Annotated in this window: 46 protein-coding genes, 3 tRNA genes and 1 riboswitch (1 of these 50 only partly in view); of the genes, 31 read left to right on the top strand and 18 right to left on the bottom strand. The window is 73.2% G+C overall.

Translation table 11 applies throughout. The annotated features are described in order from the left end of the window. Window positions 1–91 precede the first annotated feature (91 nt). The 13 genes from M6G08_RS06900 (at window position 92) to M6G08_RS06840 (ending at window position 12,660) form a co-directional block, all read left to right on the top strand. Complete coding sequence (locus M6G08_RS06900) at window positions 92–658, top strand: hypothetical protein (protein WP_272586302.1); 567 nt, start codon at window positions 92–94, stop codon at window positions 656–658. A 338-nt stretch (window positions 659–996) separates the two neighbouring features. Next, entirely contained in the window at window positions 997–3,216 is a 2,220-nt protein-coding gene (locus M6G08_RS06895) for a DEAD/DEAH box helicase (protein ID WP_272586301.1), read from the top strand. Between the two features lie 161 nt (window positions 3,217–3,377). Beyond that, on the top strand, window positions 3,378–4,913 hold the full coding sequence (locus M6G08_RS06890) for an amino acid permease (RefSeq protein ID WP_272586300.1): 1,536 nt from the start codon (window positions 3,378–3,380) through the stop codon (window positions 4,911–4,913). A gap of 148 nt (window positions 4,914–5,061) precedes the next feature. Beyond that, window positions 5,062–5,134: transfer RNA gene (locus M6G08_RS06885), tRNA-Lys, on the top strand. 81 nt (window positions 5,135–5,215) lie between these two features. Then, window positions 5,216–5,602, top strand: a complete 387-nt coding sequence (locus tag M6G08_RS06880) for a hypothetical protein (RefSeq protein ID WP_272586299.1) — start codon at window positions 5,216–5,218, stop codon at window positions 5,600–5,602. A gap of 85 nt (window positions 5,603–5,687) precedes the next feature. Further along, on the top strand, window positions 5,688–5,915 hold the full coding sequence (locus M6G08_RS06875) for a hypothetical protein (protein WP_272586298.1): 228 nt from the start codon (window positions 5,688–5,690) through the stop codon (window positions 5,913–5,915). Continuing rightward, window positions 5,912–6,496: a hypothetical protein gene (locus M6G08_RS06870; protein ID WP_272586297.1), complete on the top strand. Its 585-nt coding sequence runs from the start codon at window positions 5,912–5,914 to the stop codon at window positions 6,494–6,496. The genes M6G08_RS06875 and M6G08_RS06870 overlap by 4 nt, the downstream gene beginning before the upstream one ends. Before the next feature lie 228 nt (window positions 6,497–6,724). Next, a complete protein-coding gene (locus tag M6G08_RS06865) occupies window positions 6,725–7,456 on the top strand; it encodes a hypothetical protein (protein WP_336298984.1) in 732 nt (243 codons plus the stop codon). A gap of 57 nt (window positions 7,457–7,513) precedes the next feature. Further along, window positions 7,514–8,644: a dihydrofolate reductase family protein gene (locus M6G08_RS06860; RefSeq protein ID WP_272586296.1), complete on the top strand. Its 1,131-nt coding sequence runs from the start codon at window positions 7,514–7,516 to the stop codon at window positions 8,642–8,644. 56 nt (window positions 8,645–8,700) lie between these two features. Next, window positions 8,701–8,774 (top strand) — tRNA-Met (locus M6G08_RS06855). A 166-nt stretch (window positions 8,775–8,940) separates the two neighbouring features. Then, window positions 8,941–10,125 carry a PP2C family protein-serine/threonine phosphatase gene (locus M6G08_RS06850; protein WP_272586295.1) on the top strand — a complete coding sequence of 395 codons (1,185 nt, stop codon included), beginning with the start codon at window positions 8,941–8,943 and terminating at the stop codon, window positions 10,123–10,125. A gap of 248 nt (window positions 10,126–10,373) precedes the next feature. Beyond that, a riboswitch (cyclic di-AMP (ydaO/yuaA leader) is annotated at window positions 10,374–10,531 on the top strand. A gap of 10 nt (window positions 10,532–10,541) precedes the next feature. Beyond that, window positions 10,542–11,576 (top strand): M23 family metallopeptidase, encoded by a 1,035-nt coding sequence (locus M6G08_RS06845; protein ID WP_272586294.1) that lies wholly within the window; start codon window positions 10,542–10,544, stop codon window positions 11,574–11,576. A 139-nt stretch (window positions 11,577–11,715) separates the two neighbouring features. Continuing rightward, window positions 11,716–12,660: an aldo/keto reductase gene (locus M6G08_RS06840; protein ID WP_272586293.1), complete on the top strand. Its 945-nt coding sequence runs from the start codon at window positions 11,716–11,718 to the stop codon at window positions 12,658–12,660. Window positions 12,661–12,666: 6 nt separating this feature from the next. Here M6G08_RS06840 and M6G08_RS06835 read toward each other — a convergent pair whose 3' ends face one another. The 4 genes from M6G08_RS06835 to M6G08_RS06820 all read right to left on the bottom strand — a co-directional run bounded on the left by M6G08_RS06835 (window position 12,667) and on the right by M6G08_RS06820 (window position 18,133). After that, entirely contained in the window at window positions 12,667–14,064 is a 1,398-nt protein-coding gene (locus M6G08_RS06835; protein ID WP_272586292.1) for a PrsW family intramembrane metalloprotease, read from the bottom strand. Between the two features lie 59 nt (window positions 14,065–14,123). Then, window positions 14,124–14,945 (bottom strand): tRNA (guanosine(46)-N7)-methyltransferase TrmB, encoded by an 822-nt coding sequence (trmB, locus tag M6G08_RS06830; RefSeq protein WP_272586291.1) that lies wholly within the window; start codon window positions 14,943–14,945, stop codon window positions 14,124–14,126. A gap of 435 nt (window positions 14,946–15,380) precedes the next feature. Further along, window positions 15,381–16,601 (bottom strand): L-2-hydroxyglutarate dehydrogenase, encoded by a 1,221-nt coding sequence (gene lhgD, locus M6G08_RS06825; protein ID WP_272586290.1) that lies wholly within the window; start codon window positions 16,599–16,601, stop codon window positions 15,381–15,383. A 107-nt stretch (window positions 16,602–16,708) separates the two neighbouring features. Then, window positions 16,709–18,133 (bottom strand): NsdA family TPR-like regulatory protein, encoded by a 1,425-nt coding sequence (locus M6G08_RS06820; RefSeq protein WP_272586289.1) that lies wholly within the window; start codon window positions 18,131–18,133, stop codon window positions 16,709–16,711. 679 nt (window positions 18,134–18,812) lie between these two features. Between M6G08_RS06820 and M6G08_RS06815 the strand changes: the two genes are divergently transcribed. Then, complete coding sequence (locus tag M6G08_RS06815) at window positions 18,813–20,930, top strand: asparagine synthase-related protein (protein ID WP_272586288.1); 2,118 nt, start codon at window positions 18,813–18,815, stop codon at window positions 20,928–20,930. Window positions 20,931–21,076: 146 nt separating this feature from the next. Here the strand turns inward: M6G08_RS06815 and M6G08_RS06810 are convergent, their stop codons facing one another. Together M6G08_RS06810 and M6G08_RS06805 are read right to left on the bottom strand one after the other, a co-directional pair. Continuing rightward, window positions 21,077–23,161 carry a sigma-70 family RNA polymerase sigma factor gene (locus tag M6G08_RS06810; protein ID WP_272586287.1) on the bottom strand — a complete coding sequence of 695 codons (2,085 nt, stop codon included), beginning with the start codon at window positions 23,159–23,161 and terminating at the stop codon, window positions 21,077–21,079. Window positions 23,162–23,401: 240 nt separating this feature from the next. After that, the gene (locus M6G08_RS06805; RefSeq protein ID WP_272586286.1) at window positions 23,402–24,241 is read right to left on the bottom strand and encodes a TetR/AcrR family transcriptional regulator; all 840 of its coding nucleotides are present in this window, start codon (window positions 24,239–24,241) and stop codon (window positions 23,402–23,404) included. A gap of 374 nt (window positions 24,242–24,615) precedes the next feature. On the opposite strand from M6G08_RS06805, the gene M6G08_RS06800 reads away from it, so the two are divergent. Both M6G08_RS06800 and M6G08_RS06795 read left to right on the top strand, forming a co-directional pair. Then, window positions 24,616–26,001: an NAD(P)/FAD-dependent oxidoreductase gene (locus M6G08_RS06800; RefSeq protein WP_272586285.1), complete on the top strand. Its 1,386-nt coding sequence runs from the start codon at window positions 24,616–24,618 to the stop codon at window positions 25,999–26,001. A gap of 105 nt (window positions 26,002–26,106) precedes the next feature. Beyond that, complete coding sequence (locus tag M6G08_RS06795; protein WP_272586284.1) at window positions 26,107–27,786, top strand: ATP-binding SpoIIE family protein phosphatase; 1,680 nt, start codon at window positions 26,107–26,109, stop codon at window positions 27,784–27,786. Window positions 27,787–27,834: 48 nt separating this feature from the next. On the opposite strand, the gene M6G08_RS06790 is transcribed toward M6G08_RS06795, so the two are convergent. After that, entirely contained in the window at window positions 27,835–29,112 is a 1,278-nt protein-coding gene (locus M6G08_RS06790; protein ID WP_272591273.1) for an MDR family MFS transporter, read from the bottom strand. A 136-nt stretch (window positions 29,113–29,248) separates the two neighbouring features. Here M6G08_RS06790 and M6G08_RS06785 point away from each other — a divergent pair, with 136 nt between their 5' ends. Beyond that, on the top strand, window positions 29,249–29,797 hold the full coding sequence (locus tag M6G08_RS06785) for a MarR family winged helix-turn-helix transcriptional regulator (RefSeq protein ID WP_272586283.1): 549 nt from the start codon (window positions 29,249–29,251) through the stop codon (window positions 29,795–29,797). A gap of 980 nt (window positions 29,798–30,777) precedes the next feature. Here the strand turns inward: M6G08_RS06785 and M6G08_RS06780 are convergent. After that, window positions 30,778–31,293, bottom strand: a complete 516-nt coding sequence (locus tag M6G08_RS06780) for a hypothetical protein (protein WP_272586282.1) — start codon at window positions 31,291–31,293, stop codon at window positions 30,778–30,780. Between the two features lie 598 nt (window positions 31,294–31,891). On the opposite strand from M6G08_RS06780, the gene M6G08_RS06775 reads away from it, so the two are divergent. From M6G08_RS06775 to M6G08_RS06735, 9 genes are all read left to right on the top strand, one after another. Then, complete coding sequence (locus tag M6G08_RS06775; RefSeq protein ID WP_272586281.1) at window positions 31,892–33,157, top strand: hypothetical protein; 1,266 nt, start codon at window positions 31,892–31,894, stop codon at window positions 33,155–33,157. Between the two features lie 51 nt (window positions 33,158–33,208). Continuing rightward, window positions 33,209–33,631, top strand: a complete 423-nt coding sequence (locus M6G08_RS06770; protein WP_073729682.1) for a phage tail protein — start codon at window positions 33,209–33,211, stop codon at window positions 33,629–33,631. A 46-nt stretch (window positions 33,632–33,677) separates the two neighbouring features. Continuing rightward, window positions 33,678–34,400 carry a CIS tube protein gene (locus M6G08_RS06765; RefSeq protein ID WP_272586280.1) on the top strand — a complete coding sequence of 241 codons (723 nt, stop codon included), beginning with the start codon at window positions 33,678–33,680 and terminating at the stop codon, window positions 34,398–34,400. Then, the gene (locus M6G08_RS06760; RefSeq protein ID WP_272586279.1) at window positions 34,400–36,325 is read left to right on the top strand and encodes a VgrG-related protein; all 1,926 of its coding nucleotides are present in this window, start codon (window positions 34,400–34,402) and stop codon (window positions 36,323–36,325) included. Before M6G08_RS06765 ends, M6G08_RS06760 begins: the two co-directional genes overlap by 1 nt. Window positions 36,326–36,395: 70 nt before the next feature. After that, entirely contained in the window at window positions 36,396–36,884 is a 489-nt protein-coding gene (locus M6G08_RS06755; protein ID WP_272586278.1) for a gp25 family contractile injection system sheath assembly initiator, read from the top strand. Further along, window positions 36,884–38,842, top strand: coding sequence for a putative baseplate assembly protein (locus tag M6G08_RS06750; RefSeq protein ID WP_272586277.1), 1,959 nt, complete (start codon window positions 36,884–36,886; stop codon window positions 38,840–38,842). The genes M6G08_RS06755 and M6G08_RS06750 overlap by 1 nt, the downstream gene beginning before the upstream one ends. Before the next feature lie 59 nt (window positions 38,843–38,901). Beyond that, complete coding sequence (locus M6G08_RS06745) at window positions 38,902–39,411, top strand: phage tail protein (protein ID WP_272591272.1); 510 nt, start codon at window positions 38,902–38,904, stop codon at window positions 39,409–39,411. 530 nt (window positions 39,412–39,941) lie between these two features. Then, window positions 39,942–41,414, top strand: a complete 1,473-nt coding sequence (locus M6G08_RS06740; RefSeq protein ID WP_336298983.1) for an NADase-type glycan-binding domain-containing protein — start codon at window positions 39,942–39,944, stop codon at window positions 41,412–41,414. 108 nt (window positions 41,415–41,522) lie between these two features. After that, window positions 41,523–43,187, top strand: coding sequence for an alpha/beta hydrolase (locus tag M6G08_RS06735; RefSeq protein WP_272586276.1), 1,665 nt, complete (start codon window positions 41,523–41,525; stop codon window positions 43,185–43,187). A 76-nt stretch (window positions 43,188–43,263) separates the two neighbouring features. On the opposite strand, the gene M6G08_RS06730 is transcribed toward M6G08_RS06735, so the two are convergent. Together M6G08_RS06730 and M6G08_RS06725 are read right to left on the bottom strand one after the other, a co-directional pair. Beyond that, a complete protein-coding gene (locus M6G08_RS06730; protein WP_272586275.1) occupies window positions 43,264–43,548 on the bottom strand; it encodes an alpha-amylase inhibitor in 285 nt (94 codons plus the stop codon). 218 nt (window positions 43,549–43,766) lie between these two features. Beyond that, window positions 43,767–43,840: transfer RNA gene (locus M6G08_RS06725), tRNA-Thr, on the bottom strand. Between the two features lie 217 nt (window positions 43,841–44,057). On the opposite strand from M6G08_RS06725, the gene msiK reads away from it, so the two are divergent. The 3 genes from msiK to M6G08_RS06710 all read left to right on the top strand — a co-directional run bounded on the left by msiK (window position 44,058) and on the right by M6G08_RS06710 (window position 46,719). Further along, window positions 44,058–45,194 carry a diacetylchitobiose ABC transporter ATP-binding protein MsiK gene (gene msiK, locus M6G08_RS06720; RefSeq protein WP_272586274.1) on the top strand — a complete coding sequence of 379 codons (1,137 nt, stop codon included), beginning with the start codon at window positions 44,058–44,060 and terminating at the stop codon, window positions 45,192–45,194. Between the two features lie 242 nt (window positions 45,195–45,436). Then, a complete protein-coding gene (locus tag M6G08_RS06715; protein WP_272586273.1) occupies window positions 45,437–45,907 on the top strand; it encodes a hypothetical protein in 471 nt (156 codons plus the stop codon). A gap of 74 nt (window positions 45,908–45,981) precedes the next feature. Then, window positions 45,982–46,719, top strand: a complete 738-nt coding sequence (locus tag M6G08_RS06710) for a nucleotidyltransferase family protein (RefSeq protein WP_272586272.1) — start codon at window positions 45,982–45,984, stop codon at window positions 46,717–46,719. 108 nt (window positions 46,720–46,827) lie between these two features. Here M6G08_RS06710 and M6G08_RS06705 read toward each other — a convergent pair whose 3' ends face one another. From M6G08_RS06705 to M6G08_RS06680, 6 genes are all read right to left on the bottom strand, one after another. Then, on the bottom strand, window positions 46,828–48,582 hold the full coding sequence (locus tag M6G08_RS06705) for a DoxX family protein (protein ID WP_272586271.1): 1,755 nt from the start codon (window positions 48,580–48,582) through the stop codon (window positions 46,828–46,830). Between the two features lie 125 nt (window positions 48,583–48,707). Then, on the bottom strand, window positions 48,708–49,649 hold the full coding sequence (gene rlmB / locus M6G08_RS06700; RefSeq protein WP_272586270.1) for a 23S rRNA (guanosine(2251)-2'-O)-methyltransferase RlmB: 942 nt from the start codon (window positions 49,647–49,649) through the stop codon (window positions 48,708–48,710). A gap of 122 nt (window positions 49,650–49,771) precedes the next feature. After that, window positions 49,772–51,172 carry a cysteine--tRNA ligase gene (gene cysS, locus M6G08_RS06695; RefSeq protein ID WP_272586269.1) on the bottom strand — a complete coding sequence of 467 codons (1,401 nt, stop codon included), beginning with the start codon at window positions 51,170–51,172 and terminating at the stop codon, window positions 49,772–49,774. 297 nt (window positions 51,173–51,469) lie between these two features. Beyond that, the gene (gene ispF / locus M6G08_RS06690; RefSeq protein ID WP_272586268.1) at window positions 51,470–51,982 is read right to left on the bottom strand and encodes a 2-C-methyl-D-erythritol 2,4-cyclodiphosphate synthase; all 513 of its coding nucleotides are present in this window, start codon (window positions 51,980–51,982) and stop codon (window positions 51,470–51,472) included. Further along, window positions 51,972–52,772: a 2-C-methyl-D-erythritol 4-phosphate cytidylyltransferase gene (ispD, locus tag M6G08_RS06685; RefSeq protein WP_443048748.1), complete on the bottom strand. Its 801-nt coding sequence runs from the start codon at window positions 52,770–52,772 to the stop codon at window positions 51,972–51,974. Before ispD ends, ispF begins: the two co-directional genes overlap by 11 nt. A 282-nt stretch (window positions 52,773–53,054) precedes the next feature. Then, a complete protein-coding gene (locus M6G08_RS06680) occupies window positions 53,055–53,537 on the bottom strand; it encodes a CarD family transcriptional regulator (RefSeq protein WP_003953493.1) in 483 nt (160 codons plus the stop codon). Between the two features lie 666 nt (window positions 53,538–54,203). Between M6G08_RS06680 and M6G08_RS06675 the strand changes: the two genes are divergently transcribed. After that, window positions 54,204–54,932, top strand: coding sequence for a copper chaperone PCu(A)C domain-containing protein (locus M6G08_RS06675; protein WP_272586267.1), 729 nt, complete (start codon window positions 54,204–54,206; stop codon window positions 54,930–54,932). 124 nt (window positions 54,933–55,056) lie between these two features. Here M6G08_RS06675 and phoP read toward each other — a convergent pair whose 3' ends face one another. Next, entirely contained in the window at window positions 55,057–55,728 is a 672-nt protein-coding gene (gene phoP, locus M6G08_RS06670) for a two-component system response regulator PhoP (RefSeq protein WP_466747773.1), read from the bottom strand. 5 nt (window positions 55,729–55,733) lie between these two features. Further along, window positions 55,734–57,005: a two-component system sensor histidine kinase PhoR gene (gene phoR, locus M6G08_RS06665; protein ID WP_272586265.1), complete on the bottom strand. Its 1,272-nt coding sequence runs from the start codon at window positions 57,003–57,005 to the stop codon at window positions 55,734–55,736. A 222-nt stretch (window positions 57,006–57,227) separates the two neighbouring features. Here phoR and phoU point away from each other — a divergent pair, with 222 nt between their 5' ends. After that, window positions 57,228–57,671, top strand: the 5' portion of a protein-coding gene (phoU, locus tag M6G08_RS06660; RefSeq protein ID WP_073729698.1) for a phosphate signaling complex protein PhoU. The gene runs 246 nt beyond the window's last position; only the first 444 of its 690 coding nucleotides appear in the window; the start codon lies at window positions 57,228–57,230; its stop codon lies beyond the right edge, outside the window.

Here is a 57,671-nt window from a genome sequence, read left to right as displayed (position 1 = left end):
TCGGGTCAAGGTCCGCGGGGCGCGGCGCGTGTCCTCTTGTGGGTGACGGGAGTTGGGCACAGCGACTCCTGAGCCCCGGAGGTGGCCGCCCGTGCGCCCCTTGTACGTACCCGTCCGTCTGGCCGCCACCGCCGTGGCCGTCGCCGCTGCCGCCGGCTGTATGAGCGTCGGCGACGACGCGTCCGGCGGGGGCGCCAGGCCCTCGCACTCCGCCGGGGAGCAGGGCGGTGCGGCGCCGGACGGCGGGCCCGCCGTGTCGGGCGGCAACGTCGGCTACGGAGCGGCGGCGGCCGACGAGAAGCGCGGGCGCGGCAAGGGGAAGAAGGGCGAGGACGGGGACGAGGACGAGGGCAAAGGCAAGGGCGAGGACGGTGGTGACGGCGAGGAGCGGAAGGGCGAGTCCCCCGCGGCCGAGCCGCCCGCCGGTCTGACGCAGCCGCCGCCGGTGGAGGACGGGGACGACGAACCCGCGCCGACCCGGACGCCGCCCGTGCAGCCGACGCGGACGCCCGAGCCCGAGCCGACGCCGACCGAGGAGCCGCCCGCCTCGCCGTCGCCGGAGCCCTCGACGGCGGAGCCGTCGTCGTCGGCGCACCAGCCGCCGGGGACCCAGCTGGCGCAACGGGAGCCGGCGCCGACGGCCGGGGCACCGGCGTAGCGGACGGGGCCGTGGCGTGACGGACGGAGCAGGCGGCGTACCGGACGGGGCCGTGGCGTGACGGACGGAGCAGGCGGCGTACCGGACGGGGCCCGGCAGCCGGGCTGAGCTGGGCATGTGCTAGTCGGTCGCTGATCGGTTTGCCTTCTGGGGTGGGGGGTGCGTATGGTGGTAGATCGTTTGATCCCATTTGCCCGGCGCCACCGCAGAGCGCGCCGTGTGGCGCGTACTCTCCCCCTGCCGTGGTGGACCGCATCGAGGCGGTCGTATTGCGAATCGCGATTCACGGAGTTGACGGGCGCGTGCCGACGAGAGACTCCGGAAGGTTTCGCATTCGCATGTCCATGACCAGTACTGATCACGTCGTCGTGCCCGAGAACGCCGAGGGCGTAGAGGGCACCCCGGAGGCCGTCGAGGCCTCCACGTCCCCCGAGACCCCGCAGGCCCCCGAGGTCACCTTCGCGGACCTCGGCCTCCCCGAGGGCGTCGTGCGCAAGCTCGCGCAGAACGGCGTGACCACCCCCTTCCCGATCCAGGCCGCGACCATCCCGGACGCCCTGGCCGGCAAGGACATCCTCGGCCGGGGCCGCACCGGCTCCGGCAAGACCCTCTCCTTCGGTCTGCCGACGCTGGCGCAGCTCGCCGGCGGCCGCACCGAGAAGCACAAGCCCCGCGCCGTCATCCTCACCCCGACCCGCGAGCTGGCCATGCAGGTGGCCGACGCGCTCCAGCCGTACGGCGACGTCGTCGGCCTGCGGATGAAGGTCGTCTGCGGCGGCACCTCGATGGGCAACCAGATCTACGCCCTGGAGAAGGGCGTCGACATCCTGGTCGCCACCCCGGGCCGGCTGCGCGACATCATCAACCGCGGCGCCTGCTCCCTGGAGAACGTGCAGATCGCGGTCCTCGACGAGGCCGACCAGATGTCCGACCTGGGCTTCATGCCCGAGGTCACCGAGCTGCTCGACCAGGTCCCGGCGGGCGGTCAGCGGATGCTGTTCTCCGCCACGATGGAGAACGAGATCAAGACCCTCGTCGAGCGGTACCTGAAGGACCCGGTCAGCCACGAGGTCGACGCGGCCCAGGGCGCGGTGACGACCATGTCCCACCACATCCTGGTCGTGAAGCCCAAGGACAAGGCGCCGGTCACCGCGGCCATCGCCTCCCGCAAGGGCCGCACCATCATCTTCGTCCGCACCCAGCTGGGCGCCGACCGCGTCGCCGAGCAGCTGCGGGACGCCGGCGCCAAGGCGGACGCGCTGCACGGCGGCATGACCCAGGGCGCGCGCACCCGCACGCTGGCCGACTTCAAGGACGGCTACGTCAACGTCCTGGTCGCCACCGACGTCGCCGCGCGCGGCATCCACGTCGACGGCATCGACCTGGTCCTGAACGTGGACCCGGCCGGCGACCACAAGGACTACCTGCACCGCGCCGGCCGTACGGCGCGCGCGGGCCGCACCGGCACCGTCGTGTCCCTCTCCCTGCCGCACCAGCGCCGCCAGATCTTCCGGCTGATGGAGGACGCGGGCGTCGACGCCACGCGCCACATCATCCAGGGCGGCGCGGCCTTCGACCCGGAGGTCGCCGAGATCACCGGCGCCCGGTCGATGACCGAGGTCCAGGCCGAGTCCGCGGGCAACGCGGCGCAGCAGGCCGAGCGTGAGGTCACCCAGCTCACCAAGGAGCTGGAGCGGGCCCAGCGCCGCGCCACCGAGCTGCGCGAGGAGGCGGACCGCCTCGTCGCCCGGGTCGCGCGGGAGCGCGGCGAGGACCCGGAGACGGTCCTGGCCGAGGTGGCCGCCGCGACCGAGGCCCAGGCCGAGGCCGTGGTGCCCGAGCAGCCGGGCGCGCGGGACGTGGAGAAGACGGAGAGGCCGGAGCGGAGCGGCGGCAACGGCCGGGACCGTTCCTTCGACCGCCGTGACGAGCGCCGTGACGACCGTCGCGACGAGCGTGGTGGCCGTTCGTTCGAGCGCCGTGACGAGCGTGGTGGCCGTTCCTTCGACCGCCGTGACGACCGTGGTGACCGTGGCGGCTTCCGCCGTGACGACCGGAACGAGCGTGGTGGCCGTTCGTTCGAGCGCCGTGACGAGCGTGGTGGCCGTTCCTTCGACCGTCGCGACGACCGTGGTGACCGTGGCGGCTTCCGCCGTGACGACCGGAACGAGCGTGGTGGCCGTTCGTTCGAGCGCCGTGACGAGCGTGGTGGCCGTTCCTTCGACCGTCGCGACGACCGTGGTGGCCGTTCCTTCGACCGCCGTGACGACCGTGGTGACCGTGGCGGCTTCCGCCGTGACGACCGGAACGACCGCCGTGACGACCGTGGCGGCCGCTCCTTCGAGCGTCGCGACGAGCGTGGTGGCCGTTCCTTCGACCGCCGTGACGACCGCGGCGGCCACCGCGGCAGCGACCGTCCGTACAACCGCGACCGCCAGGGCGACCGTCCCGGCTTCCGCTCCGGCGGGCACGACCGCCCGTACGGCCGCCGCGACGACCACCGCGGTTCCTCCTTCGGCCGCCGTGACGACAAGCCGCGCTGGAAGCGCAACGGCTGACGCGACGGCTGACGCGACGGCCGACGCCGAGTAGTACCGAGCGCCGTGGCCTCCGCCCTCACCGGGCGGAGGCCACGGCGCTTTCGCTTGCCGCGCTCCGGACTGGCTTTCGGCCATGGAGTGACGCATGTCACGTCCCCCGCAGGGAAATTGCTGGGGGCATGACAGATGACGCCAAGGCGAGCGGGCTTTCGGACGAGGAACGGCTGGCCCAGCTCGGCTACACCCAGGTTCTGGCTCGCCGCATGTCGGCGTTCTCCAACTACGCGGTCTCCTTCACCATCATCTCGGTCCTCTCCGGCTGCCTGACCCTCTACCTCTTCGGCATGAACACGGGCGGCCCCGCGGTCATCACGTGGGGCTGGGTCGCCGTCGGCCTGATGACCCTCTTCGTCGGCCTGGCGATGGCCGAGATCTGCTCGGCGTACCCGACCTCGGCGGGCCTGTACTTCTGGGCGCACCGCCTCGCGCCGCCCCGTACGGCCGCCGCCTGGGCCTGGTTCACGGGCTGGTTCAACGTGCTCGGCCAGGTCGCGGTCACCGCCGGCATCGACTTCGGCGCTGCGTCCTTCCTGGGCGCCTACCTGAACCTCCAGTTCGGCTTCGAGGTCACCCCCGGCCGCACGATCCTCCTCTTCGCGGCCATCCTGATCCTCCACGGCCTGCTGAACACCTTCGGTGTCCGCATCGTCGGCCTCCTGAACAGCATCAGCGTCTGGTGGCACGTCGTCGGTGTGGCGGTGATCGTCGGGGCGCTGACCTTCGCGCCGGACCGGCACCAGTCGGCGTCCTTCGTCTTCGGCGAGTTCGTCAACAACACGGGCTGGGGCAGCGGCGTCTACGTGGTCCTCATCGGCCTCCTGATGGCCCAGTACACCTTCACGGGCTACGACGCCTCCGCCCACATGACCGAGGAGACGCACGACGCGTCGACGGCGGGCCCCAAGGGCATCGTCCGCTCCATCTGGACGTCCTGGATCGCCGGCTTCGTCCTCCTTCTCGGCTTCACGTTCGCCATCCAGTCCTACGAGGGCGCCCTGACGTCCCCCACCGGCGCGCCGCCCGCGCAGATCCTGCTCGACGCGCTCGGCGCCACCGCGGGCAAGCTGCTCCTCCTCGTCGTCATCGGGGCCCAGCTGTTCTGCGGGATGGCCTCGGTGACGGCCAACAGCCGCATGATCTACGCCTTCTCGCGCGACGGGGCGCTGCCCTTCTCGCACATCTGGCACACGGTGAGCCCGCGCACCCGCACGCCGGTCGCGGCCGTCTGGCTGGCCGCCCTGGGCGCACTCGCCCTGGGCCTGCCCTACCTGATCAACGTCACGGCGTACGCGGCGGTGACGTCGATCGCCGTCATCGGCCTCTACATCTCCTACGTCATCCCGACCCTGCTGCGGGTGCGCAAGGGAGCCGCCTTCGCCCGGGGCCCGTGGCACCTGGGCCGCTGGTCGCAGGTGGTGGGCGTGGTCGCGGTGACGTGGGTCTGCGTCATCACGGTCCTGTTCATGCTGCCGCAGGTCTCGCCGGTGACCTGGGAGACCTTCAACTACGCGCCGGTCGCCGTCCTGGCCGTCCTCGGCTTCGCCGCGACCTGGTGGCTGGCCTCGGCCCGCCACTGGTTCCTCAACCCCGACCACGAACGCACCCGGGCCCGCGCGGCGGCCCGCGCGAACGCGCCCGAGCCGGTGGACCCGTGACACCGCCGCGATACGACGAGCGCGACGCGGCCGTGACCGCGATACGACGAGCGCGACGCGGCCGTGACCGGGATACCCGATCGGAGTCCCGGCCGCGTCGGGCTATGCTCGGTATGGCAACATCACGCAACACCGCGCGGCACCCCCTGGGCCCTTAGCTCAATTGGCAGAGCAGTGGACTTTTAATCCATTGGTTGTGGGTTCGAGTCCCACAGGGCCTACCGGCCGGACCCCAGCTCACAGAGTGAACGAGCTGGGGTCTTTGTCATGCGCACCAATGCCCAGCTGTAGAGTCCCTCGTCATGCGTGCAACTCCCCCCGGTCCGGACGGGGTTGACCTCCGCCCCCGCATAGTCACCCCGCGCCGCCTCGGCGCCGCCGCCGTGGTCTACGGCGTCTTCGTCGCGGGCTGGTACCTGGGGCAGCCGGTGACCCCCGAGTGCCGCGTGGACCAGGCCGCCCTCGACCGGGCCGCCGAACGGTACCGCCCCGAACCGTCCCCCACGCCCTCCCCCACACCCTCGGCCGGCCCCGCCGGCATCCCCAGCCCGTGGGCGTACTCGGACTTCTCGGTCGAGTCCGGCCGCGCCACGATGGCCGTCACGATCACCTCCTACGCCGTCGCCTGCACCAACGACACGAGCGAACGCCCACGCCTCACGGCGTGGTTCGGGGGCGAGCGGGGGTAGACGGGGTGCCCACCTGGATGGCCCTCCGCCGCGTCGGCAAGCACCGGGCCGGGGCGGCGAGACGAGCGTCGTCGAACTCGACGGCGTGCGCGCGGTCCGTACGGAGCGGACGGTCGCCGCCGACGCCCCGGCCGGCGGCGAACTCGCCTCGCGCCGCGTCGACTACGTCGTACCCGTCCCCGAGGACCAAGGCCGCTGGCTCGGCGTCGTCTTCTCCACTCTCGGCGCGGGCGACCCCGAGGACGCGATCGCCGACCTCTTCGTGGAACTCTTCGACGCGATGATGACCACCTTCCGATGGAGCCGCGCGTGAGCTGGCCGCATGTGGACTACGACACCGACCTGTGGATGAAGCTCCCGGACACGTGGGAGACGACCCCCTGGAAGGGCCCCAAGCAGTGGGCCCGCCACATGTCCGAGGCGTGGTGGGGCGACAGCGACCTCGATCCGACCCGCAAGGACCTCAAGGGCCTGGCCGCCACCCTGCAAGCCTGCGCCGAGCAGTTCCCGGGCAGCCACCCCGGCTTCGACGTCTACCTCCACCTGCCGGACCCGCGGCTCATGCCCCTGCCCGTGTACGTCGGGGCCTTCGAGGCGGACGGCGACCGGGACGAGAACCTGCGGGCACTGGTCACCACGGAGGACCCGTACCTGGTGGAGAAGGCGGTGGTCGAGGACTTCACCACCGAGCCGCTGGGCACCGGTCTGCGCTCCCTGCGCTACACGCAGACGGAGGAGGACCGCACGATCGTCGCGGGCGTGCGGTACGCCTGGCGTGTGGAGGAGGCCGGCTGCGACGTGCTGGTCGTCGTCGCGGCCCCGGACCCGCGCCGGGTCCTCGGCGCCATGGACGACGTCGACGCCTTCGCCGGGCGGATCAGCGTGCCGGTGTAGCACGCGATTCGGGGCACCCCTCCGGCTGCCACTCGCCTCCGTCCTGCCGTTCCCCGGGTCCGAACTGGCAGGATGGGCGGGCACGCCGTGTCCACACGGCGGGTCGGGCGGGATGGAGAGTGTTCACCGGTGTCGTCTGCGGAAGTCCGGGGCGTGGAGCCGCCCGCATCGTCCGAGGAGAGCGCGTCGCCGCGCCAAGTCCGTCGCAGCGCTCTACGCGGCCGACCATTGACAGCGGTCTTCACGGCCCCACCCGAGTTCACCGTGTTCCACGGCCGCGCCGAGATCGGCCGCACCGACCCGGACCTGCTCACCGAGCACGTCGAGGGCCCACGCAAATTGCTGCTCGCGGGGCGCAACTGGCTGGTCACCTACATCGACCGGAACCGAAAGCGCTGCTCCGTGGAACCGGCCGACGAGGGCGGACGCGCACGGTGGAGCGGTTTCGCGACCGTTCGTGTCCGTTCCTTCCATCCCGCCCGCGCCGCCCGCGACGTCCTGCTCGGAGAGGACCCGCCGGTACGGCTGACGCCCCGCGCGGCCGCCGCACTCGCCGAGGCCCACGACAGGCACCTGCACACCGTCCACCCCGGCGGAACTCTCGTCACCCGGCACACCGAAGGAGACATCCGCTGGTGGACCTGGGCGGGCCACCGGGCCAACGCCACCCTCGCCGCGTCCCTGTCAGCCGTCGTCGTGCCGCATCGGCGGGCCCACGACCAGTGGGTGCCGCTCCGGGAGGACGTCACCCCCGCAAGCTGGGCCGCTGCCGTCCCCCAAGCCCCCTCGGGGCTGTGCCTGCCCGAGGTGGACGAGCGGGCCGGGCGCGGCCTGAAGTTCGCGGAGGCACTGCCGGCCCGGCTCGCGGTGGCGACGCTCGCCGCCCGTACCGCGGACGTGCCCCATGCCGAGGAGGCCCTGGCCGAGCCGGTGCGGTTCGCCCGTCTCACGGGCACGTAACGGTCCTCGGCAGCCCCTCCCAGTCCGTCCATCCGTCCGTCCGTCGGAGCGCCAGCCATGCCCCTTCCCTACGTCCTCCTCTCCGCCGCCGTCTCCCTGGACGGCTGCCTGGACGACACCGGCCCCGAACGGCTCCTGCTCTCCTCGCCCGCCGACTTCGACCGGGTCGACCAGGTGCGGGCGTCGGTCGACGCGATCCTCGTCGGCGCCGGCACGATCCGGGCCGACAATCCGCGGCTGCTGGTGAACTCCCCCGAGCGGCGGGCCGCCCGGGTCGCGGCGGGGCGGGCGGAGTACCCCCTCAAGGTCACCGTCAGCGCCACCGGCGAGCTGGACCCGGCGGCCAGGTTCTGGCACACGGGCGGGGAGAAGGTACTGCTGACCACGGACGAGGGCGCCCGGCGGGCCCACGCGCTCGGGATCGCCGCCGACGTCGTGCCGCTCGGTGCCGTGCTCGACTGGCGGACGGCGCTGGAGTACCTGCACGACCGGCGAGGGGTGGAGCGGCTGATGGTCGAGGGCGGCGGGACGGTCCACACCCAGCTGCTGCGGCAGGAGCTCGCCGACGAACTTCAGCTCGTGCTCGCGCCGCTCCTCGTGGGCGACCCGGACGCGCCCCGGCTGTTCGGGCCCGGCGGGTACCAGAGCGGGCGGCTCAGGCTGGTGGAGGCGCGGCGCATCGAGGACGTCGTACTGACGCGGTACCTGCCGACGGCGCCCGGCACCGGCCACCGGGTGACCGCCGCCGACCGGCACTGGCTGGCGCTCGCCTGCGAGCTGGCCGAGCTGTGCCCGCCGTCTCGGACGGCGTTCAGCGTGGGGGCGGTCGTGGTCGCCGCCGACGGCACGGAGCTGGCGCGGGGGCACTCGCGGGAGGGCGGGGACGCCGTGGTGCACGCGGAGGAGGCCGCGCTGGCCAAGACCGGCCCGGGCGACCCGCGGCTGGCCACGGCCACCGTGTACTCCAGCCTGGAACCGTGTGCCCGCCGCGCCTCCCGGCCGGCCCCGTGCGCCCGGCTGATCCTCGACGCGGGGGTGCGCCGCGTGGTCACGGCCTGGCGGGAGCCGGACACCTTCGTGCCGGGCGCGGACGGCAGCGGGGTGCTCGCCGCGCAGGGCGCCACCGTCGTCGTACTGCCGGATTACGAGGGGCGGGCGAAGGCGCCGAACCGCCATCTGGAGGGGTAGGGAGATACGGATGTGCATTCCGCCCCCCGGATGACGTACAGTGGTGAACACAACGACGCGGGGTGGAGCAGCTCGGTAGCTCGCTGGGCTCATAACCCAGAGGTCGCAGGTTCAAATCCTGTCCCCGCTACTGAAGGCCGAGGGCCGGAATCCATGAGGATTCCGGCCCTCGGTGCGTTCACCCGGTCGGCCCTCACGACTCGCCCCCCGCCTCCACTCCCGCAAACCTGGAGGGCCAGGCGGCAAGCGGCGCGGACGTGCGGGGTGGCGGGAGACGAGTGGTGCGGCCAGGTGACGTGGACGACGAGGGGGCGTACGCCAGGGCCGGCGGCCGGCTCCCCGGCGATCCCGTGCCCGACCCCGGACTGGGCGTCACCGCCGGCGTACTGCCGCCCGGGGAAGAGCCGCGCCGCCGGGCCCCCTACGGGCGGGTCCTGGTACGCGCGCTGCCCGTCCTGCTGATCGTCGTCGCCGTCCTGTACGACATCCTCACCCCCCGCTACTTCACCGCGGGCCCCCTCTACACGGCCGCGCCCCTGGTCGCCGCCGCGGTCTACTCGCGGCGCGGCACGGTGCTCACGAGTGCCGCCGTGGTCGCCGCCGTCGTCGGGCTCCAGCTGACCAAGGAGGTCATCCACTACGTCGACTCCCTCACGGAGCTGATCACCATCACGACGGTGGCCGTGCTCGCCGTCCTCGTCAACGCCTTCGTGCGCCGCACCGGCGAGCGGCTCGTCTCCGTCCGCGAGATCGCCGAGGCCGCCCAGCGGGCCGTGCTGCCCGAGCCCGCCGAGCGGATCGGCGGCTTCGAGATCGCCGCCTGCTACGAGGCGGCGCAGGCCGACGCCTTCATCGGCGGCGACCTGTACGCCGTGCAGGACAGCCCGCGCGGCATCCGGCTCATCGTCGGCGACGTGCGGGGCAAGGGCATGGGCGCGGTCGCCGCCGTCGCCGTCGTGATCGGCGCGTTCCGGGAGGCCGCCGAACAGGAGGCGACACTGGAGGCGGTGGCCCAGCGGCTGGAGCGGGCGCTGGCCCGCGAGGGCACCCGGCGCGACGGGCTGGACGCCTTCGAGGGGTTCACCACCGCCGTACTCGCCGAACTCCCGCACGGCGACGGCGTCGTCCGCGTCCTCAACCGGGGGCACCCGCCACCGCTGCTGCTCTACGCCGACGGCACCCTGCGCCTGCTGCCCGCCCGGGAGTCGGCGCTGCCGCTCGGGATGGGGGAACTGGGCGTGTGGCCCGACCGGGCGGAGGAGGCCCCGTTCCCCGGCGGGGCCACGCTGCTGCTCTACACCGACGGACTGTCGGAAGCCCGCGACGGCCGGGGCGAGTTCTACGACCCGCACGAGCGGCTGGCCGGCTGTGTGTTCCGGCACCCGGAAGACCTGCTCGGCACCCTCGCCGAGGACGTGCGCAGGCACTCCGGGGGCGGCATGGCCGACGACATGGCGCTGCTCGCCGTACGACGGCCCTGACCACGGCCCGTGACGGGGCGAGCGCCCTGCGCATAACAACTGACATACCGTCAGGTGTGGTGCTTGCGGAAAGGGGTGCCGAAGGGGCGCTGAGGAGGGGTCAACTCGTGCGGATTTCACCGTTCATGAGGCCTGTGTCACCCCGGGTTCTGTTAATGATCAAGCGGAACGGCTTGGAATCCGAGGCCCCCGTCTATTAACGTTCGATAACGCAGCGCGGTCGTCCCAGCCGTCACAGAAGGCGGCTCCGTGCGCACGCGCCGAATCCCGCGAGGGAACCGGGGAACCACCACTTGGGGTGAATCGGGCGTATGACGCCGTGCCAGGCACGGCGGATATACGCGCGTAGGAGACCTTCCTGCTCCGAACCCGTCAGCTAACCCGGTAGGCGAAAGGAAGGAAAGGAGTACGCCCACGTGGCGTCCAACCGGCCTGCCCCCGAGGCCCCGTTCGTGCCCAGCGGGCACGACACCGACACCTTCGGCTACGACGTCCACCGCGCCGAAGAGGGCCCCTGGGAGGAGTGGAACCCCACCGCGGAGTCCATCCGCCCCGTGCGCGGCCGGCACCGCGTCGCCAAGCAGCGCGGCGGACTCGCCCGCAGCTCCACCGTCCTCGGCGTCGGTGTCATAGCCGCCGTCGGCGCCGGCGGCATGGCCAGCGCGCAGACCGGCAAGCCGCCGGTGTCCATCTCCATGCCGGACATGCCGAACGTCGGCTCGATCCTCTCCGACGAGGAGCCCGAGCCCGAGGGTTCCGCCACCCCGCTCAGCGGCATCGCCGCCGCCTCCGCCGGCACGGGGGAGGAAAGCGGCACCTCCGACGCGGGTGAGTCGCTGCGGGCGCGGATCATGGCACAGGCCGAGCAGCAGCAGGCCCAGGTCGAGAGCAAGGCCGCCGCCGAGGCAGCGGCCGCCGCCGAGAAGAAGGCCGCGGAAGCCGCCGCCAAGGCGGAGAAGGAGGCCGAGGCCGAGGCCGCCGCCGCCAAGAAGAAGGCGGAGGAGGAAGCCGCGAAGAAGGCCGAGGCCGAGCGGCTCGCGAAGCTGGCCAAGCAGTTCACGCTGCCCACCTCCTCGTACACGATCTCCTCCACCTTCGGGCAGGCGGGCCCCTACTGGTCCTCCGGCCACCACACCGGCCTCGACTTCGCCGCCCCCACGGGCACGCTGCTCAAGGCGGTGCACAGCGGCACCATCACGTCGGCCGGGTACGAGGGGTCGTACGGCTACAAGACCGTGCTCACCCTCGACGACGGCACCGAGATCTGGTACGCCCACCAGTCCTCGATCAGCGTCAGCGTCGGCCAGAAGGTCACCACCGGCGACGTCATCGGCCGCGTCGGCGCCACCGGCAACGTCACCGGCGCCCACCTGCACATGGAGGTCCACACGGCCGGCGGCGGCAGCCTCGACCCGATGGCCTGGCTGCAGAGCAAGGGCCTCACCCCCTGAGCCACACCGCACACGCCGGTCGTCACTCCTGATCCCCGGCGGTCCTGACGGCGACCCCCCGACGTCAGGGCTGCCGGTTTGCGGGATTTTTGCCCCGCTGCCGGAATCCCGGGATCCGCCGGGCTCGTTGACGCAGTACATGACTCCTCTGCGCAAGCTCGGCTCCTCCGACCTGAAGGTCTTCCCCCTCGCCCTCGGCGGCAACGTCTTCGGCTGGACCGCCGACCAGGACACCTCCTTCGCCGTCCTCGACGCCTACACCGCGGCGGGCGGCAACTTCGTCGACACCGCCGACTCCTACTCCGCCTGGGTCGACGGCAACAGCGGCGGCGAGTCCGAGACCGTCCTCGGCAAGTGGCTCGCGGCCCGCGGCAACCGTGACGACGTCGTCCTCGCCACCAAGGTCAGCCAGCACCCCGACTACCCGGGACTGAGCGCCGCGAACATCAAGGCGGCCGCCGACGCCTCGCTGCGCCGCCTGGGCACCGACCACATCGACCTCTACTACACCCACTTCGACAAGCCCGAGGTGCCGGTCGAGGAGATCATCGGCGCGCTCGACGAACTGGTGCGGGCGGGCAAGGTCCGGCACATCGCCGCCTCCAACATCTCCGCCGAGCGGCTCGCCGCCTCCCTGGACTTCTCCGACCGGGAGGGCCTCGCCCGGTACGTGGCACTCCAGCCCCACTACAACCTGGTCTCCCGCGACACCTACGAGGGCGGACTGCGCGACCTCGCCGAGCGGTCCGGTCTGGCCGCCGTGCCCTACTACGCCCTCGCGTCCGGCTTCCTCACCGGCAAGTACCGGCCCGGCGCGACCGTCGACAGCCCGCGCGCGGGCGGCGCCGCCAAGCACCTGGAGAGCGAGCGCGGGCAGCGGGTCCTCGCGGTCCTGGACGAGATCGCCGAGACCCACTCCGCCCCCGTCGCCACGGTCGCCCTGGCCTGGCTGGCCGCACAGCCGACGGTGGCCGCGCCGATCGCGTCCGCGCGCACGGTGGAGCAGCTGTCGGCGCTGCTGGGGGTGGCGGAGCTGACCTTGACGGAGGACGAGACCGGGCGGCTGACGGAGGCGTCGGCCTGAGGCAGGCTACGGCCGGTGGAGGTGGGGCCGGGCGTACGGCGGGTACGGGTACGAGGGCCGGGCCGGCACGGCGTACGGGGCCGGTGACGGGGCCGCCGCGAAGGCCGGAGTCCAGGGGCCCGCGTAGCCGTACGTGGCGTGAGCCACGGTGGCGCCGTACACCCCGGGCGCTCCGGTCACCCCGGACCCGGGCCAGGGGGCGACGGGCGGGGGAGCGGTGGCGCGGGCCGCGTGGTCCAGTGCCGGACGTGCCACCTCGCGGCGCTGCCACAGGGCGCCCAGCAGTTCCCGTTCCCGTACGGCGAAGCCGGCGCCCGCGCGGCCCGCTCGCCCCCGCTGCCGCAGGAACGCCAGCGAGGTCGCGTACGCCTCGTACTGCGCCACCGCCCGCGCGGCCTGCTTCCCGGCGTGCCGACGGGCGTACTGCCGGGCGAGTCGGCGGGCGTGCATCGAGCCGAGGGCGTGCGGCTCCGCCGGGGCCAGCCAGCCGGCCATGACGTAGGCGGGCAGCTCGGTGCGCACGGTGCGCAGTTCGCGCTGCCGGGTCCAGATCACCAGCCAGGTCAGCAGGCCGAAGCAGGGCACCATGAACGCCCCGTACACGGCGAGGAAGCCGTACTCGCCGAACGCGGCCGAACCGTTCCACAGCGCGTGCACGCCCATCGCGAGCAGCAGGCCGGCCGACGGCAGCAGGGCGCGGCGCAGGCGGTGCCGGCCGGTGGAGAGGGCGGCGATGCCGAAGCCGATGCCGGTGAGCACGGTGAACAGCGGGTGGGCGAAGGGCGATATCACGACGCGGACGAAGAAGGTCGCGGCGGTGACGGAGGCGAGGCCGCTGTCGCCGGTGAGCTGGTCGGTGCCGAAGGCGTTGCCCAGGTAGAGGATGTTCTCGGTGAAGGCGAAGCCGGTGGCGGTGACGCCGGCGACGACCACGCCGTCGACGATGCCGGTGAAGTGGCGCCTGCGGAAGAGGAAGACCAGGAGGACGGCGGCGGCCTTGGCGGACTCCTCGACGACGGGCGCTATGACCGTGGCGCCCAGGGTGTCGGCCCCGGCCGGGTCGGCGGTGGCCGTGGCGATCCATCTCGTCGCGAAACTGTTGGCGATGATCGCTATCAGGGCGGCGGCGCAGGCGCCCCAGGCGAAGCAGAACAGCAGGTTCTGCCAGGGGCCGGGCTCGACCCGGTCCAGCCAGCGGAACGCGGCGACGAGCAGCGGCACGGGCAGCACCGCGAGGCCGAGTCCCACCAGGAAGCCCTGGGTGCCGGTCTGTTCACGCACCAGCGCCAGGATCACCAGGCCGGACGTCGCCAGCAACGCGGCCACCGCCCCGTAACGCACCCAGGCGCGCTGCCACCAGTGCGGACGCGGCGGATTCGTCGGATACGGGGGACAGGTGGCCACGGCATGGACCCTAACCGGTGGAGGCTGCTCCGGGTGCTGGTCGCGGGCGGTTCGCGGTGCTACCCGGTGTGCTGTACGCGGCGGAAGAGCAAGTCGTTCACCACATGACCCTTGTCCAGTCCCTGGCCCTCGAAACGGGTCAGCGGCCGGTGGGCGGGACGCGGCGCGAATCCGCCGCCGGGCGCGGTGTTCTCGAAGTCGGGGTGCGCGGTGAGCACCTCGAGCATCTGCTCGGCGTACGGCTCCCAGTCGGTGGCGCAGTGCAGGACGGCCCCCGGTGCGAGCCGGGTCGCGGCCAGGGTCAGGAACTCCGGCTGGATCAGGCGGCGCTTGTGGTGCCGCTTCTTGGGCCAGGGGTCGGGGAAGTAGACGCGCAGTCCGGCGAGGGAGTCGGGGGCGAGCATCTCACGCAGGAGGATGATCGCGTCGCCGTTGCCCACCCGGACGTTGGACAGGCCGTTCCGCTCCGCGAGACCCAGCAGGTTGCCCTGGCCCGGGGTGTGGACGTCCACGGCGAGGATGTCGGTGCCCGGGTCGGCGGCGGCCATCTGCGCGGTGGCCTCGCCCATGCCGAAGCCGATCTCCAGGACGACGGGGTGGTCGTTGCCGAACAGCTCACCGAGGTCGATGACCCGCTGCCCGTCGATGTCCAGCCCCCACAGCGGCCACAGCCGTTGCAGCGCGTCCGCCTGCCCGGCGGTCACCCTGCTCCGGCGGGGCTGGAAACTCCGGATCCGCCGCTCGAAGTGCGACCCGGCCGGGTCGGCCTTCGGCCCGTCGGGGAACCGGGGCTCACCCTTGGCCCGGGTGTGCCGGACGGAGTCGCCGGGATGCGGTGCGGCTGGCTGGGGGGCGTCGGAGGCGCTGCGGAAATCAGACACAGTGCCTTCGATTTTACGGCCGTACGCGTCCTGGCCGGGCGGCCCGGGGGCGGTGCCCTCCGCGCGTCTGTCCGCGGGCCTGCCACGCCTTGGCCTTAGTGGCCCCGGCTTGGGTGTGGCCTGCGGTTCTGGTGTGGTCTCTGGCTTGGGTGTGGCATGCGGTTCTGGTGTGGTCTCGGCTTGGGTGTGGTCCCCCGGCTTGGGTGTGCCCCCCGGCTCGGCTACGCCCCAGGCGCGGGCATGCCCCTCGCGTGGATGGGCCTCCGGTATGGGCCCCGGGCTCCGGCGTGCCCCCTACCGGGGCCTGTGGGGCCGGGAGGCTTCTTCGGCCTGTGAGCTGCTTCGGCTCGTGCGTCCCCGGCCGGAGGCCCCCTCAGGGGTGCCTGGTCGTGCCGGGCCCCGCGTGCCGTCCCCGGCAGGCCTGGCGCCCCGCCGTCAGGCGGCCCCCAGCATGGCCAGGGCCCGTCGGCCCACCTCGCGGCCGATCGGGAGGGAGGCCGTCGCCGCGGGGGACGGGGCGTTGAGGACGTGCACGGCGTGGGCGCCCTCTTGGATCAGGAAGTCGTCCACCAGCGTCCCGTCCGCCAGCACCGCCTGTGCCCGCACTCCCGCGGGCGCCGCCACCAGGTCGTCCTCCGTCACCGCGGGCAGCAGCCTGCGCACGGCCGTGGTGAACGCCGCCTTGGACAGCGACCGCCGCAGCTCGCCCGCCCCGTACCTCCAGTGCCGCCGGGCTATCCGCCACGAGCCCGGCCAGGCCAGCGTCCCGCCCAGCTCGCGGGGCCGCACCACGCCCCAGCCGTACCCCTCCCGGGCGAGGGCCGGCACCGCGTTGGGCCCGACGTGCACACCGCCGTCGATGCCCCGGGTCAGATGCACCCCGAGGAACGGGAACGCCGGGTCCGGCACCGGATACACCAGGCCCCGCACCAGCTCGGGTCGCGCCAGTTCGTAGTACTCGCCCCGGAACGGCACGATCCGCATACCGGGGTCGTCGCCCGTCAGGCGGGCGACCTCGTCGCAGTGCAGTCCCGCGCAGTTGACCATGATCCGGGCGCGCAGCACGTCCCCCGAGCGGGTGCGGACGGCGACCCCGCGGCCGGGGCGGCGGTCGACGCGCTGGACCTGGGCTCCGTAGCGGATCTCCGCGCCGGAGGCGTGCGCCAGCTGCCGGGCCACGGCCACGTAGTCGCAGACGCCGGTGGTGCCGACGTGTATGGCGGCCAGGCCGGTGACCTCCGGCTCGTACTCCGGGATCTGGGCGGCGCCCAGCTCGCGCACCGGTATGCCGTTCTCCCGGGCACGCTGCACCAGGGCGTGCAGGCGGGGCAGCTCGGTGCGGTCGGTGGCGACGATCAGCTTGCCGGTGACGGCGTGCGGGATGCCGTACTCCGCGCAGAACTTCACCATCTCCGCCGCGCCCCGCACCGCGAAGCGCGCCTTCAGCGAGCCCGGGCGGTAGTAGACGCCGCTGTGGATGACGCCGCTGTTGCGGCCCGTCTGGTGCCGGGCCGGTCCCGGCTCCTTCTCCAGCACCGTCACCCGCGTGCCCGGCGCCGCGCGCGTGATCGCGTACGCCGTCGACAGGCCGACGATCCCGCCGCCGATCACCAGCACGTCGCAGTCGTGTCCGGTCACGGTCCGTACTTGTGCCATCTCCCGGCCCACCTCCCGGTTCCGATAGTGCACTGCGCCACTGACAATGCCTTCAAACCCGGGCCCGGCGTGATGTCGGTCAGGCAGCGCTCGTCAGGCCGCCGCCGTCAGGCCGTGGTCATCAGCAGCGGGCGGGCGCGCTCGCGCAGCTCGACCACGCGCGGCTCGTCGCCGTACGGCTCCAGGCGGTGCAGGAGGTCCTTCACGTACTCGGTGGTGCGGGCCGAGGAGATGCGGCCGGCCACCTCGACCGCCCGCACGCCCTGCTCGCAGGCCGCGTCCAGGTTGCCGGACTCCAGCTCGGCCACCGCCGAGACGACGAGCCTGAGCCCGTGCGACCGTACGAACTCCTCCGTCGGCTTCGACAGTGCCTGCTCGGTGAAGCGGCGGACCTGGCGTGGTGCCTTCAGGTCGCGGTAGCACTCGGCCGCGTCGGCGGCGAACCGGTCGTAGGAGTAGAAACCCAGCCACGTCGGGTCGCTGTCGCCCGGCCGGGAGCGCTCCAGCCAGCTCTCCGCGGCCTTCAGGGCGGCGCCGGCCGCCGGGGCGTCGCCCGCGCGCGCGTGGGCGCGGGCCTCGACCAGCCGGAAGAAGCTCATGGTGCGCGCCGTGGCCAGGCCCCGGTTGCGTTCGAGCGCGGCCTGGGCGAGGTCCACGCCCTCGTCGCCGAAGCCGCGGTAGGTCGCCTGGAGGGACATCGAGGCGAGCACGTAGCCGCCCAGGGGGACGTCGGCCGCCGCGCGGGCCAGGCGCAGCGCCTGGATGTAGTACCGCTGGGCCGCCTCCTGCTGCCCGGTGTCGAAGGCCATCCAGCCCGCCAGGCGGGTCAGTTCGGCCGAGGCGCCGAACAGGGCGCGGCCGACCTCGTCGGAGTAGGAGCCGAGGAGCAGCGGCGCCGCCTCGACGCGTAAACACTCGGGGACCATCGACGAACGCCAGTCGCCGCCGCCGTACTTGGAGTCCCAGCGCCGCGCGTCCTCGGCGGCCTCCCGCAGCTTCTGCACATCGCTGTGGCCGACTTTGAGCGGTGCGCCGGAGCCCTCGGCCGGGCCCGCCTCGCGCGCCACCGAGCTGTCGGCCGGGGTTATCAGCCACCGTGAGGCGGGCGTCGCGTACGCGCTCACCGCGAACGACCCGGCCAGGGACTGCCAGATGCCGCCGGCGCCGGAGCGCCGGCCTGCGAGGTCGAGACGGTACAGCTCGGTGGCCGACCTGACCGCCTGGCCGACGTCCCGGGGGAAGGCGAGGCCCACTTCGGGGGCCGGGTCCGCGTCCGCCAGGCCGATCTCGTGCAGCGGCACCGGGCGGCCGAGCTTCTGGCCGATGGCGGCGGCGATGAGGTGCGGCGCCGCACCCTGCGGCACCATGCCCTTCGACACCCACCGCGCCACCGACGTCTTGTCGTAGCGCAGCGTCAACCCGCGCTGGGCGCCGAGGTCGTTGACGCGCCGGGCGAGACCTGCGTTGCTGATTCCCGCGAGGGCGAGAACGGCGCCGAGCTTTTCGTTCGGCCCGCGTTGCTCCCTGGACATGCGCCACCCCTCGACACAGACGGCTGCCGCGCTGGCATAACCACGCGGCATTCGTAAACCCAGCGTAGTTCGCCGGATCCCATGCGTTAAGAGGCATTGTTCCGGATGGCGGGATTGTGGTCCGTACTCAAGTGCGGCCCCAGCACGGTCTGTTGCCGCGTGCTCCCGCTGTGTGGCCGTGCGCCCGGCCGTGCGCTCTTCTCCGGCCACACGGGGAGCGGTTCCATGGGCGGTGCGTGGGTCGGCCCGCTGTACTGGATCCAGTGGGCTGGGGGATACCGCCGCCTACATCCCCGCGGGCGGTGGACCGGTCCGGGGGGTGTGCCTCGCCTCCCGGACTGCGCACCGTCGGACGGTGCGCAAAGCCTGTACGGAGCGTGTCCGAGCGTGCTTTCGTAACGTCGAATTGGCTGAAAATCGACCCCGGCTTTCCGGGGTGTCACCGCCCTCACCATGGAGATTGAGGGCGCGTTGGGTAGCCAAGGGGCGCGTTGCGGGGGCGCATTCGCGTCGTCTTCACGCCCTCCGGCCAGGCCGTCGGCCTTCGCGGGTGAACACCCGCGGGGGCGCATTCATGGGAGCACATGCGGCTCCGTCGCTGCTCTGCGGCGCGCCCTTCATGGCAGCATGGGACCAGTTCGTACGGTGCACTGGTTGTCCCCAGCCTGTGGAGGCGTCGATGCGGTGGTTGGTGGGGTGGAGCAGCGCCGCCGTGGGGGCCGGTGGAATCGCCGGTGCGGCCGGCTCGGCGGGTGCCACCGGGTACGACGGTGAGACCGTGCAGCCCGTCGGTTCGCAGCTGTTGTGGGGCGACCCCGATCCCCTGTGGGCGGTCGGCGACTGGCGCCCCGACGAGGTCCGCGTCGTCTCCGCCGACCCCCAGACCCGGATCGCCGTACTCGGCATCTGCGGGGCGAGCGACGAGCAGCTGCGGGTCGGCCTGTTCGCCGCGCGGGGCGGGGCCCTGCGGCACCTGACCGCGTGGCCGGGGAGCTACACGGCCGTGGTCCAGGTCGGGCGGCGGATCACCGTCTGCGGCGATCTCGCGGGCGTGCGACCGGTGTTCCACACCCCCTGGGCGGGCGGCACCGCCTACGCCACCGCCGCGCTGCCCCTGGCCGACCTCGTCGAGGCCAACCTCGACTTCGGACACCTCGCCGCGCTGCTCGCCGCCCCCGACGTGCCGGCCGCGCTGGACGACTCCACCCCGTACGACGGCGTGAAGCGCATTCCGCCGGGGCATGCGCTGATCCTGCGCGCCGGGGCGCGCGAGGTCGCCGGGTACGAACCGGTGGCCTCCCTCGCCGTCGCGGCGCCCGCCGCCGACCCCGACCGCGCGGTGGACGGCGTACGGGACGCCCTGGTGGAGGCCGTGCGCACGCGTCTCGCCGCGCCCCGGCATGTCCCCGGGGACGGCATCGACCCCGGGCCGGTCCCCGGCATGGGCCCGGCCGAACGGCGTGCCGCGCGCGGGATGCCGGTGCCGGGGATCGGCGCCGACCTGTCCGGCGGACCGGCCTCGGGGACGCTGGCGCTCCTGGCCGCCGGGCTGCCGGGCATGCCGGGGACCGTGCTCGGGCACGGCACGGGGGCGGGGGAGCGGCTGCTGGCCGTCACCTTCAACGACCTCGCCGTCGGCGGGCAGGAGGCCGAGCTGGCGCGGGCGGGAGCGCTGGCGGCCAACCCGCGGCTGCACCACGTCGTCGTCCCCGGCGGCGAGGACATGCTGCCGTACGGCGTCCTGGACGGGCCGCTGACCGACGAACCGGGCTCCTCCCTGATCGCGGCGGCACGGCACCGGGCGCGGCTCGCGGCGGGCAGCGCCGACCACTTCGCGGGGTACGGGGCGCGGCAGGTCCTGGACGCGCACCCGGCGCGCCTCGCCGACCTGCTGATGGACCGCAAACGGCGCCACCTCGTGCGTCCGGTCGCCGCGATGGCCAAGGCGGACGGCTCGGTACTGGTGCCCGCGCGGGTGTACGCCGCGGCACGGCGGCTGGCGCGGACCCCGTACCGGTCCGGCCTGGAGGTGCTCTCCGAGCGGCTGCTGCGGCGCCGCTTCGACGCGCCCGGCGACGGGGCGACGGACGCGTCGCTGGCCGTGCTGACCTGGGCGGGGCCGGGGCCGGCGGCGCGGTGGCTGACCGGGGAGGCGTTGGCTGAAGTATCGGTTCGCTTGCAGACGTCGTCGCAGCGGTCCGGCGTGGGGCCGGGGCAGCGGCCCGGTGACTTCCGGGCGCGGGCGGCGCTGGCGCGGCAGGCGGCGGACGTGCGGGTGCTGGAGCAGGCCGCCGAGATCCGCTTCCAGCGGCTGCACACGCCGTTCCTCGACAACCAGGTCGTCCGCGCGTGCCGGGCCCTGCCGGAGGCGCTGCGGGTGCAGCCGGGGGCGCGGGCGTCGATCCTGCGGACGGTGCTGGAAGGGGCGGGAGTGAGCGAGCTGCCGAGCGGATGGGGGGCGCCGACGCAGGCGGTGGCCGCCTCGGCCGCGCGGACCGGGCTGCGGCTCGCGGCGGACTCCTTGATGGGGCTGTTCGACACGCCGCTGCTCGCGGAGGCGGGGCTGGTGGAGGCGCGGGTCGTGCGCAAGGCGGTGCGGGCCGCCGCGGCGGGTGAGGCACTGCCGCTGGACGGGCTGGCCGACCTGGTCTCCCTGGAGCTGTGGCTCGGCCGCCTGCTCGCCCGGCGCGGCACGTGCTGGACGGGCACGCCCGCCCGGCAGCGAGCGGTGCCCGCGGGGATCGCGCCGCAGCGGGGGGCGCTGGGCGGGGCGGGGGCGGTTGTGCGGCGGGGGTGACCCGGGGGCCTCGCGGGAGGCTTCGCCGGGGCGTCGGGCGTCGGGCGTCGGGCGTCGGGCGTCGGGCGTTGGGCATGGGGCGCGGGGCGCCATTCGACCGGACCGCGGGTGGTCCCGGACGACCTCGTCGCCCTGTTCGTTGGTCCCTACGCACACGTGAACCGGGACTGCGCCCAGTCGGCCAGTGCCACGCGGTCGAGGTGGTTGTGGGGCTCCACGGCCAGCGTCACGCTCTCGCGTCCCGTGAGGTCCACGTGGACGGGCACGGCCGAGTCACCGCCCTTGACCATCCCCGACCTCCACAGCCGGACGCCGTCGGCGTACACCGCGAAGTAGACCTTGCCCAGCTTCAGCGTCAGGTCGTCCACGCCGACCACGGCGTCGTAGGACGAGCAGGAGCGGTTGAGATCGATGACGGTGCTGGAGCGCCCGTGCACCGTGACGCCGTGCGCGTACCGCTCGCCGCCGATCGAGAGCGCCGAGCGCTGCCACACCCAGCCGCTCTCGCCCAGCCGCATCTCCGGGCCGCTGCCGTCGCCGGTGACGTCGTACGCCAGCTCGCTCCACCGGTAGACGGCCGGTGCGGGCGGCGGGGTCGGTGCGGGCGTCGGGGTCGGTGTCGGTTCCGGAGTGGGCGTCGGCGTGGGGGAAGGGGGCGGTGACGGCTCGGGCGTCGGGCTGGGGGTGGGTGTCGGGGTCGGCTCGGGGGCGGCCACCGGTGGGCGTGGGCGCGGTGGCTGGGGCGAGGGCGTGGGCGTGGGCGTGGGCGTGTCCGGGGCGGGCTGGGCAACCGGCGAGGAGGCGGGCGGGCCCGCCTTCGGCGGCTGCTTCGCCGGCGTGTCGTCGCCGATCAGGGCGAAGACCAGCGCCGCCGCGGCGGCCACCGCCACCACTCCGGCCGCGATGCCGGCCTTCACCGGGGCGCCCAGCCCTTCGGAGGCGACCGCGCCACCCCCGGCCCCCGCCCCACCGGACGCACCTCCGCCCGCGGCGGCCGCCGCGCCCGCGGCACCCGTCGCACCGGCGCCCGCGCCGCCGACGATGAGCCCCGCCGCCTTGGCATACCCGGCGGCACCGAACCAGCCGATGACCGCGACCGGCACCACGGCGGGGATGCCGCTCGCGACCTCCGCGATCTGACCGGCCGCCAGCCGGCACCGGGCGCACTCCTCCAAATGCTTGCGCAACCCTCGTTCGGCCCGGATGCGCAGCCTGCCGCGCGCGTAGGTGCCGAGCTGGTCGGCGTAGCGGGCGCACTCCTTGTCGGCGGCGAGGGTTTCGCTGACGTGGGCCTGGAGGTAGGCCTGCTTCAGGCCCTCCCGGGCGCGGCTGGCGAGCACCCGGGTGCCGTTGGCGTCGAGCCCGAAGAGCACGGCCACCTCGCTCGGCGACTCGTCCTCGACCTCGGTGTGCCACAGCACGGCCTGCCACCGCTCGGGCAGCGACCGGAAGGCCCGCATGGCCATGGACTGCTCGGCCTCGTGCATGGCCCGGACGTCGGCGCCCAGCTCCAGGGTGTCGTCGTCCGGCACCTTGGCGGAGTGCGCGGCCTGCGCGGCGAACACCGCGAAGTCGTCCACCAGCTGTTCCCGCCCGGCCGACCGCGTCCAGCCGGCGGCGACCCGGCGGACGGCGGTGAGCAGGTAGGCGCGTACGGCGTGTTCGGGGCCCGAGCCGCCGCGCACCGCCTGGAGCATGCGGGCGAAGACCTCGGCCGTGAGGTCGTCCGCGGTGTGGGCGTCGCGGCAGCAGGTGCGCGCGTACCGGCGCACCGCGTCCGCGTGGCGCCGGTACAGCTCCTCGTAGGCGGTGTCGTCGCCCGAGCGCATCCGCCCGATCAGCTCGGCGTCGGATTCCGGCACCTCGCGCGGCGGCGGCAGGACGCCTTCGTCGTACACCTCCCGCGGTGGCGGAAGGATTCCTCCGTCACGCACCTCGCGCGACGCCGGGAGAACGGTGTCCTCGTGCAGCTCCCGTTGAGCGGGGACGGCCGCTTCAGCCGCTCCGGTCCCCTCGGCCGGTCCGGCGCCCTCAGCGGGCCCCACCACGTCGGCCGATCCGGACTCCTCGGGAGCGCCCCCCTTTGAGGACTCCGTCCCCTCAGCTGTGCCGGCACCCTCACCCGACTCGTCCGGGATCCGGGACGGCCCGCCCTGGCTCGGCACAGGCGGCGGCCCGCCGGGTCCGGTGCCGTCCTCGCCGAGTGATCCGTCCCGCCCGTCAACGCTCATCCCGGATAGCCCCCGCCACCTGCCCGCCCAGTCCCGAACACCGCGTCAGCGTGCCATATTGGCCATTGGTCAGGACACCGCAGCGCACGCCATCACTCGTCTGTGGGGACTTCCCGAAACCCGGTAATGACGATCAACTGTTCGAGCAGGGAGGGAGGTGGGACACACGGAACCGACCGCCCCGCCCCGCCCCGCCCCGCCCCGCCCGGGCCTGGCACCCGGGCCGGCCGCACTGCCGCGTCACGACGAGGGACGCGACCGCAGACCCTCCAGCAGGATGTCCAGCAGCCGGGCCGAGGCGGCCGCCTGGTGTGCGGCGTCCGGCAGCGAGGGCGCCGCCGTGGCGATCACCAGCAGTACGTCCGACACCGAAACGTCCGGCCGCAACTCGCCCGCCGCTCGCGCCCGCTCGACGAGCCGCCCCACCACCTCGAGCAGCGCCGCCGCCCCGTCGTCGTCCACCACGGAAACCGACGCACCGGCCGACGCACCGGCCGACGCGTCGACGGCCCCGCCGGCCGAGGACCCCGCGGACACCGAGCCCTCGGGCACCAGCCGCAGCTCACCGGAGCCCGGCTGTATCCGCTGCTGCGGCACCCGCGGCTCGCCGCTCACGGCATCGCCGTCACCGCCGTCACCCTCGTCGGACACCCCGACCCGCAGCACCTGCGGGGGCAGCAGCCGGCCCGCACCCGAGGCCACCGAAGTGCGCAGGAAGCGCGAGAGAGCCGACCACGGCTCGTCCTCCTGCCCGAGCGCCGCCCGGGCCTGATCGGTCAGCCGGGCCGTCTCCTCCTCGGCTATTCGCCGCACCAGGACGTCCTTGCTGGGAAAGCGCCGGTACACCGTGCCGACACCGACCCGCGCGCGCCGCGCCACGTCCTCCATCGGCGCGCCGTACCCCAGCTCGCCGAACACCTCACGCGCCGCGCGCAGCACGTGCTCCAGATTGCGCTGGGCGTCCACGCGCAACGGCGCGGTCCGCGCTCCGTCCCCACGTCCGCCGCCCGGTGCCGCGTTCATCGCGCCACCGGGCGCGACAGTGGACGTGGACGACCAATGAGAGCCCTGAACATGCATAGCCAATCCCCCGGTAATGACGTCTCCCCCCGGAGACTCTCCCCGCCATCGAAAGCCGGATTGCGGCGGAACAGGCTCGGTTCCCGGCCCGCCCGTCGCGGACCCGATGAGCACATCCCCCTACGCTCCGTGGGAAAGAACATAGTTGAGCGGGGGTCAATTCAGAAGGGGCAGGTTCCGCACGGTGCGTCCCCCGACCGGAGCACGGATCGTATACGTCCGGAACACTCGGCCCTCCCGCCCCGCTCCCGCCCCCACTGACCTGCGCTTCCTCTCCACAGCGAAGCCATTGCGCCGAACACCCGCCGCCACCGTCTCCGGTCACACAAATCGACGAGCCTGTGGACAAACGCAAGCGCCGGGTGCGTCATGGGATGGTGAAGGAACGTGCGCGCATTCTCGTTGTCGGCGGCGGCTACGTCGGGATGTACACGGCCCTGCGCCTCCAGCGGAACCTGCGAGGCGAACTGCGGCGCGGCGAAGCCGAGATCACGGTCGTCACACCCGACCCCTACATGACGTACCAGCCGTTCCTCCCCGAGGCGGCGGCCGGCTCCATCTCCCCCCGGCACGTCGTCGTGCCGCTGCGCCGCGTCCTCGACCAGTGCGGCGTCGTCATCGGCGAGGCCCGCTCCGTCGACCACACCACCCGCACCGCCACCGTCTCCACCCTCGCCACCGAGGAGGGCGCCGGCGTCCGCAGACTGACGTACGACGAACTCGTCCTCGCGCCCGGCTCGGTCTCGCGCACCCTGCCCGTCCCCGGCCTCGCCGACCACGGCGTCGGTTTCAAGACCGTCGAGGAGGCCATCGGCCTGCGCAACCACGTCCTCGAACAGATGGACATCGCCTCCTCCACCCGCGACCCCGCCCTGCGCGACGCCGCCCTCACCTTCGTCTTCGTCGGCGGCGGCTACGCGGGCGTCGAGGCGCTCGGCGAGCTGGAGGACATGGCCCGCTACGCCGCGCGGTACTACCACAACGTCACGCCCGACGACATGAAGTGGATCCTCGTCGAGGCCTCCGGCCGGGTCCTGCCCGAGGTCGGGGAGGAGCTCGGCCGCTACACGGTCACCGAACTGCGCCGCCGCAACATCGACGTACGCCTCCAGACCCGCCTGGAGTCCTGCGCCGACCGCGTCGCCGTCCTCAGCGACGGCTCCCGGTTCCCGACCCGCACGGTCGTGTGGACGGCCGGCGTCAAACCCCACCCGGTCCTCGCCGCCACCGACCTCCCCCTGAACGAACGCGGCCGGCTCAGGTGCACCCCCCACCTCTCCGTGGACGGCGCCCCGCACGCGTGGGCCGCGGGAGACGCCGCCGCCGTACCCGACGTCACCGCCGCCGCGCCCGGTGCGGAATGCGCCCCCAACGCCCAGCACGCCGTCCGTCAGGCCAAGGTCCTCGGCGACAACATCACGCACACCCTGCGCGGCGAACCCCTGGAGACGTACGAGCACACATACGCGGGCTCCGTCGCCTCCCTCGGCTTCCACAAGGGAGTCGCCCACGTCTACGGGCGCCGGCTGAAGGGCTACCCCGCGTGGTTCATGCACCGCGCCTACCACCTCAGCCGCGTCCCCACCGTCAACCGCAAGGCGCGCGTGCTGGCCGAATGGGCCCTCGCCGGGCTCTTCAAACGGGAGATCGTCTCCCTGGGGTCACTCGAACATCCGCGAGCCGAGTTCGAACTCGCGGCCGGTGGAAAGCCTTCTCAGGAGCCCCCGGACAACCCGAAGGGGTCGTCTCGACCGGACTGAGGAACTCCCCCGGCAAGTCCGGCGTCTGACGGATGTCGGCCCGGCCCGCACCCTGCCAGACTGCGGCCGACAACTACACGAGGCAAGGACACGAGGCAAGGATTCGTGAACTTCACGCGCTGGAGCGCCCGGCTCCCCGGAACGCAGCGCCGCGCCGCAGCGCGGACCGATCCGCCGCTCACCCCGGACCGCCGGCCGGACGGCTCCGTACCCGCCGCCCGCGCCGAACAGCTGACCGACGAGCCCCCGCCCGTACCCGCCGTCGACGAACTGCCCGTGCGCGACGTCCTCGACCGTGTCCCGGCCCTCGTCGCCCTCGTACACGGCCCCGACCACCGCCTCGCCTACGTCAACGACGCCTACGTCGGCGCCTTCGGCACCCGCGCCCTGGGCGAACGCGCCCGCGACGCCCTCCCCGAACTCTTTGAACTGGGCCTCTTCCCCCTCCTCGACCAGGTCCAGCGCAGCGGCAGACCCCGCACCCTCAAGTCCCGCAAGGCCCCCGACGGCCGCTCCTACACCTTCACCTGCACCCCGGTCACCGAGCCCCACGCCGACGACGGCGACCGCGGTGTCCTCGTCTTCGCCACCGACGTCACCGACCACGCCGAGGCCGCCGCCCGCCTCCGCGCGAGCGAAGGCCGCCAGCGCGAGACCGCCGTCACCCTCCAGCGCTCCCTGCTCCCGCAGGAACTGGAGGAACCCGACGACCTGCGCGTCGCCGCCACCTACCACCCCGGCGGCACCGAGGCCGCCGTCGGCGGCGACTGGTACGACGTGATCACCCTCGGCGGTGGCCGCAGCGCCCTCGTCATCGGCGACGTCATGGGACGCGGCGTCCGCGCGGCGGCCGTCATGGGCCAGCTCCGTACGGCGGTCAGGGCCTACGCCCGCCTCGACCTGCCCCCGCACGAGGTCCTCCAGCTCCTCGACGGCCTCGCCACCGAGATCGACGCCAACCAGATCGCCACCTGCGTCTACGCCATCCACGACCCGAACGAGGGCAGGCTCGTCTACGCGTCCGCCGGCCACCTGCCCATCCTGGTCCGCGACCACAACGGCACCGTCCAGCGCGCCGACGAACCCACCGGCCCCCCGCTCGGCACCGGCGGCTGGATGCACACGTCCGGCTCGATCGCCCTCACCCCCGGCTCCACCGCCGTCCTCTACACCGACGGCCTCGTGGAACGCCGCGACGAGGACCTGGACGAGGGCATCGCCGCCCTGGAACGCGCCCTGTCCGGCGCCACCGGCAGCCCCCAGGTCGTCTGCGACCGCCTGGTCCGCTCGGCCGGCGTCACCCCGGACCACGACGACGACGTCGCCGTCCTCGTCCTCCAGCACCCCGCCCGCAAGGGCGCCGAGGCAGAACGCTTCCGCAACGCCGCCCTGGAACTGCTCGGCGGCGTCGAAGCGGCCCCACGCGCGCGTGCCTTCGCCTCCGGCGTCCTCACCAGCTGGCGCTTCCCCACCGACCTGCACGACCTGGGGGTCTTGGCCACCAGCGAACTGGTCGCCAACTCCCTCCAGCACGGCACGCCCCCCATGCGGTTGCGCCTGCGCCGTACCGACCGCCGCCTGATCATCGAGGTCACCGACGGCGACGACCACCTGCCCAGACGCCGCCGCGCGGAACCCGGCGACGAGTCCGGCCGGGGCATCGCCATCGTCGCGACGATCGCCTCCAACTGGGGCTCCCGGCGCACACCCGGCGGCGGCAAGGCGGTCTGGTGCGAGTTCCTCCTGCCGAAGCCGACAGAAGAGAGAAAGGCGGTGAGGCCCTGACGGGCACCCGCCCGGCACGGCCTCACCGCCTCGACCCGACTGCTCGGGTCACGCCTCCGCGGCCGCCACCGCGTCGGCCGGCGCCCCGCCCTGCGTGACCACCCGGCTCCGCCCGAGCGACGGCTGGTTCTGTACGTCCGTGAGCTGCCGCCCCAGCCGCACCGCCAGCACCGTGATGCCCAGCGAGATCAGCGTGAAGGCCACGATGTACGGCGCGTGCAGCGAGGCCCCGAGCGGCCCGCCCACCGCCGGCCCGATCGCCAGCGCGAGCTGCTTCACCAGGGCGAAGGCGGAGTTGTACTGCCCGGCGAGACCGGTCGGCGCCAGGTCCGCCACCAGCGGCGCCAGCGTCGGCGAAAGCAGTGCCTCACCCAGCCCGAAGAGCGCGTACGTCGAGATGAAGGCGGCCGTCGCCATCGCCTGGCTGCCGTGCCCGAGCCCGGCGTACCCGGCCACGGCCCACGCCACGGCCCAGATCAGCCCCACCGAGGCGATCACTCGCGACCGTTTCCGGCGCTCCACGAACTTCAGCACCGCGAACTGCGCGACCACGATCATCAGCGTGTTGGCCGCCAGCGCGGTCCCCAGCGCGGACGTGGAGATCCCGGCCGCCTCGACGCCGTACGCGCTCAGCCCCGACTCGAACTGCCCGTAGCAGGCGAAGAACAGTACGAAGCCCAGCACGCACAGCTGCACCATGGCCCGGTTGCCGAGCAGCTCCTTCCAGCTGCCACCGGCGGACTGTCCCGGCGCCTCCTCGATACGCGGCGCCCGCGGCGCGCGCACCGTCGCCATCACCGCGACCAGCACCAGGAACATCGCCGCCTCGATGGCGAAGAGCAGCGTGAACGACGACGCTTTCGAGGTGTCGACCAGATGCCCACCGATGAGCCCCCCGACGCCGAGACCCAGGTTCTGGAGGAAGAACTGCATCGCGAACGCCCGCGACCGCGTCTCGGTCGTCGAGCAGTCCACGATCATCGTCGCGAGCGCCGGCTGCATCACGGCCTGCCCCGCCCCCAGCGCGGCGGCGGACAGCAGCACGGTGGTGGCCGAGGCCGAGAGCCCGAGGCTCAGCGCGCCGAGCGCGGCGGTGACCAGGGCGACCAGCAGTACCGGCAGCGGGCCCCGCCGGACGATGGCCCGCCCGGCGAACGGCAGCACTATCAGCGCGGCCACGGCGAAGACGGCGAGTACGAGACCCGCCGTGACAGAACCGAGTCCCCGTACCTGCGCCACATAGACGTACAGGTAGGGGACGGTGAAGCCGAGCCCGAACGCGCTGAGTGCGTTGCCCACGTGGATCCGGCGCATCGCTGCGCCCATTGCCCTGGTCACGTTCACCCTCTCTGGGTCGCTGCTCCAGCCGTTAAAGCTGAAGACTTAGAAGCTAAAGTTCGAAGGTAAAGAGTACACAGCGAAGGACTTCGAGGCAAAGGAGTCCCGTGCCATACTGCGGGCCATGGGCGACACCTCCGGCGCCGGCGAGCCGACACTCGAAGAACAGATCGCCGCCTACCAGCGCGAGTTCCAGGACCTCGACCCCCAGGTCGAGAAGATCGTCTCGGCACTCTCCCGCCTGAACCGCCGTATGAACGTGGCGTACGGCCGGCAGACCGCCGACCTGGGCATCAGCAACACCGACTGGGAGGTGCTGAAGGCGCTCGTCCTCTCCGGCGCCCCCTACCGCCTGGGCCCCGGCGACCTCGCCAAGCGCCTCGGCCTCACCCCGGCCGCCATGACCCACCGCATCGACCGCATGGTGGGGGAGGGGCTCGTCACCCGGGACCGGGACGAGTCCAACCGGGTCCGCGTCATCGTCGAGCTGACGGCGGAGGGGCGGGAGAAGTGGCTGGAGGCCATGCGCCTCGCCACGGTCTTCGAGGAGGACCTGCTCCAGGACCTCTCGGCGGACGAGCGGTCGGCCCTCGGCGAGGTGCTGACCCGCCTGCTCCGCAGGGTCGAGCATGCCCAGCCCGACGCCGGTGGCCGACTCAGCGACCTCGATTAAAAGATCTTGACAGAGACGCTTGACAGCCCCTTGGGCGATCCGTAAGGTTCTTCGGGTTGCCACCGGGCCGTAACGGTTCTGCGGCAACACCTTCCGCCGCGTCAGCGGCACCCAACCACCAGCACGACCTCCTTCCGGGAACTGTTTCGGCATGTCCGAATTCAATTCCGAAGGGACTCGGCGACCCGCTCGACACCGATTGGGAAACGCCGGGAAAGTCCGCTAAGGTTTGGGACGTCGGAACGGCCCAACAGCCGCGAAGACAACCCCCTCTGACGCGGGACGGCGAGCGGACCGGCAGGCAGCGCCCCGGTGCCGGGCGCCACGTCCCGGCCCGGTTCCGGCCCGGGACTCCACTCGGGGTCCGGCTCGGGGTCCGGCTCGGGGTCCGGCTCGGGGTCCGGCTCGGACGCCGGCTCCCGCTCCGATTCCGGCACCGGGCCGGACGGCCGTCACGGCGCCCCGGCATCCGGGACGCCGGTCCAGCGTGCTGTGCGCCGACGGGAGATGACGCCCGGCTCCAGCGGTACCGCGGCCTCGCGCACCAACGCGCCCGGCGACCGGGCGGGGAGCACGCCCGTCGCCGGTACGCCGGTACAGCGAGCGACGCCCGACTCGGGCCCGGGTGCGTCCGACGCCCGCAGCACGACATCTCCAGCCACCGGTACGCCGACAGGGCCCGCGCCCGCCGGTTCCCGCACGAACGCGGCCGGTGACCGCCACCCGACGGCGCCGAGCGCGAGTACGCCGGTCCAGCGAGCGACACCCGGCCCCAGCATCGCTGCACCCACACAACCCTCGGCCCACAACTCCCGCACCAACGCACCCGACGACCACAACCTCATCACGCCGAGCACCGGCACGCCGGTACGCCGAACTGCGCCCGGTCCCCGCACGAGCACCACGGGCGACCGCAACGCGATCGCACCAGGCGCCGGTACGCCGACACCCGGCGCCCCGGCGCGGCCGACCGCACTCGGTCACGGCACCGCACCGGTCGGCCCGGAGGGCACCACGACCGGCCTCCCCGTCCAGCGGTCCACGCCCGCCACCCCCGCGCCGACGACGGTCACCGCCCGACGCACGCCTCCAGGGACAAACCCCCCAGGCGACCGGTCCACGTCCGCCCCCGGCGGCACGTCACCCACCACGCCGGCCCAACGCCCCGAACCTCCGCAGGACCCCACACCGACGATCACCACCCGCACCGCCCGGGCCACCCCCGACGCCCCGTCACCCACCACGCCGGCCCAGCGCCCCGAACCTCCGCAGGACCCCACACCGACGATCACCACCCGCGCGGCGCAGGCCACCCCCGCCACGCCGGTCCAGCGGGCCACGCCCGCCGCCGCCCCCGGTGCGAGTACGACCACCGGCAGCCCGGCCGCACGAGAAGCACACCCGCGCACCCGCCCCTCCGGCACCACTGGCACCACCGACACCACCGACACCACCGACACCACCGACACCACCGACACCAAGGGCACCACAGGCACCCCCGGCACCCCCGGCCAGGCAGCGACCGCCCCGGCGACGAGCACCCCGGTACAGCGGTCCGCACCCCGCACCGGCCGCCCGACTCCGGCACCCGGCCCGCGCGACAGCCACCCCCCTCACGAGACCGGCAACACCACGACGACCGGCGCCGCACCCGGCACCCTCCTCCCCCCGGTCCAGCGAGCCGTGTCCCACGACATCCCGGCACCGGGCCCGACCCTGCCCACCGGCAAGGGACAGCGCCCCGCCCCCACCACGCCCACCCCACCGCGCACCGTCCCCGGCACAACCGGGCCGCAGCCGCCCTCGGCCCCTTCCCCGACGGACCGTCCCCTCGACGCGCCCGGCACCACTCCCGCCGTCCAGCGGCGCACGTCGGCACCCGGCCGCCCGGACACATCGCGCCCCTCGGCTCCCGAACAGGACCCCGGCACCGGGCACACAGCGACACCCCGCGCCACGGCACCGCGCCCGCTCACCGGCCCGTCCGCCGCACCCGCGGTGCAGCGCTCCACGGACCACGCCCCCGCCCCCGGCGCCACGCCGGCTTCCGTTCAGCCGTCGCCCCCGGGAGCCGCCGCAGGGACGTCCCGTCCGATGACCGGACCGGCCGCCACCGGACACTCCGCCGAGGCCGGCGCCGACGCGATAAACCCCGCCCGGTCCGGCGCCACGCCGCCCCGCGCGGGCCTCGGCGCCCCCCGCGCCGTCCCCCCGGTCCAGCGCAGTACCGCGGCACCACGCACGGGCCTCGGCGCCCCCACCTCCAGGCCCGTCGGCATACGCCCGGCCCCGGCCCCGAGCCCCGAGCCCGGCGCGCCCGCGCGTCCGGCCGTCGCCCCGACCCCACAGCCCGCCGAACCACTGTCCGCCGTCCCACAGCGCGCCGAACCGCTGTCCGCCGCCCCACAGTCCGCCGAACCACTGCCCGTCACCCCACCACCCGCCGAACCACTGCCCGCAGCCCGCCGCCGCTCCCCCCTCGGCGCTCCCCTCTCCACCGCACCGGCCGACAGCAGACCACTCGCCACCCCCGCCCGACCCACCGCGACGCCGGTTCAGCGAGCCACCACCACCGCCGCCGCCCCCACGCCCACACCCCCGGCACCGATCCCCCACACACCCGGCACCCCCGCACACCCCCCGGTCCAGCGGACCACCCCACCCACTCTGGCCACCCCACCCACTCCGACCATCCCACCCGCTCCACCCGCTCCCCCCACGCCATCCACCACCTCTGGCGCCCCCACTCCCCCCGTCCAGCGCCAGCGCACCCCCGCCAAGCCCGCCCCCCTGCGCCGCCCCACCCCACCCGGCGCCACCGCCGCCCGTACCGCGCTGCCCGTCGCGTCCCTCACCCCACCCCGACCGGCACCGCACCCCACACTCCAACCCACCCCAACACCCCCAGCCCCCGCGACCCCGGCCGCGGCCACCGCCCCCGCGCTCCCGGTCCAGCGCGCCCCCGGCCGCACCATCGGCGCCCTCGCCGCCGCCGCGTCGGCAACCGTCGCCGACACCCTGGGACGTTTCCGGTCGTCCTCGTCCCAGCCGGCCCCGCACTCACCGCCGAGCGCCCCGGCCTCACCCCCGCCCCCGCCCCCGCCCTACGAGCCGCCCCCCTCGTACAGCGCGGCAACGGCCCCGCCCGGTGGTCACCCGTCCCACGCGCCCGGCCCGGAGGCGGGCCCGCCGCCCGCGTACACGGCCGTACCCGCGGGCGGGTTCGACCCGCGCGAGCTGACCGACTTCCAGCTCGACGAGCTGGTGCACCGGATCATCGGCCGCGTCACCCGCCTGGTCCGCACCGAACTGCGCATGGACCGCGAACGCGTCGGCAGACTCCGCGACCCCCGCGCCTGACCGGCGGCCCCCTCGCGACCGACGTACCACCCGACAGAAAGGCCACCCCCGATGCCCCGCCAGGACCCGGGCTCCACGATCTGGTTCACCCTCACCATCGACGGCGAGAGCCTCGGTTACTTCAACGGGTGCGAAGGGCTGTCGTCCCACGTGGAGATCGAGCAGCGCCAGGAGGGCGGCAACAACGGGTTCGTGTGGCAACTGCCCACCCGCGTCTCCTACTCCAACATCCGGCTGACCCGCCCCCTCACCCCGGACACGGCCAAGGTCGCCAAGTGGATCTCCTCCGTGCAGACCGGCATCAAGCGGCCCACCGCGCAGATCTCGGCGCTGCGCGCGGACGGCTCGCTGGTCGCCCGCTGGGGGCTGATCGAGGTGCTGCCCGTCAGCTGGCAGGGCCCCAGCCTCGACCCGGCCAGCCCGGCGGTGGCCACGGAGGTCCTGGAGATCGCCCACCACGGGTTCACGGACTGACGGCGCCCCGCAGCAGAGGGACAGAAGAGGCAGAAGGAAAGAGACCATGGCAAAGAGCGGCAAGGGCGCCGGCAAGAGCCTCGTACGCGCCAACCTCGCCATCCACGAACCGCCCACCGGCACGACCACCACGCCCGGCGCGCTGATGCGGAGGTTCGCCTTCGAGTTCAACCCGGCGCAGCTGTCCCTCACCCAGCGCGCCCAGTGGAAGGCGACGCCGACGATGGCCGTGCGGGACGGTTCGAAACCGGAGTTCATGGGTGCCGACCCGCGGGAGATGACGCTGGAGATCTTCCTGGACTCCTCCATGAAGCCGGGCGGCAACACCGTGATGAAGAAGGTCGAGTCGCTGCTGCTGTGCTGCGAGGTGACCGCCAAGAGCATCGCCGCCAAGCAGCCCTCGCCGCCCTGGGTGGTCTTCGAGTGGGGCTCCTTCTCCACGGCCCGGTTCACGGCGTACGTCTCGTCGATCGAGGCGCAGTACACCCTCTTCGGCACCACCGGCGTTCCCATCCGCGCCACCTGCCAGGTGTCCCTCGTGGAGATCCCCGGCCCGACCCAGGGCCAGAACCCGACCTCCGGCGCGCTCACCGCCCAGCGCGTGCACCGCGTCGTCGCCGGGGACTCGCTTCAGTCGCTGGCGTGGAGCGAGTACGGCAGTGCGGGCGCGTGGCGGGCGATCGCCGAGGCCAACGGCATCGACGACCCGTCCCACCTGCCGGCCGGCACCGAACTGATGCTGCCCGCCACCGAGGAGGTGCCGCACTGATGGTGCGTCCCGCGTTCTCCAGCATCGTCGAGGTCAAGGTCGGCGGCGCGAAACTGCCCTCCGACATCGCGCCCCTGCTCGTGGAGGGCTGGGTCGACCAGGGCGTCGGCGTGCCCGCGGCCTTCCGCCTCACCTTCCGCGACCCCTACCGCCTGGTCCTCGGCAAGCTGAACGTGCAGTTCGGCACCAGGATCGTCATCACGCCGATCGCCGACGGACAGGGCATCGGCAACCCGCTGCTGACCGGCGAGGTGACCGGTCTGGAGGCCGACTACGACGGCACCGGCAGTTTCACCGTCATCCGCGGCTACGACTACGGGCACCGCATGATGCGCCAGCGCCGGGTGGCCGCGTACCGCAACCAGAAGGCGTCCGACATCGCCCGCAAGCTCGCCGCGATGGACGGCGTGTCCATCGGCCGCATCCAGCCGACGAAGGGCATGTACGGGTTCATCAGCCAGTCCAACGTGACCGACTGGGACTTCCTGTCCCGGCTCGCCGACGAGAACAACATGGTCATGTCCCTGGACGCCAAGGGGAAGTTCCGCTTCGTGACGCCGAAGCCGTCGGCGGGGGCGCCCTCGCCGAATACGGACGGCGACAAGAGCACCTTCGTCCTCCAGGCCGGCCACGACATCCTGCGGCTGCGGGCCGCCGTCACCGCCGCCGACCAGGTGGGGAAGGTCGAGTCGCGCGGCTGGAACGTCACGACGAAGAAAAAGATAACCGAGGTCGCGCCCGCCACCACCGACCCCGGCTTCAGCATCGGCACGACGCCCGGCCAGGCGGCGGGCAAGTTCAAGCCCGCCAAGCTCGTCGAGACCGCCAGCCCCTACGACAAGCAGGACGAGGTCCGGCACGCCGCGAAGGCCCTCGCCGCCGACGTCACCTCCTCCTTCGCCGAGCTGGAGGTCGCCGTCTACGGCAACCCCGACCTCAGGCCCGGCGTCCCCGTGGCACTCTCGGACGTCGGCAGACCCTTCGAGGGCAAGTACACGGTCACCTCCGTGCGGCACGTGTTCGGCGACGGCAAGCACTACGAGTCCTGGATCACCGTCAGCGGACGCCAGTGGCGTTCCCTGTACGGGCTGGCCTCGGGCGGCGGGGGCGGGGGCGTGGACGCCGCGAGCGCGGCGCGGCTGCCCAGCGTCGCCAACGCCATCGTCACCGACGTACAGGACCCGCTGAAGCAGGGCAGGGTCAAGCTCCAGTTCCCGTGGCTGGACGACACCTACGTCAGCGACTGGGCGCGCAGTGTGCAGCTGGGCGGCAAGGGCGGCGGCGGGGTCTTCCCGATGGACGTCGGCGACGAGGTGCTGGTGGGCTTCGACCGGGGGGCGCTGGACCACCCGTTCGTGATCGGCGGGCTCTACAACGGGCGGGACCTGCCGACCAAGGTTGCGGACGTGCCGTTGCACGACGGCCTGAAGAAGCAGGCCGCCCGGCACACCCTGTCCGACCGCCAGGGCAACCGCGTCGACCTGCTCAGCCAACGCACCGGCGGGCGCAAGCAGGGCGTGCGGATCGCCAGCGGCAACGACAAGCTGATCATCAACCTCGACCGCACCCAGACCGAGATCACCGTCGACAGCAAGGGCTCGGTCAGCATCACCGGCAGCCGCTCGGTGTCGGTGGAGGCGGGCACCAGCCTCACCCTGCGCGGGCGCCGCTCGGTGATGATCGACAGCGGCGGCCCGCTCACCCTCAAGGGCAAGGCCCTGGTCAGCCTCACCTCGCTGGGCGGCGCGGTCAACGTCAACGCGATGGGCGGCGCCATGAACCTCTCGTCGAGCGGCATGACGTCGATCAACGCCACCGGGATGGTCTCGGTCAACGCCGTGGCCAACGTCAACATCAAGGGCATCAAGGTCGACCTGTTCGGCGCCGTGTTCGTCAACACCGTGAAGTACCCGCTCCCCGCATGACAGGCACCCGAGCAGGCACAGGACCAGGCACAGGACCAGGTACCGGAAGCAGAAGGCAGGTGGCCCCCTGATGGCCGAACAATTCGTCGGCTCCGGCTGGGCGTTCCCCATGCGCATCGGACCCACCGGCGGCATCGCCCTGGTCAGCGGCGAGCGCGAGGTCGAGGAGGCCATCCGGCTGGTCCTCGCCACCGCGCCCGGCGAGCGGCCGATGCGCCCCGAGTTCGGCTGCGCCATCCACGACCTGGTCTTCGCCCCGGTCAACGAGCAGACCGCGGGCCGCATCCAGCACGAGGTGTACGTCAGCCTGGACCGCTGGGAGCCGCGCATCGAGGTCCACGAGGTCGACGTCAGCACGGGCACCGACCAGAGCGTCCTCTACATCGACGTCCGCTACTCGATCCGCGGCACCAACAACCCGCGCAGCCTCGTCTTCCCGTTCTACGTCATCCCCTCCCACGACGAGCCGGACCTCCCCGGCGGCTCCGCCGGACCGGGCGGTACCGCCGGTCCCGGTGGTCCCGCCGGCCTCCCCGGCTCTCCCGAAAGCGACCGCTGATGTCCCTGCCCTCCCCCAACCTCGACGACCGCCGCTTCCAGCAGTTCGTCGACGACGCCAAGCGCTACATCCAGCAGCGCGCCCCGGAGTGGACCGACCACAACGTCTCCGACCCCGGCGTCACCCTCGTCGAGACGGTCGCGCACATGGCCGACCAGATCGTCTACCGCCTCAACCGGGTCCCCGAGAAGAACCACCTGGCCTTCCTCGACCTGGTCGGCATCACCCTCTTCCCGCCTTCCGCGGCCCGTACGGACGTCACCTTCTGGCTGTCCGCGCCGCAGGAGGACGCGGTCCTGGTCCCGTCCGGCGCCGAGGTCGCCACCCTGCGCACCGAACGCGACGACGCCGTCGTCTTCGCCACCGAACGCGACCTGGTCGTCGTACCGTGCTCGCTCGGCCGGCTCGTGGTGCAGCACCGCGGCGAGCCCGTCACCGACCGCACCACGGACCTCGCCGAGGGCAAGGACCTCATGTGCTTCGCCGAGGCCCCGCAGCCCGGCGACTGCATGCTCATCGGCCTGACCGCCGCCACCCCCGACTGCGCCCTCGCCCTCGAACTCGACAGCCGCGTCGACGGCGTCGGCGTCGACCCCCGCCAGCCGCCGCTGGTCTGGGAGGCGTGGACGGAGGACGGCTGGCAGTCCTGCGAGGTCGACCAGGACGGCACCGGCGGCCTCAACCGCCCCGGCGACATCGTGCTCCACATACCCGGCGGGCACGTCCTGTCCCGCAACGGCGGCCACGAGGCGGGCTGGATACGCTGCCGGGTCACCGACCCGCTGCCCGGCCAGCCGTTCTACACCACGTCCCCCACCATCCGTTCCGCCGAGGCCTACACCATCGGCGGCACCACCCGGGCCGTGCACGCCGAGACCGTCCACGACGAGGCGCTCGGCGAGTCCACCGGCCTGCCCGGCCAGCGGCTGCGGCTCGCCCACGCCCCCGTCGTCGCCGACGACCCGCCCGTCCTCCTCCAGACCGCCGCCGACGACGGCTGGCAGGACTGGCGGGTCGTCCCGCACTTCGCGGCCTCCCGCCCCGACGACCACCACATCACCCTCGACGCCGCCACCGGCGAGATCGCCTTCGGCCCCGCCGTACGCGAACCCGACGGCACCCTGCGCCAGTACGGCACCGTCGCCCCCAAGGGCGCCGTCATCCGCGCCCGCCGCTACCGCACCGGCGGAGGACGGGCCGGCAACGTGGCGCGCGGCGCCGTACAGGTGCTGCGCACCTCCATCCCGTACGTCTCCGAGGTCGTCAACCGCGAGGCCGCGCGCGGCGGGGTGGACGGCGAGACGGTGGAGGAGGCGAAGCTGAGGGCGCCGATCACCCTCCGCGCCCAGGAACGCGCCGTCACCCTGCGGGACTACGAGGAACTGGCCCGCCGTGCCGCCCCCGAGACCGCCCGCATCACCTGCCTGGAGGGCGAGGAGGGCGAGCACGGCGCCTACGCGGTCCGCGTCCTGGTCGTCCCCCAGGCCGTGCCCGACCCGGGCGGACGGCTCCGCTTCGAGCAACTCGTCCCCGGCGACGCGCTGCTGGCCCGCATCACCCGCCACCTCGACGAGCGCCGCCTCATCGGCACCCGCCTCGCCGTCGGCCCGCCCTACTACCAGGGCGTCACCGTCGTCGCCACCGTCCACGCCTTCCGCGGCACCGACACCGACCGCGTACGCCGCCAGGCCCACGACGCGCTCTACCACCACCTCGACCCGCTCACCGGCGGCGCCGACGGCAAGGGCTGGCCCTTCGGCCGCCCCGTGCAGACCGGCGAGGTCTTCGCGGTCCTGCAACGCGTCCCCGGCGTGGAACTCGTCGACGAGGTCGTCCTGCACCCCGCCGACCCCCTCACCGGCAAGCGCGGCGACCCCACCGACCGCATCGACCTCCAACCGCCCTCGCTGGTCTTCTCCTTCGACCACCGGGTCCGTGTGATCGGGGACGGCGCGTGACGACGACGCCCTACCGGGGCTCGGTCGACGGCCTCGGCTCCTCCCTGCCGCTGGGCACGATGCTGCCCGCCGTCTTCGCCGACGACGACCTCGCCCAGCGGTTCGTCGGCGGCCTCGACGACGTCCTCGCGCCCATCCTCAACGTCCTCGACTGCCTCGACACCTACTTCGACCCCGCCCTCACGCCGGTCGACTTCGCCCAGTGGCTCGGCACCTGGGTCGGCGCCGAGACCGACGGCACCGAACACGAGCCCCGGCTGCGCGCCGCCGTCGCCGCCGCCGCCCGCCTGCACCGCGTACGCGGCACCAGGCAGGGGCTCGCGGAGGCCGTACGGCTCGCGTTCGGCGCCGAGCCGGAGATCAGCGAGAGCGGCGGCGCCGAGTGGAACGCCCGCCCCCTGGGCCCGTTCCCCGGCACCCCCCGCCCGCACCTGCACGTTGCTCTGCGGCTGCCCGACCCGACCCCGGCCGACCGGCACCGCCTGGACACCCTCGTCGCCGCGGCCCGTCCCGCCCACATGCCCTACACCGTCGAAGTGACCGCCTCCGAAAGGACCCCGGAGAGATGACCACGCAGAACTGCGCCGAGTGCGGAACGCGCGCGGAACCGGGCCAGTCCTTCTGCGACGCGTGCGGCGCCGTACTCCGCTGGGAACAGGCCGGTCCCGCCCGCGCCGGCCGGCCCGCCTCGGCACCGTCCGACCAGAACCCCGGCTGGGACGCCTTCGACCGCCCCGGCCCCGGCGGCACGGGGGTGGCCCCGGCCCGCTCCGGCCTCGTGGACCGGCCGGCCGCCGGCGCCGGACCGGACACCGGTGCCGCTCCCGGACAGCCGCACACCGACGGCCCGGCACCGTCCCCGGAGCCGCACACGGTTCCGGGCGCGGGTTCGGGTGCGGGGTCAGGTTCGGGTGCGGGGACAACTCCGAGCTCGGGACCGGGCACGGGAAGCGGGACAGGCCCCGCAGCGGGCGCGGGATCGGAGACGGCCTCGGGCACGGGGGCGGCCCCCGGCACAGGGACAGGGACGAGGGCGCCCCGGGAAACGACCCCGGCACCGGGCACGGGCGCCGCCGACCCCACGGAGCCCCACCGCCCCGTGGACACCCGCCCCGACGCGGAGGCTCCCGTCACCGGCGCGGCCACGAGCACCGCGTCACCGGCCGGCACCACGGGACCGGCGGCGAGCGCCTCGGCACCCACCGGCACCGCCGACACCATGAGCGCCGCACGCGCGGCGAGGGCGGCGCGGGCCGCCAGGACCGCGAGGATGGCGGCAGGAGCCGCGGGAACGGCGGGAACGGCCACCGCCGCCTCGGCGCCCACCGGCACCACCGGCACCCCGGAAACCGCCTGGCCGACCGCGGCAGCCGGCACCACCCGCTCGGCCGGAGCAGTCGCTTCCGCCGAGAACACCCGGCCCAGCCCCGCCCCCACCTGGTCGACCGGCGCCACCACGTCCCCCACGACCTCCGAACCCCCCGCAACCACGCCCCCGTCCGCCACCGCCGACACCCACCCGTCCGCCACCGCCGACACCCACCCGACCGGCCCGGCGCGCCCCACCACCCCCGCGCCCTCCGATCCGGCCCCCGACACGGAGGACACCGCCCCCACCACCCCGATAGCACCCGAGCCCGGCGCCGCGCCGAACGCCCTCAGCGACACCATGAACCACCGCGCCCGCTCCCTCCTCGTCCCCGTCGCCGACCCGGAGACGCCCGCCGCCACCCCGCCCCCCGCGGTCGCCCCGGTGCTGCCCGGCCGTCCCGACGCCGACCGGCCCCAGGTGCGCGCCCCCGGCCACCAGCCGGACATCGCCAACGGCCCGCCCTGCCCCTGGTGTTCGACCCCCAACCGGCCCGACCGCCACTACTGCGCACGCTGCGCGATGCCGTTGGACCGTACCGGCGAAGGCGAACCGCGCCCCGCCCCGTGGTGGCGCCGGCTCTTCGGCGGGCGGCGCAACGAGACGCCCTGGGCGGGGGACCGGCCGCGCCTGCGCCGCGTGTTCGACCGCATCGGCACCTGGATCACCCTGGCCGTCGTGATCACCCTGGTGGTCCTCGGCTTCGTCTACGTCCCCGACGGCGTCCAGGCCACCCGCGACCACTTCGCCAAGCGGGCCCCGGTCTCCCCGGACCGGATCACGGCCTCCCGCTCCTTCCCCGGCCACAAGCCGGAGCTCCTCATCGACAAGCGCAGCAACACGTGGTGGGGCCCGGGCGTCGTGCAGTCCGGCCAGGGTCAGTGGGTCGAGGTCAGCTTCACCCAGCCGACCAGGCTGCTGGACCTGATCATCACCCCGGGTACCTCCACCAAGCCCGACCAGCTCAACAAGTCGGCGCTGCCGCACCGCGTCAAGGCGACCATCACCGGCAAGGACGGCAGCACCACGACCCGCGACCTCACCCTGGACCAGGGCGCGGGCGGCCAGCGCCGTCCCTTCCGCGTCGGTGAGGTCACCAAGGTCCGCTTCACCATCGAGTCGGCCCACGCGGCCTCCGCCGACAAGCAGGTCGCCATCGCGGAGATCGAGTTCTTCGGCCCCTCCAGCGCGAACCGCACCTGACCCGCCCCGCCCCCTGCCCGCTGCCGTCACCACACCGGGCGGGGGGCCGCTTGCGCCGAATGGCCGCGGTACCGTGCGTCCGCGGCCGGCCGGCCAGAGCCTGAGACCATGCCCACAGCACGAGTGATATCCACCGCTGCCCTGCTGTCCACCGCGACCCTGCTCTCCTGTTCCCTGGCGGCCTGCGCGCCGACGGCGGAGGACGGCGGCCGGGGAGCCGACGGCGCCACGGCGGCGAGCGACCGGGACGATGTGAACCGCTTCCGGCAGCAGACCCTGGACTGGCGGGACTGCCCCGCCCCGACCCCCATCCAGGGCGACGGCGAGGCCCCGGCCCCGCTCCCGGACGGCACCCGCTGGCAGTGCGCCACCATGAGGGCGCCCCTGGACTGGAAGAGGCCCGCCGGAGAGACCATCGGCATCGAACTCATCCGGGCCCGCGCCGGCGGTGACGCGGACGACCGCATCGGCTCCCTCCTCTTCAACTTCGGTGGCCCGGGCGGCTCCGGCGTCGCCACCCTGCCCGCCTTCGCCCCCGACTACGACAAGCTCCGCTCCCGCTACGACCTGGTGAGCTTCGACCCGCGCGGCGTCGGCAACAGCCGCGGCGTGCGCTGTCTCGACCCCGAGGCGGCCGAGGAGGCCGAGGAGCGGGTCGACGAGACGCCCGACGACGGCGGCGACGAGACCGACGCGCTGATAGAGCTCAACGAGCTGATCGCCGCCGCGTGCGAGAAGAACTCCGGCGGCGTCCTCCCGTACGTCGGCACCACCGAGGCCGCCCGCGACCTGGACCTGATGCGGCAGGTACTCGGCGACGAGAAGCTCCACTACTTCGGCATCTCGTACGGCACCCAGCTCGGCGGCGTGTACGCCCACCTGTTCCCCGAGCGCGTCGGGCGGGCCGTCCTGGACGGCGTCGTCGACCCGACCCAGGACACGATGGAGGGGGCCCTCGGTCAGGCCGCCGGGTTCCAGCTCGCCTACGAGCACTTCGCCCAGTGGTGCGTCGAGCAGCGCTGCACGATCGGCGAGGACGTCGAGGCGATCGTGGACACCGCCGTGGAGCTCCAGGCGGACCTGGACGAGACCCCGCTGGCCACGTCCGACGGCGGCGAACTCGACGGCGACGACGTGCTCGCCGCCATCACCGGCTCGCTCTACAGCCAGTCCTTCTGGCCCGCGCTCCTGGTCGGCCTGGAGGCGGTGGCCGGCGGCGACGGCGACGTCCTGGCAGATCTGGCGGAGGTCCTCGGCCAGCACGGCTCCGGCGGCGACAGCGACGACGCCGCCGAGGACGGCACCGAGGACGACGCTGTGGACGAGAGCAACGAGAACGACGCCTTCCGGGCCATCACCTGCGACGACTCCAGCGACCGCTACACCGTCGCCGACGTGGAGCGGATGATGCCCGAGTTCGTCGAGGCGTCGCCCCTGTTCGGTCCGGGCCTGGCGTGGAGCGCGCTCTCCTGCACCGGCTGGCCGGTCCCCGGAGAGGCCCACCACCCCGAGGTGAGCGCACCGGAAGCGGCGCCGATCTTGCTGGTCGGCAACACCGGCGACCCCGCCACCCCCTACGAGGGCGCCGCCCGCATGGCCGAGGCGCTCGGCAAGGGCGTCGGCCACGAGCTCACCTACCGCGGCGAGGGCCACGGCGCCTTCGACTCCGGCAACCCGTGCGTGCGCGACGCGGTCCACGCGTACCTGCTCGACGGAGAACTCCCGAAGCCCGGCGCGGTCTGCGAGGCGGAGGCGGTGCCGGAAGGCAAGTAGGCACGGGACGTGGCCGCGGGGTGCCGCTTCGCCCGGCCGGCGCCCCCGCGGCCGCGTACTCACCCGGCCGGCTGCCTCAACAGGTGACCGTGCGGTCGTACGTACCGAAGACTCCCTCGTAGATGAACAGCTTGCTCCTCCGGTCGTAGATCGTGTAGCACGGGCTGTCCCCGCCGTTGTTCACGATCACCTTCACCCGCATCGTCCTGCCGCACTTGTTGGTGAGGTTCACGTCGAAGCCGTTCGGCGTGTTGGTCACGTACCGGTTGACGCACGCGGGCGCGGTGCCGGCCGCCGCGGCATGGGCGGCCGGCGCGGAGACGAAGAAGCTGCCACCGATCGCTGCCACCGTGGCAGCCACAACGGAAACCTTCCTGGGAAAGGACATCGGGACCCCCTGAAGCCAACGAGCTCTGTTTCGCGGTCAGCCATAACAGTGCCCGCGCCGAAGCGTGTCCATGAACTCTTCGAAATGGATGGCTGAGACTCGTCGGCCATGCCCCGACGGCCCCGGACACGGAGTCCGAGGCCGGGCCGAGCGCTTCGCCTGGAGGGAAGTCCAGGCCGAAGCTCTTCCGGAGCCCCCTGTCGGATTCGAACCGACGACCTACGCATTACAAGTGCGTTGCTCTGGCCATCTGAGCTAAGGAGGCGTCGCGCGGCGGCGCGCGCGGCGGCTCCACTGTACACAGAGCCGGTGAACGATGTGATTCGAAAATTCCGGCGAAGTTCACAGGCCCCCAGGTACTGACAGATCAGGTGAACGCCGGGTACCGTCCTGTGCCAGTTCACCTGTGTGGACTACACCACACCACCTTCCTACAACGGATCGTCCGGCACGTTCCTGCCGGTAGAAGGGGGCCCATCACCATGGCCACAGTTACGTTCGACAAGGCGACCCGCGTGTACCCGGGTTCCACCAAGCCCGCCGTCGACGGTCTCGACATCGCGATCGAGGACGGCGAGTTCCTCGTCCTGGTCGGCCCGTCCGGTTGTGGAAAGTCCACCTCGCTCCGCATGCTCGCAGGGCTCGAGGACGTGAACGGCGGCGCCATCCGCATCGGCGACCGCGACGTCACGCACCTGCCGCCGAAGGACCGGGACATCGCCATGGTGTTCCAGAACTACGCGCTCTACCCGCACATGACGGTCGCCGACAACATGGGCTTCGCGCTCAAGATCGCCGGCGTCAACAAGGCGGAGATCCGGCAGAAGGTCGAGGAGGCCGCGAAGATCCTCGACCTCACCGAGTACCTGGACCGCAAGCCGAAGGCGCTCTCCGGCGGCCAGCGCCAGCGTGTGGCGATGGGCCGCGCGATCGTGCGCGAGCCGCAGGTGTTCCTCATGGACGAGCCGCTGTCCAACCTGGACGCCAAGCTCCGCGTCTCCACCCGTACGCAGATCGCCTCGCTCCAGCGCCGCCTGGGCATCACCACCGTCTACGTCACCCACGACCAGGTCGAGGCCATGACGATGGGCGACCGCGTGGCGGTGCTCAAGGACGGTCTGCTCCAGCAGGTCGACTCGCCGCGCAACATGTACGACAAGCCCGCCAACCTCTTCGTCGCCGGCTTCATCGGCTCCCCGGCCATGAACCTGATCGAGGTCCCGATCACCGACGGCGGCGTGAAGTTCGGCAACAGCGTGGTGCCGGTCGGCCGCGAGGCCCTGGCGGCCGCCGCCGACAAGGGCGACCGCACGGTCACCGTCGGCGTCCGCCCGGAGCACTTCGACGTGGTGGAGCTGAACGGCGGGGCGTCCAAGACCCTGTCGAAGGACTCCGCGGACGCCCCGGCGGGCCTCGCGGTCTCGGTCAACGTCGTCGAGGAGACCGGCGCCGACGGCTACATCTACGGCACGGTCGAGGTCGGCGGCGAGACGAAGGACCTCGTGGTCCGCGTCAGCAGCCGCGCGGTGCCGGAGAAGGGCACGACCGTCCACGTCGTGCCGCGGCCGGGCGAGAGCCACGTCTTCTCGTCCTCCACGGGCGAGCGCCTCACCGACTGACGACGACTGACGCCGACGACGTCGGCTGACGGAAACCACCCGGCCGGGTGAATTCACCCGCGTTGACGAGAAAGAGCCCCGCGGCCTGCTGCGGGGCTCTTCCCGTTGTCGACAAATACCCCGGCACAACGGACGTTTCGAGCAGTGTGCGTCAACCCCTTACCCATTTCCATGCCGCTCTTCATCCCCCGAAAAGGTGACTAAATGTCGCCAAATCATTACCGGGCGCTACCCTCACTCGCGTGAAGCACTCCGTGAAGCACTCCACCACCCGACAGACGCGACGCGGCCGGGGCCCCGCCCACCGGATCGGCCGCTCTCTCGCCTTCGTCCTGCCCGTCGTCCTGGTGCTCTCCGGGACCCTCGCGGTCACCCGGGTCAACTGGTCGGGGGACTCGGCCGACTCGGTGCTCGCCGCGTCGGAAGCCTCCAGCGCCAAGGCCTCCACCGCCAAGGCCGCCAAGCGCGCCCCGCACGAGGTGCTGCGCGACCGGTTGCTGACCGAACTGCAGGAGGAGGACCCGGGCGTGGCCCTCACCCACCTCCAGCAGGCCGTGAACGAGCGCCCGTCGCTCGCCGGGCACTGCGCCTCCATCGCCCGCGCCCTCGGCCGCGCCGCGGTCAAGGTGTACGGCCCTACGCGCGCCCAGTCGTACGCGCGCCCCGTGTGCGACACCGCCTTCGCCTCGGGCGTGCTGGCCGCGCACAGCTGAGGGCCGACGAGACGACGAGACGCTGAGCTGAGGAGCCCGCTCGGGTCCCGCGGGGCGCCGCGTACAGTTCGGGCATGACCGATCCGAACGCCGCGTCCCGCCGCCCCGTTCAAGCCGTCGTCCTGGCCGGCGGACAGGGTTCCCGGCTGCGCCCGTACACCGACGACCGACCCAAGCCGATGGTGGAGATCCCCGGCACGGGCACTCCGATCATCGGCCACCAGCTCGCCTGGCTCGCCGAGGAGGGCGTGACGGACGTCGTGGTCTCCTGCGGTCACCTGGCCGAGGTGCTGCAGAAGTGGCTGGACGGCGCCGACCTGCCGCTCTCCGTCACGACCGTCGTCGAGACCGAGCCGCTGGGCCGCGGCGGCGGCCTCAAGTACGCCGCCGCGCACCTGCCCCACCCGGACCGGCCCTGGTACGCCACCAACGGCGACATCTGGACCCGTTTCTCGCTGCGCGACATGGCCGACTTCCACGCCGAGCGGGACGCCGTCGCGACCCTCGCCCTGGCCCGTCCGCGCCTGCCCTGGGGCGCCGTGCAGACGGACGGCTTCGGCCACATCACCGACTTCATCGAGGCACCGCCGTCGACCTTCGAGATCAACGCCGGTGTGTACGTCTTCTCGTCCGCCTTCGCCGCGATGCTCCCGGAGCGCGGCGACCACGAGCGGACGACGTTCCCGAGGCTGGCCCGCGAGCGCCGGCTGGCCGGTTTCCCGATCCCGCAGGGCTCCTACTGGCGCGCCATCGACACCGCGAAGGACCTGACGGAGGCCGCACGGGAACTGGCGGCCCTGGGCGGCCGCTGAGCACCCTGGCACGCCGGTTCGCAGCCGGTACGCCGAAGGGCCCCGCACAGATGACGTGCGGGGCCCTTCGGCGTGCGTACGGCCGCGTGGGCCGCTGTGGGGTGGTGGCTAGCCCAGGAGGCCGCCCACGAGGCCGCTCCTCCCCGGCTCTCCGGTGGAGGAGGAACCTCCCTCGTCGCTGTCGCTGCCGCCGCCTCCACCGCCGGAGCCGCTGCCGCCGCCGCTCGTGGTGCCGCCCGCGGTCGGGCCCGCCGTGGTGCTCGGTGCCTCGCCGGCCGGGGAGGACTGCCGCGGCGGGGCCTGGCCCGAGGTGCCCTGGGTCTGGCTGGGTGTGGTGCCGGCCGTCGCGCCGCCGCTGTCCCGGGTGGCTCCGGAGGTGGCCGCGGCGTCCTCGGACGGGGTGGCCGCGCCACCGGTGGCGCCACGGGTGGGGGAGGCGGAGGCCTCCGGGGAGGTCTTCGGCTCCCGGGTGCCGGGCTCCTGCGGGAGCGGGGAGCCGGGCAGTTCGTTGCGCGGGGCCTCGCCGGGGCCGGGGACGACCACCCGGTCGGCGTCCCGGACGGCACCGCCGAGCAGCGAGCCGACCAGGAGGGTGACACCGGCGACGAGGAAGGTGATGAGCGCGCCGCGGCGCAGGACGTAGCGGCGCAGGTCCCAGATGTCGGAGCGCGGGCCCAGGCGCCGCCAGGCGTTGCCGGCCAGCCTGCCGTCCACGGAGTAGACGGGCGCGCCGGCGATGATCAGCGGGGACCAGGCGGCGAGGTAGATGATGTCGGGCGCGTCGTAGACGGGGACGCTCTTCCAGCTGACGGTGACCAGGAGCGCGGCGGACAGGCCGGCGCCGATGACGGCGGCGACGCGCTGCCAGCAGCCCAGCACGGTCAGGACACCCACGAGCACCTGGAGGAAGGCGATCACCAGCCCGGCGCCGACGGGGTGGGCGAGGGCGAACTGGCGCAGCGGCTCGGCGACGTCCCAGGGGTGCAGGGTGTTGAGCCACTTGACCATGGAGCCGCGCTCGCCGCCGTCGAAGTAGACGGGGTCGCAGAGCTTGCCCATGCCGGCGTAGATGGAGATGAAGCCGAGGAAGACGCGCAGCGGGAGCAGCACGACGCCGAGGTTCATGCGGCGGCCGGGGAAGTAGGCGTGCCGGGCGTCGTCGTCGGCGTGCCGCCGGGTGCGCGGCTCGGGCTCCTCCGCGCGCTCGTCGTAACCGTCGTCGTAGCCGTCGCCGTACTGCCCGGGGCCGGTGGTGAAGTCCTCGCCGGTGTAGGCGGGTTCGTCGTAGGCGCTGCCGACGGTGCGCATGGCGGGCAGCAGCCGGGTGCCCTCGGGGACGGGGCCGCGCTGGGCGCCGACGAGGGGCGTCTCGAGGGTCTGGGTGGCGGGCCCGTCGTCGTAGCCGTCGTAGCCGTCGTGGCCCTCGTGACCGGGGGCGCCACCGTCGAAGCCCACGCGGGGGATGACCTGGGTCGCTCCGGCGTCGGCGGAGGCGTCGGCGGCCGGGTCCTCGGTGTGGCGGCCGGCGCCGGCCCGCACCGCCTGGAGCAGCCGGTGGGCGCCGGTGTCGTCCGGGTCGGAACGCCCGCTCCAGACGACGGCTCGGCGGCGGGCGGCTGCCGGGGCGGCGCCCGTGAGGCCGGGCATGCGGGCGGTGTCCTGGGTGGCGCTCAAGTGCCGCGCGATCCGCGGGGACCGGGTCCGCCCGGCGGAGGCACCGAGCTGCACGCGGAAGCTCGCGTGATTGACGATGACCTGGGCCGGATCGCTCGGCACCTTCACCATGCTCAGCGCGGGAGCGTCGTCGTATCCCGACGAGCGGTCCCCCGTGGGTGTGCGGGGTGTTCTGGTGTCCACACTCATCTAACCGAGTGATGTGTCGTTAGGACACTGCCTTGACCGCGCCGAACTGTCCGGACCGCGTCAAGCCCGCCCGGACAGCCCGGAACACCCCGTGTGGGTGACGGAGTCGAAACCCCGTTCCCGGCTCAGCGCCTGCGCCGAGCCGCCTCGTACAGCACGATCCCCGCCGCCACACCGGCGTTCAGCGACTCCGCCCCGCCCGGCATCGGAATCCGCACCCGGACGTCGCAGGTCTCCCCGACGAGCCGGGACAGACCCTTGCCCTCGCTGCCGACCACGACGACCAGGGGACCGTCCAGGGCCGCCAGTTCGCCGAGTTCGGCCTCGCCGTCGGCGGCCAGGCCGACGACCGTGATCCCGGCCTTCTGGTACTGCTCCAGCGCCCGGGTGAGGTTGGTGGCGCGGGCCACCGGCGTGCGGGCTGCCGTGCCGGCGGACGTCTTCCAGGCGCCCGCCGTCATGCCGGCCGCGCGCCGCTCGGGCACGACGACGCCGTGGCCGCCGAAGGCGGAGACGGAGCGGACGACGGCACCGAGGTTGCGCGGGTCGGTCACGCCGTCGAGGGCGACGATCAGCGGGTCCGTGCCCTCGTCGTGGGCGGCGGCGACCAGGTCCTCCGGGTGCGCGTACTCGTACGGCGGGACCTGGAGGACGAGGCCCTGGTGGTTGAGCCCGTTGGTCATCCGGTCCAGCTCGGGACGGGGCGCCTCCATGAGGTTGATGCCGCCGCGCTCGGCCGCGAGCTGGAGCGCCTCGCGCACCCGCTCGTCGTTGTCGATGAACTGCTGGACGTAGAGCGTCGAGGCGGGCACGCCGTCGCGCAGCGCCTCGAAGACCGGGTTGCGGCCGACGACCAGCTCGGACGTGGACCGCCCGCCGCCGCGCCGCTGCTGGGTGCGTCCCGTGGCGCGGCGCGCCTTGGCGTTGGCGGCACGCTGCTTGGCGTGCCCCTTGCGCATCTCGGCGGGAGGCGTCGGCCCCTTGCCTTCCAGGCCCCGGCGCCGCTTGCCGCCGCTGCCGACCTGCGCGCCCTTCTTGCCGGACATGCGGCGGTTGTTCGCGGCCATGAGTACCTGTCTCCGCTCTCTACGGGAGTGTGCGTCGTACGTGCGTCTTATGCAGTGTGCCGCCCGGAGGGCCGGGCGGCACAATCGATCTACGAGTATCGCTCTGTGAGTGAGGACTCGGGTCAGCGGGAGCCGAGGCTCCAGCGGGGCCCCTGCGGGCCGTCCTCGATGACCAGGCCGGACCGGCCCAGCTCGTCGCGGATGGCGTCCGCCGTGGCCCAGTCCTTGCGGGCCCGCGCGGACTCCCGCTGGTCGAGCACGAGCCGTACGAGGCTGTCGACGACGTGCCGCAGGTCCTCGCCCTGCTCCTGCTCCCCCGCCCACTGCGGGGCCAGCGGGTCCAGGCCCAGCACCCCGAGCATGGCCCGCACCTCGGCGAGCCGCTCGACGGCGGCGTCCTTGTCGTCGGCGGCCAGCGCGCTGTTGCCCTGCCGGACGGTGGTGTGCACGACCGCGAGGGCCCCCGGCACGCCCAGGTCGTCGTCCATCGCCTCGGCGAAGGCGGGCGGCACCTCGGCGGCGGGCTCGACGGCGTGTCCGGCCAGCTCGGTGACGCGCTGCACGAAGCCCTCGATCCGCGCGTACGCCGACTCGGCCTCGCGCAGGGACTCCTCGCTGTACTCGATGGTGGAGCGGTAGTGCGGCGTGCCCAGGTAGTACCGCAGCACGACCGGCCGCCAGGTCTTCACCATCTCGCTGACGAGCACGCTGTTGCCGAGCGACTTCGACATCTTCTCGCCGCTCATGGTGACCCAGGCGTTGTGCGCCCAGTAGCGCGCGAACGCGTCGCCGAACCCCTTGGCCTGGGCGATCTCGTTCTCGTGGTGCGGGAAGATCAGGTCGATCCCGCCCCCGTGGATGTCGAACTCCTCGCCCAGGTACTTGTGCGCCATGGCGGAGCACTCCAGGTGCCAGCCGGGCCGCCCCCGCCCCCACGGCGTCTCCCAGCTCGGCTCCCCCGGCTTGGCCGCCTTCCACATGGCGAAGTCCCGCGGGTCGCGCTTGCCGGTCTCGCCCTCGCCGGAGGGCTGGCGCAGCTCGTCGAGGTCCTGGTTGGACAGCGACAGGTACCCGGGCAGGGACCGTACGTCGAAGTAGACGTTGCCCTCGGCCTCGTAGGCGTGCCCGCGCTCGATGAGGCCGCGCATCATCTCGACCATCTCGGTGATGTGGCCGGTGGCGCGGGGCTCGTAGGTCGGCGGCAGGCAGCCGAGGGCGTCGTAGGCGTCGTTGAACGCCCGCTCGTTCTCGTACCCGATGGACCACCAGGGGCGGTTCTGGTCCGCGGCCTTCCTGATGATCTTGTCGTCGATGTCGGTGACGTTGCGGACGAAGGTGACGTCGTAGCCGCGGTACGCGAACCAGCGGCGCATGATGTCGAAGTTCAGCCCGGAACGGATGTGCCCGATGTGCGGGGCGGCCTGAACGGTGGCACCGCACAGGTAGATCGAGACGCAGCCCGGCGTGAGGGGGGCGAAGTCACGGATCTGCCGGGCGCTGGTGTCGTACAGGCGAATAGTCACCCCTCCAGGGTAGTGGGCGCGGGGCAGTGCCACGGGCACGCGGACACTCCTGCCCCGGGCCGGGCCAGGCGGCGCCGACTGAGCTGGAGGCAACGCCCGCCCCTCGCCCGACCGGGCCGGGAGGCGACGCTCGCCTCTTGGCCGACCGAGCCGGGTGGTCGGGTGGGCACAGGCCGGGGTGCGGGGCGGAGCCCCTGGCGGGGTGCGGGGCGGAGCCCCGCGATACGGCACGCCCGGCACCGGGCACCGGGCACCGGGCACCGGGCACAACGCCGGGCCGGGTCACCCCCCCCCGGTTCAACCCACCCGTACGACCAACGCCGTGGCCACCGCCATCAGTCCTTCCCCCCGCCCCGGAAACCCCAGCCCGTCCGTCGTCGCGCCCGACACGGACACCGGCGCCCCCACCGCCTCCGACAGAACCCCCTGCGCCTCGTCCCGCCGCTTCCCGATCTTCGGCCTCGGCCCGACCACCTGCACCGCGACGTTCCCGATCCGGAACCCCGCCGCCCGCACGATCCGCGCCGCCTCCGTCAGCAGCGTCACCCCCGACGCCCCGGACCACTCCGGCCGCCCGGTACCGAAGTGCTGCCCGAGGTCCCCGAGTCCCGCCGCCGAGAACAACGCGTTGCACGCCGCGTGCGCCACGACGTCCGCGTCGGAGTGCCCGGCCAGCCCGGCCCCCTCGCCCTCCCACTTCAGTCCGGCGCACCACAGCTCGCGCCCGTCCTCGAAGGCGTGGATGTCCGTCCCGATCCCGACCTGCGGCAGCACGACGCCCCCGCCCGCCACCGAACCCTCAGAACCCATCGTTCAGCCTCCTGCGCGCCAGCACCGCCTCCGCGAGCACCAGGTCGAGAGGCCGCGTCACCTTGAACGCCTCCTCGTGCCCCGGCACGACCACCACGGTCAATCCGAGCTGCTCGACCATGCTCGCGTCGTCCGTGACGTTCTCGGTCACCGTCCCGTGGGCCCGCACCAGCGTCCCCCGGTCGAACCCCTGCGGCGTCTGCACCGCACGCAACCGCGCCCGCTCCGGCGTGGCCACCACCGGCTCCGGCTCGCCCGGCACCGTGGCCGGTTCGACCTGCTTGACCGTGTCGGCGAGCGGCAGCGCCGGCACCACCGCCGGGGCACCCTCCCGGACGGTCTCGATCACGGTGTCGACCGTGTCCACCGGCACCAGCGGCCGGGCCGCGTCGTGCACGAGGACGATGTCGTACTCGTCCGGCAGCGCGTCGAGCCCGAGCCGTACGGACTCCTGCCGCGACTCGCCCCCGGGCACGACGAGGAAGTCCGTCCACTCGGGCAGCGCGTGCGCGTCGAGCAGGCTCTTGACCTCGGCCGCGCCGTCGGGCGGGGCGACGACCACGACGAGGGAGACCCGGCGGGAGGCCGCCATGGCCCGCACCGCGTGGATGAGCATGGGCGTCCCGCCCAGCGCGCGCAGGGCCTTCGGGGCGCCGGGGCCGAGCCGTACGCCCCGGCCGGCGGCCGGAATGACGGCCGCGGTCCGGATGTTCACACGGGTGTCGGCAGCCGCGTCGGCGGACATCTCAACGGCCGTGTCGGCGGGCGAGGGACGCGATTCGTCAGACATCGGTTCCTGTCAGGTTTGTGTGCTCGACCTAGTTGGGTATGGCCTCACCGTGCCGGGCGCGACGCCTTGACCGGACCCTTCCGTGACCCCGGTCGAGCCAGCAGCCCGGGCCCGGCACGCCAGGACCGGGGGACGGGTCCCCCGGGTTGATCGTACGAGGACGACGTCCGGGTACGAACATGCCGCAGCGCCCGGCGACAGTGAAGATGTCATCGGGCACCGCGGCATTTCAGTGCGCTGAGCCGGGCGGACGCCTACCCGCGTCCCGCCCCGGGAGACGCGTCAGGAGGCGAGCACCTCGTCGAGCAGGGCCTCCGCCTTGTCCTCGTTGGTGTTCTCCGCGAGAGCGAGCTCGCTCACCAGGATCTGGCGGGCCTTGGCGAGCATGCGCTTCTCACCGGCGGAGAGTCCGCGCTCACGCTCCCGGCGCCACAGATCGCGCACGACTTCCGCGACCTTGATGACGTCGCCGGAGGCGAGCTTCTCCAGGTTTGCCTTGTAACGACGCGACCAGTTCGTGGGCTCCTCGGCGTACGGCGCGCGCAGCACCTCGAAGACCCGGTCCAGTCCGTCCTGACCGACCACATCACGCACGCCGACGAACTCCGCATTGTCCGCTGGCACACGTACCGTCAGATCGCCCTGGGCGACCTTCAGCACCAAGTAGGTCTTGTCCACGCCTTTGATCTGGCGAGTTTCGATAGCCTCGATCAGCGCGGCCCCGTGATGGGGATAGACCACGGTGTCGCCAACCTTGAACGTCATGTGACAGGTACCCCTTCCGTGGCTATCCAGGGTAACACGGATACGGCGTCTTCTGAATGGCGTTTTCGCAGGTCAGGGCATATCTCGGGGCTTGACAACAGCAACATGAACGTGCTGCGCCGGGCGAGCGGAAGAAAGAATTCGCAGGTCGGAGCGGCTCTTCCGGCAGGGCGAAACGCGCACGTCACACACATCCGGAGACCCTCCCACCTGCCCGAACAGCCCCATATGTCCGGTTCCACGCGTGCGACTTCCGCTACTCCGTTCGGGGGCCGGGACGGGGTTCCGGCCGATTCCGGAATTGATCACAGGCCACCCCGGCCGGCCACCGGATGATCAATTTCCTGTCCGTCCGCGCATTCCTTCACGGAAAATTCGCGCACCCATCGGCGACCGGTATGGCGGACGGCTTCTTATGTGAATGGCGGACGAGTGCGGGCCGCAAAACGATGTCCGAAGCGGTCCGCCGGCGCCCCGTCGCACTACCCGCCGGGGAGGCCGCCGCGCCGCCCGTCCTGCCGCCTGCCGGGCGAAGCGGGCCGCCTTCGGGGAGGGTCGGGTGCGGACGCCGGGGAACGGCTCGGTAGCCTGAAGCCGCTGACAGTCACTTAGGGCGGCTTTATCCGTTGCCGCCGCCTCGCTCGAGTCCAAGGAGTTGCCGCCGCCGTGAGCAGCAGCCTTCGACGCGGTGCCCTCGCCGCCGCCGCCATCGCGTTCTCGATCGCCTCGCTCGCCGCGTGCGGTGCCGGTCACAACGCCCAGACGCTGGAGATCAAGCCGGACAACGCCGCCACGACGGTCGGTGACATCCAGATCCAGAACGCGGTCGTCATCACGCAGCCCGACCTGGAGTCGACCGGCCCGGCCGTGGTCTCCGCCACCTTCTTCAACAACGGCAGGACGGACCAGACCCTCGAGTCCATCACCGTCGACGGCACCGACAAGTCCGCCGAGCTGAAGCCCGCCGAGGGCAAGAAGGGCGCGGACGGCGGCCTGACCGTCCCGGCCGGCGGCTCCCTGGTCCTCGGCGGCGAGGGCAACGCCTCCGCCGTCCTGCCCAGCAGCCGCGAGGCCATCCAGGACGGCAACGCGCAGAAGATCACCTTCACCTTCAGCAAGACCGGTGAGGTGAGCCTGGAGGCCTTCGTCGTCCCGGCCGAGAGCTACTTCTCCGAGTGGGGCCCGAGCGACGTCCCGGCGGTGCCCGGCGCGTCGGCCGAGCCCTCGCAGGACGAGTCGGGCGCCCCGTCCGACGACGAGTCGGCCACCGGCACCGAGGGCGCCACCGGCGAGCCGTCCGGCGAGGCGAGCGCGACCGGAGCAGCCACGGACGGCACCTCCGAGGACACCGGCACGGGCGCCGAGACCGGCACCGGCGCCGAAGCCGGCCACTGAGCCTCGTACGGAGCGACTCGTACGGAGCGACCTCGTAGGCAACGAAGCGACGTAGAAGGGCGGGACCTCTCCGGAGGCCCCGCCCTTTTCCGTACCCGCCGCGGGCGCCGACGCGCCGGCCGCTCTACGGCTCGAACTTGTACCCGAGCCCCCGCACCGTCACCAGGTACCGCGGCGCGCCCGGGTCGGGCTCGATCTTGGCGCGCAGCCGCTTGACGTGGACGTCGAGGGTCTTGGTGTCACCGACGTAGTCGGCGCCCCACACCCGGTCGATGAGCTGCATGCGGGTCAGCACCCGGCCGGCGTTGCGCAGCAGCATCTCCAGCAGGTCGAACTCCTTCAGCGGCAGGTCGACCTTGGTGCCGCCCACGGTCACCACGTGCCGGTCGACGTCCATGCGGACGGGACCGGCCTCCAGGGCGGCCGGCGCGACCTCCTCCGGCTCACCGCGCCGGCGCAGTACGGCCCGGATGCGGGCGACCAGCTCGCGGGAGGAGAAGGGCTTGGTGACGTAGTCGTCGGCCCCTATTTCCAGCCCGACAACCTTGTCGATCTCACTGTCCTTGGCCGTCACCATGATCACGGGGACGTTCGATCGGCCGCGCAGCTGGCGGCAGACCTCGGTGCCCGGCAGGCCGGGCAGCATCAGGTCGAGGAGGACGAGGTCGGCGCCGTTGCGCTCGAACTCGTCGAGTCCGTCGGGGCCGGTGGTCGCCACGGCGACCTCGAAGCCCTCCTTGCGGAGCATGTACGACAGGACGTCGGAAAAGGACTCCTCGTCCTCGACGACGAGCACACGGGTCACGGAAGGACCTCCGGGGCGGGAAGCGTTTCGTACGGGGAAGTGTGGGGGGATGAGGACGACCGCTCGGTCTCGTCGCCGGTCCCGGCGCGGTCGGGGTTGCGCGGTGCGCGGTCGCGGGCGGGGCCCGACTCCGGCAGCCGCAGCGTGAAGGTGGAGCCCTGGCCTTCGGCGCTCCACACCGTGACCTCCCCGCCGTGCGAGGCGACCACGTGCTTGACGATCGCGAGACCCAGACCGGTGCCCCCGGTGGCCCGGGAACGGGCCGGGTCCACGCGGTAGAAGCGCTCGAAGACGCGCTCCTTGTCCCTCTCGGAGATGCCGATCCCCTGGTCGGTGACGGCGATCTCGATCAGGTCGCCGCCGGGTGCGCCCACGCGGCGGGCGGCTATGCCGACGCGGGTGCGGGCGGGCGAGTAGTTGACGGCGTTCTCGACGAGGTTGCCGAGCGCCGCGGCGAGCTGGCCGCGGTTGCCGCGTACGTGCAGATCCGCCGTACCTCCGGCGGCCATGGTGATCTGCTTCGTGCCGGCCGCCTGCCGGCACCGGTCGATGGCCTCGGCGACCAGCTCGTCCACCCGGACGGGCTCGGCGTCGTCGAGGGGGTCGTCGTTCTGCACCCGGGACAGGTCGATGAGCTCCTGCACCAGGTTGGTGAGCCGGGTGGCCTCGATCTGCATCCGCCCGGCGAACCGCTCCACGGCCTCCGGATCGTCGGAGGCGTCCATGACGGCCTCGGACAGCAGCGAGAGCGCCCCGACGGGCGTCTTCAGCTCATGGCTCACATTGGCGACGAAGTCGCGCCGTACGGCCTCGATGCGCCGGGCCTCGGTGAGGTCCTCGACCAGCAGCAGCACCAGCCGCGATCCGAGCGGCGCAACGCGCGCGGAGACGGCCAGGGCCTCGCCCCGCCCGTTCCCGCGCCTGGGCAGGTCCAGCTCGACCTGCCGTATCTCCCCGTCCCGCCTGGTGTCCCTGGCCATCTGCAGCATCGGCTCGACGGCGAGCTTGCCGCCCCGGACCAGTCCGAGGGCGTACGCCGCCGAGCTGGCCTTGACCACCGCGTCGGCCTCGTCGAGGACGACCGCGGAGGACCGGAGCACCGACAGGACGGTGTCCACACCCGGCGGCAGCACGGGGTCCGTGTGGAGCGAGGTGCGCGTGGGGCGCTTCTGCTCCCGCTCGCTCCAGCGGAACGCCAGCATGGCGATGACGCCGGTGAGCACTCCGGCGATCGCAGCCGCTGCGGCGACCGCCGCGTTCACGTCCATGTCTCCAGGTTAGGCACGCCGGAGTACCCCGCCCCAGCCCTCGGCCTGCGACCTCGAACACTCGTCGCCCAGAGTTCACCTTGGAGCCAGGGACGATTCACTTGTGGTGCCGGAAACGGACGCGTACGGGCCGGAACGTGTAAGCGTGGGGGCACGGCAAGGGGTCCGAGCCGGCGCGAACCGGAGCGAGCCCCCCATACGGACGTACGAGAGGGAACCCTGATGCGGGACGCGTACCACGAGGAACTTGACTCGATCGGCGACAGTCTGGTCGAGATGGCCCGGCTGGTCGGGTCGGCGATCGGACGCGCCACGACCGCGATCCTCGACTCCGACCTGAAGCTGGCCGAGACGGTCATCGAGGGCGACCAGAAGGTCGACGAGCTCCAGCACGAGCTGGAGGCCCGGGCGATAACCCTGCTGGCCCGGCAGCAGCCGGTCGCCACCGACCTGCGCATAGTCGTCACCTCGCTGCGGATGTCGGCCGACCTGGAGCGCTCGGGCGACCTGGCCCAGCACGTCGCCAAGCTGGCCCGCCTGCGCTACCCGGCGCGCGCGGTGCCGCACGACCTGCACGCGACCATCCTGGAGATGGGCCAGCTCGCGCAGCGCCTGATGGCGAAGGCGGCCGAGGTGATCATCACGAAGGACGTCGACCTGGCCCTC

The organism is Streptomyces sp. M92 (assembly GCF_028473745.1).
GTDB lineage: Bacteria > Actinomycetota > Actinomycetes > Streptomycetales > Streptomycetaceae > Streptomyces.
This window is presented reverse-complemented; position numbering and strand designations above follow the sequence as displayed.

What these genes read in the sequence shown, in the direction of transcription:
- M6G08_RS06895 (WP_272586301.1), top strand. Translation starts at nt 997, where the DNA reads ATGTCCATGACCAGTACTGATCACGTCGTCGTGCCCGAGAACGCCGAG.
- M6G08_RS06890 (WP_272586300.1), top strand. Translation starts at nt 3,378, where the DNA reads ATGACAGATGACGCCAAGGCGAGCGGGCTTTCGGACGAGGAACGGCTG.
- M6G08_RS06880 (WP_272586299.1), top strand. Translation starts at nt 5,216, where the DNA reads ATGCGTGCAACTCCCCCCGGTCCGGACGGGGTTGACCTCCGCCCCCGC.
- M6G08_RS06860 (WP_272586296.1), top strand. Translation starts at nt 7,514, where the DNA reads ATGCCCCTTCCCTACGTCCTCCTCTCCGCCGCCGTCTCCCTGGACGGC.
- M6G08_RS06840 (WP_272586293.1), top strand. Translation starts at nt 11,716, where the DNA reads ATGACTCCTCTGCGCAAGCTCGGCTCCTCCGACCTGAAGGTCTTCCCC.
- lhgD (WP_272586290.1), bottom strand. Translation starts at nt 16,601, where the DNA reads ATGGCACAAGTACGGACCGTGACCGGACACGACTGCGACGTGCTGGTG.
- M6G08_RS06820 (WP_272586289.1), bottom strand. Translation starts at nt 18,133, where the DNA reads ATGTCCAGGGAGCAACGCGGGCCGAACGAAAAGCTCGGCGCCGTTCTC.
- M6G08_RS06815 (WP_272586288.1), top strand. Translation starts at nt 18,813, where the DNA reads ATGCGGTGGTTGGTGGGGTGGAGCAGCGCCGCCGTGGGGGCCGGTGGA.
- M6G08_RS06810 (WP_272586287.1), bottom strand. Translation starts at nt 23,161, where the DNA reads ATGAGCGTTGACGGGCGGGACGGATCACTCGGCGAGGACGGCACCGGA.
- M6G08_RS06805 (WP_272586286.1), bottom strand. Translation starts at nt 24,241, where the DNA reads ATGCATGTTCAGGGCTCTCATTGGTCGTCCACGTCCACTGTCGCGCCC.
- M6G08_RS06800 (WP_272586285.1), top strand. Translation starts at nt 24,616, where the DNA reads ATGGTGAAGGAACGTGCGCGCATTCTCGTTGTCGGCGGCGGCTACGTC.
- M6G08_RS06790 (WP_272591273.1), bottom strand. Translation starts at nt 29,112, where the DNA reads ATGGGCGCAGCGATGCGCCGGATCCACGTGGGCAACGCACTCAGCGCG.
- M6G08_RS06785 (WP_272586283.1), top strand. Translation starts at nt 29,249, where the DNA reads ATGGGCGACACCTCCGGCGCCGGCGAGCCGACACTCGAAGAACAGATC.
- M6G08_RS06775 (WP_272586281.1), top strand. Translation starts at nt 31,892, where the DNA reads ATGACCGGACCGGCCGCCACCGGACACTCCGCCGAGGCCGGCGCCGAC.
- M6G08_RS06770 (WP_073729682.1), top strand. Translation starts at nt 33,209, where the DNA reads ATGCCCCGCCAGGACCCGGGCTCCACGATCTGGTTCACCCTCACCATC.
- M6G08_RS06765 (WP_272586280.1), top strand. Translation starts at nt 33,678, where the DNA reads ATGGCAAAGAGCGGCAAGGGCGCCGGCAAGAGCCTCGTACGCGCCAAC.
- M6G08_RS06760 (WP_272586279.1), top strand. Translation starts at nt 34,400, where the DNA reads ATGGTGCGTCCCGCGTTCTCCAGCATCGTCGAGGTCAAGGTCGGCGGC.
- M6G08_RS06755 (WP_272586278.1), top strand. Translation starts at nt 36,396, where the DNA reads ATGGCCGAACAATTCGTCGGCTCCGGCTGGGCGTTCCCCATGCGCATC.
- M6G08_RS06750 (WP_272586277.1), top strand. Translation starts at nt 36,884, where the DNA reads ATGTCCCTGCCCTCCCCCAACCTCGACGACCGCCGCTTCCAGCAGTTC.
- M6G08_RS06745 (WP_272591272.1), top strand. Translation starts at nt 38,902, where the DNA reads ATGCTGCCCGCCGTCTTCGCCGACGACGACCTCGCCCAGCGGTTCGTC.
- M6G08_RS06735 (WP_272586276.1), top strand. Translation starts at nt 41,523, where the DNA reads ATGCCCACAGCACGAGTGATATCCACCGCTGCCCTGCTGTCCACCGCG.
- msiK (WP_272586274.1), top strand. Translation starts at nt 44,058, where the DNA reads ATGGCCACAGTTACGTTCGACAAGGCGACCCGCGTGTACCCGGGTTCC.
- M6G08_RS06710 (WP_272586272.1), top strand. Translation starts at nt 45,982, where the DNA reads ATGACCGATCCGAACGCCGCGTCCCGCCGCCCCGTTCAAGCCGTCGTC.
- M6G08_RS06705 (WP_272586271.1), bottom strand. Translation starts at nt 48,582, where the DNA reads ATGAGTGTGGACACCAGAACACCCCGCACACCCACGGGGGACCGCTCG.
- rlmB (WP_272586270.1), bottom strand. Translation starts at nt 49,649, where the DNA reads ATGGCCGCGAACAACCGCCGCATGTCCGGCAAGAAGGGCGCGCAGGTC.
- ispF (WP_272586268.1), bottom strand. Translation starts at nt 51,982, where the DNA reads ATGGGTTCTGAGGGTTCGGTGGCGGGCGGGGGCGTCGTGCTGCCGCAG.
- ispD (WP_443048748.1), bottom strand. Translation starts at nt 52,772, where the DNA reads ATGTCTGACGAATCGCGTCCCTCGCCCGCCGACACGGCCGTTGAGATG.
- M6G08_RS06680 (WP_003953493.1), bottom strand. Translation starts at nt 53,537, where the DNA reads ATGACGTTCAAGGTTGGCGACACCGTGGTCTATCCCCATCACGGGGCC.
- phoR (WP_272586265.1), bottom strand. Translation starts at nt 57,005, where the DNA reads ATGGACGTGAACGCGGCGGTCGCCGCAGCGGCTGCGATCGCCGGAGTG.